Origin of the sequence: Paenibacillus rhizoplanae (assembly GCF_042684125.1) — a bacterium.
Classification (GTDB): domain Bacteria; phylum Bacillota; class Bacilli; order Paenibacillales; family Paenibacillaceae; genus Paenibacillus_AQ; species Paenibacillus_AQ rhizoplanae.
Window position 1 is genome coordinate 116,231 of sequence record NZ_JBHUKY010000068.1, and the last position, 57,671, is coordinate 173,901.

Here is a 57,671-nt window from a genome sequence, read left to right on the forward strand (position 1 = left end):
TTTTGCGTCCGAGGTAATCCGTGGCCAGCAGGCCCTTGAATTCTTCCTCAGTCAGCTTAGGCGCAGTTTCCTTGACTTCCTTCACCCAGTCCTCGTAACCCTTGTTACTCAGGACAAGCGCTTCGAATTCCATGTGGGCAAAGCCTTTACCGCTGAAGTTCGCATTTTTCCCGATATAAGAGCCTTCGGTATCTGCGGACAGATGAAGCGTTGTCAGCATGTCGCTCATGGCGTACTTTTGACCGGCAAGCTGTGGAATCCAGAGACTGGTAATAGTGCCGAATGAGTACATTCTGAATTCTACCGCACGATGCACCGGCATATTCACGTAGTTAACCGTCTCGATCCCTTCCTCAGGGTAGCTGAAATGCCATTTCCAGTTGGAAGAGGAAGCATAGATGACCAGCGGAGTCTGATCTTGATAGTCCGCAGCCACATTCTCCACTTCGTTAGTCGTCTTGACGGTAACAACGGACAAGAAGGCTACGATAATAATCGGGATGATAATCCAGATGGCCTCCAGTACCTTGTTGCCTTCCTCATGTTCAGGGATGTAGCCCTCATTACTCTTCTTCGCACGATATTTCACCAGTACAAAGATATACAGAATGTAGACAACAGCCAGAACCCCGAGCATAACAAGAATAGAGAGCAAGATGGTGTCAGATAACGTCCTTGCAGACGGCCCCTTCGGGTTCAGAACAGCGATTGAGCTGCATCCCGGCAGGAGAAGGATCAGGCTTAGAAACAAAGCGTATAACGGTCCCTTTTTTTTCATATAGAACTCCTTCCTTCAATACTACTTTTCATTCGCCGTTCATTAACGGGAGTACATTGATCTGTATCTATAGTAAGAACTACTTACCCATAATGCAAAATACATATTTTGTATAAAAGTATAAAAAAGACCTTAAAAATGGCGAACAAGTTAAATATGTGTGATCAAATTGTTACAGCTATCTAAGAGTATGATAAAGATCACTGTAGTGGCGCACTTTAGCTAATTTTAAGGTTGTTCAATTTTTGTTCAAAATTCCGATATTGTTATTAATATTGTCACAATTATTCTGCGCCAAAAACCGCTGATTTAACCGCCCAACGCCTGGTGTGACAGCATTCGACGATTATTGCGTTCTTTCTGAAAATACTAGCGCAACCTCATTTATCATTGCATAAGAGTGACAATTTCTTAGCTTGCGGTTACAATCTCTCAAATTACGTTAAATGTATATGTGATAAAGTGATAGACAAATATACATAGATTGGAGACTGCTGCTGTGCGTATCAAGAAAACTCTGCTTTTATTCATGTCTTTATTCCTAATTATGGGGCTTGTGCAGGTCCCGGCTAACGCCAAAGCTGCTAGCACTACACTTAAACTCGGAGTCAACGATAAATTAAGTGCGATTGAAGCTGTATCCGTAAAAGGCACCTATTATGTACCGCTGCGTAAGCTTGCGGATGAGCTGAAATGGACCCTTACCGGGCTGACGGACGGTATTCACGTAGCTGGCGGAACTGGTTCGCTTACCCTGCTGAGCAAGGACGGGGGTGCGGTGCTCAAAGACGGCACGACCGTGCCTATGAGCACTTTTGTGCAGGACGGCAAGCTCATGGCTCCACTGAAGGTCAGCGCATACCTTGGGTATAGCATTTCCTATGCGGGAGATAAATATTTACTTCGTGTGAAGGACGGCTCGGCGTTGCTTACCGATGCAGCCTATACCGATAAATATGCTGCCGAGCTGAAGCCGAAGGCTCCAGTGGTTCCAGTGACTCCTGTCACTCCGGCTGAGCCGGGCAAACCGGGCCGGACCGTCTACCTGACCTTCGACGATGGCCCGTCGGCAACAACTGGCGAGCTGCTGGATATCCTGCACAAATATGACGTACAGGCGACCTTCTTCATGCTGGGGAACAACATGAATGAGCATCCCGCCCAGGTGAAGCGGATTGCGAAGGAAGGGTATGGCTTGGCGCTGCATGGCGTGACCCACCGCAAGGAGAAGTTCTATGCCTCTCCTGCAGCGGCGCTAGCCGAGATGTCAGGGGCCAATGCGACACTGAAGAAGCTGACGGGAGTCAGCACCACTCTGATCCGTACGCCCTACGGAAGTAAGCCTTATTTCACCAAGTCCTTCCGCGATAAAGTCCTGACGCAGGGATATCATCTCTGGGACTGGAACGTGGATTCCTATGACTGGAAATACAAACAGAACAGCGACAGAATCTATAACACCGTAATGGATCAGGTGAATAAGCTGAAGGCGTCCAAGACCAACCCGGTAATTCTGATGCATGACCAGAAGGCTACACTCAAGGTGCTGCCGCGTATTCTGGAGAAGCTGAAGAAGGAAGGCTATACCTTCAAGCTCATTACGAAGGATATGGAGCCGCTCAACTTCTGGAAGGATAAACGCTGATCCGTAAGGGTCAATAGAGAAGAGCAAGCTGCGGGGTACTCTGCGGGCTTGCTCTTTTTTTGGCGAAAATGTAAAGAGAAAACGCTGCTGTTACTTGTACAGATATTGCACCAGCATATGAACCAGCTCTGATTTCAGCCGGTCCACAGCGATCCGCTGCGGCGAGAAGGAGATGAAGTCCACAATCGCGCTCACAGACTCGAACACAATGATCGACGCTGCCTCCGTATCCGCGGTCTTCAGTTCATCCTGCCCCATCTGAAGATAGGTCAGCGTCTTGAGCCGGCCTGTCTCGTACTGGGCATCCATCAACTGCTTGATGGCCTCATCGCTGTGATACATAATGCTCAGATCCTTGTGATACCCAATAAAAGCCTTATGCGCGAGCAGAAGCGTATCTATCAGATGAAGGATCAGGTCCGTACGTTCGATCGTATTGAAATTAATCTCAGACATTGAATCCTCGATTCTGGCAAGCAGCTCATCCCCGTACATGTGGAGCACCTCTATGAATACGGCCCTTTTATCCACAAAATAGGAGTAGAAGCTCCCGGTCGAGACCCCGGCGGCGGCGGCAATCTCCTTCGTGTTCGTCTGATAGAAGCCCTTGTCCGAGAACAGCTGCATCGCGGCCCGGATAATAGCTTCCTTCGTTCTAATACTGCGCTCCTGCTGCGGAGTTCTAATCTTGTCCTCTGTTTCACCCATATCGTAAGGTCCCCCTCATAGTACAGATTGTAGTGGAGCGGTTTTGAGCTGTCAATAAAAGTTGAACTATAGTTCATTTTTTCGATTGACAAATATGAACTATGGTTCATATAATTTGAATATGAACTCTATTTCATATTTCGGAGGATGATGAAGATGGGGATTGGAATGCGCAGAGCTTTATCTTTTACGGCGATTGTACTGGGCTTTTTCATGGCGCTGCTGGATACGACCATTATTAATATTGCCTTGCCGGAGATGACACGCCAGTTCGGCGGCAGTGTGTCACAGGTCTCCTGGGTGATGAACGGCTATAACCTGGCATTTGCAGTGTTCATCCTGACTGCTTCGCGCCTGGCCGATCAATTCGGACGGAAGAAGGTGTTTCTCATTGGAGTGGGGCTGTTCACCCTGAGTTCCCTGCTGGCCGGACTCTCCACTTCCCTTGGCATGCTGATTCTGTTCAGGGTCATTCAAGGCTTGGCGGGAGCGATTATTGTGCCGGTTACGATTCCGCTGAGCACCACTACCTTTCCCAAAGAAATGCACGGACTGATTATAGGCATATGGGGGGCCGTCTCGGGAGTGGCTGCGGCAAGCGGTCCGGCACTTGGGGGAATTCTGACACAGAAGCTGAGCTGGGAGTGGATTTTTTTTGTGAACGTACCGCTTGGGCTGCTGAGTATAGGGCTGACCGCTATGTTCATTCAGGAGTCACGGGATGATTCAGCAGGGCGGTCCATAGACTATGGCGGAATGCTGGGGATTACGGGAGGGATGTTCTGCATTACATATGCTCTGATTAAAGTACAGGATTACGGCTGGAGCTCGCGCCCGTTCCTGGGTCTGACGGCTGCGGGGCTGCTGTTTCTGGTGTTCTTTTTTCTTACGCAGTATAAGGGGAAAGAACCGATGCTGCCCCTGTCCCTGCTGAAAATCAGAGCCTTCAACAGTACCTCAGTATCGATGATCGTGCTGGGGGCGGCGCTGATGAATATTTCACTGCTGACCTCCTTTTATCTGACCCGGGTGATGGGGGTCTCGGAGCTGAAGGCAGGGCTTGTCCTCTCAACTATGGCCTTGGGCTCCATCGCCAGCTCAGCTGTATCCGGGCCGCTGTCTGCGAAATATGGCAGCAGTCTGTTCGCCGCAGCGGGAATGGTGATGATTGGCGCTGCCACCTATTCCATGAGCGGGCTTGAGGCTGATTCTACGCTGGGTGCGGTGATGCTCCGGCTTGCAGTGACTGGCTTCGGCGTGGGGCTCTCAATGGCTCCTGTGATGTCATCGGCGATCCGGGTTGTTCCTGAAGACAAGGTCGGCATCGCCTCGGGGGTGACGAATATGGCGAAGGCGCTGGGGAGTGTGCTCGGTGTGGCCATCATCGTCACTGTGCTTCAGCATAATACTACCCAGGAGCTGGGCGCGGCGAACTCCGCAGGCACAGAGGCGGGGGCTGTTGCAATAAGACAGCAGCAGGCGGCTGTGGATGCGTTCAGTCAGACCTATAAGTTCGCAGGCTACCTGCTGCTCCCGGGTATAGGCGCTGCCCTGTTCAGTGATGAACGCAGACAGCGGCGGAGCAGCAGTGTCCATGTTCAATAGAACAGTCCCACTAAGCAATCATAACCCCCATCTGTCCAACAGGCAGGCGGGGGTTATTGGCGTGACACGCTGAAACTCTATAAGACACACTAAAGAATAACAAAAAGCAAAAAGAAGCGGAGGGGAAATTTGGAACTGGAGGAGCGGTAGCGTCCGCCTTTGTATTTGGATTTCTACCGCGAAGAGCGGTTCAATCAAGAAATCGAAATACAACAGCGGCCGGAAGTCCAATCGTTCACCGCAGCGACGACCAGGCTTTGAATTCTAATCTTAAGTGCGTCTTATATAGACAAAGTAAAAGTTAATCATTGACATTAATCCTCAACTGTATTAATAATAGTAGTACAATTAATACAGTTTAACGGCCGGATCATAGATCCGAAGAAGGGAGGACTGTCATGTTCGAGTTGGATGTACGCAGCCGCAAGCCGATCTATGAGCAGCTGACCGACAAGGTGAAGGAGTTGATTATGCATGGTATTCTGCGGGCGGATGAACAGCTGCCTTCGGTGCGGGCGTTATCCTCGCAGCTTACCGTGAATCCCAATACGATCCAGAAGGCTTACAGAGAGCTGGAGCGCGAGGGGTATATCTATTCGCTGCAGGGCAAGGGCAACTTCGTAGCCGCGCTGCAGCAGGGGCAGAGTGAGAGCAAGCGGGCAGAGCTGAAGGAAGAACTGCTGCGGCTGATGGCCGAAGCAGTCTACCTTGGATTCACGGAGACAGAGATTAGTTCCCTGTACCGCCAGGCGCTGGATATGAGAAGAGAGGAGAGCAGCCATGATTGAGATACGCGGAGTGAGCAAGATTTTTCAGGAGGAAAAGGCTGTGACCGGCCTCTCGCTGACGGTACCCAAGGGGGCCATCTACGGATTACTGGGATCTAACGGGGCAGGCAAAACCACGCTCCTGAAGATGCTTGCGGGCATATATCGTCCAGATACAGGGAGTGTCAAGGTAGGCGGGCAGCCCGTCTATGAATCACCGGAGGTGAAGCGCAGTCTGTTCTTCATGCCGGATAGCCCATACTTCTTCCAGCAGGCTACGATGAAGAGTATGGCGGAGTTCTACCGCTCGATCTATACACAGTGGAGTCAAAAAAGGTATGAGGAGCTGGTTACAGTGTTCCGGCTCGATCCCCGGCGCAGACTCAGCCGCTTCTCCAAGGGGATGCAGCGGCAGGCCGCCTTCCTGCTGGCGCTTAGCTGCAAGCCGGATGCGCTGATTATGGACGAGCCGATCGACGGTCTGGACCCGGTGATGCGCCGCCAGATCAAGAATCTGCTGTTCCAGGAAGTCGCCGAGCGCGAGCTTACCGTGTTGATCTCCTCGCATAATCTGCGCGAGATTGAGGATCTGTGCGACCATGTCGGCATTATGCATGAGGGAAGGATGCTGGTGGAGAAGGATCTGGATGATCTGAAGGCCGACACGCACAAGATTCAGGTTGCATTCCGGGATGTGCGTCATGCGGCGGCGCTGGAATCCAAGCTGCAGATTCTCCATCAGGAGCAGCGGGGAAGCGTCAGCCTGTACATTGTAAAAGGGGAGCGGGAGCGGATCAGTCAGGCCTTTCATGTCTATGACCCGTATGTGTATGACCTGCTTCCGCTGACGCTGGAGGAAATCTTTATTTATGAAATGGGGGATGCCGGTTATGACGCGCAGCCGATTATTCTTTAACAGCAGCATTATCCGCCAGAACCTGCGCCAGTATGGCTGGATTGGAATTTTGTACACACTGGCACTCTTATTCATACTCCCGCTGCAACTGTTCATTAACGGTGACCGGCTTAAGGAGCCTGTCGTAATAGACGGACTATTCAATCTTGGCATGGACATTCCGGTAATCCTTATTCCTTTTCCGATCATCACCGGGTTGTTTCTGTCCCGTTATCTGCAGTCCAAAGGCTCCTCCGATCTGATGCACAGCCTCCCGCTGCGCCGCTCGCATCTGCTGTCTTCCTATACGCTGAGCGGTCTGCTTCTGCTGCTGCCGCCCATCTGGATTACAAGTGTGGTTACGATGCTGGTCCGCCCGCTGGAGGGCAATATGTATATCTATCACGGAGCGGAGGTCTGGCAGTGGTGCCTGACCCTTACTGTGCTGACCTTGTTCTTGTTTGCCTTCACTATTTTTGTGGGGATATGTGTGGGACAGACCGTTCTACAGGGAGTGGTGACCATCATTCTGTTACTCCTCCCTGCGGGAATGTTGATATTTATAAATATGCATCTGAACAGATATTTGTATGGATACCCGGATAGTATAGGATCGAGGGAATCCCTGAAGGATTGGGCGCCGATGCTGCGGATTGCAGATATGTCCTATAGCCCTTTTGGCCAAACAGAGCTGTGGGTCTATGCTCTCCTATCTGCTGCCTTCGTATCGCTGGCCTTCGTGCTCTATCGTAAGCGCCACAGTGAGAAGGCGGGACAGGCGATGGCCTTCACCTATTTCGATCCGCTGTTCAAAGCCGGGGTAATGCTCTGCAGTATGCTGCTTGCGCTCAGCTACTTCGGCAGTATCAAGCAGGGAACGGGCTGGATCATCGGCAGTGTCGTCGCCGGAGGAATTATCGGCTACATCGTAGTAGAGATGCTTCTCCGCAAAACTTGGCATATCCTGAACCGCAAGCTGCCGCTTGAATTGGCAGTATACAGCATCCTGCTTGGATTGCTGCTCTATGTTCCTGTATCCAGCTTGACCGGATATGAGACCCGGGTTCCAGCCTCCGGGAAGGTGAGTGCGGTATTCGCCGGTGGCAATTATGAAGACCTGATGCAACGCCCGTTCGGCGCTCAGAACACTGCACCTGCGGAGGAGGCTGATATTTACTCCAAGGACCCGAAATATATTGAAGCTGTAACCGCACTGCACCATGCTGTCGTAACGGTGAAGCCGGGACAGGACAATACTATGTGGGATTCAGTATATCTCTCTCGCCACCGTTTCATGCTATCATACCAGCTTAAGAGCGGAGGGATGCTGATGCGGACCTATCTGGTTCCGTCAGCGGGCTTCGAGCCGGAGTTGAAGGCGGTCATGGGACATGTGGACTACAAACGTGTGCGATACCGGATATCCCAGATGAACAAGAACGCAGAGAGTATCCATATGAGTAATCTGGACAAGGCCTTCAGTATTTCTGATCCGCAGGAGGTGAAGGAGTTCAAGGACATCCTAATCCGTGAAGTGCTGAATATGTCCTACGAGGATCAGGTTTCGGATCAGCGGTCACGGGCGTCTATCCGCGTTATTCAAAAGCCGGATAAGTATGGAAATCATGCGTATTTCACTTATGACTGGTACCCGTCCTATCATGAATTGGGGGCTTGGCTGGAACAGAAGGGATATGCGGATAAAGTTCGGATTACCGCAGCGGACGTCCGGTCTGCCGAGATGTTCATAGATATGAATCACAGTAAGCTGCCACCCGGGCTGATGTATGATCCCGAGACCCGTCTGGAGTTAGCCCGCAGTGAGAAACGGGCGGTCATGGTCTCAGACAAGACGCTCATTAACGGTATTCTGGAGCATCGCCGCAATTACAACCGCAGAGAGGGAGCATATGCGGTGAAGATAGTATATAAGAATAATTCATCTAGTTATATTTCGCTGGATGAGCAGGAGATGTCTCCGGCGCTGAAGGCTCTTCTTCCTTAGTCAGTTTAATCTGTTGCAGTAACTAAACGCTCTATTCCCCCGTTAACGGATGCAAATCCTGTGCGGGGGGATTTTTTTATGTTGCAGCGGGAAGCCAGTGTCGGTGCCATGTCAGCGCCATGTCAGTGCCAGCGTTATGTTCTCTGCTTCTGCTTCAGGTGTACCTGTGTCCATAGCATGGGTATATTAGATTAGGGTCTGCAAAATAATGCGGCCAGTGTAAGGAGGAACGAACATGGAAGAGGTACGGGATCATCTGGATCATGGACTCCAGATTGTCTTCATCGGGTTCAATCCCAGCATCCGCTCCGGCGAGTTGGGTCATCATTATGCCAATCCGCGCAATAACTTCTGGCGCATACTGCACAAGTCCGGGCTGACGCCGCGGTTATACGAGGCCTCCGAGGACGGGGAGCTGCTGAAGCTGGGATACGGCTTCACCAACATCGTTGCCCGCCCCACCGTAGGCGCTGAAGATATCACCCGGGAGGAGTACGCCAAGGGCCGTGAGCTCCTGCGGGCTAAGCTGGAGGAGTACCGCCCGGAGATTGCCTGTTTTGTCGGCAAGGGCGTATACACAGAGTTCAGCCGCAGGACTACAGCCGCCTGGGGCTTCCAGGAAGGCATCGCTCCGGTGGTGGACGGAGTCCGGGAGTTCGTCGCCCCTTCATCCAGCGGCCTGGTCCGCATGCCGATGCCGGAGATCATCAGAATCTACCGCCAACTGTGTGAATACACGGAGGAGCAGGAGCCTTGAGGCCGGAGAAACGCGTCAGATGGTTGCGTGGACTCGATGTATGCTAAAAACCGAACAAAATAGAGGCGTATGGGGGGCGCGGGCCCAATGTATATTAAAAACCGCATACAATGTGGAGGCGTGAGGGTGCGCGTGCCAAATGTATGTTGAAAACAGCACACAATGTACAGACGCGAGGGTGAGTGGGCCCAATGTATGTTAAAAACCGCATACAATAGGGGCGAATGGGGGTGTGCAGCCCAAATGTATGCGGAAAACCGAACACATGAGCTGGCGCGAGGGCGAAAGATTGGGTAGGGCCGGGTATGTGGTTTTATTTCGTTTCCCGCTTAAACAGCGGAGAGGACGGAACGATTGTGGAAAAGCGGCAGCGGTCGCCTTGGTCTCCGGATTTTCACGGTTAAGGGGAATGAAAAAAATCTGGAGAGCACAGCGATTGTAACAACGGTTCGTTCGCGGAGCGTCCACCCAAGTGCCCGCGTTGATCCTGCTCAAAAGTAAAAGCCCGAGTAACCATTTCATGTGTAACAACGGTCCGTTCGCGGAGCGTCCATCCAAGCGCCCGCGTTAATCCTACTCGAACTAAAAGGCGTCCACCCCAGCGCCAAACTAAAAAGGCTGTCCCCGCAGCCATTTCATGACTTGTGGGAACAGCCCTTGTCATACATAGTAACTTCATTACGTCTGGATCAGCAGCAGGATGATGGACGACAGGGAGAGGCAGACGCTGGCCAGATAGAGTACGCCGACCACCTGTCTCTGGTTCAAACCGGCCTTGAGCAGGCGGTAATGAACCTGAGTAGCGTCTGCCTGGTAGATGGCTTGTCCCTTCAGGAAGCGTCTGATGACGACAAAAATATTGTCGAAGATCGGTACACCCAGCGCGAGAATCGGAATGAACAGCGATAATATCGTGGCCTGCTTGAAGGCGCCGTCCAGCGCAATCACCGCCAGGATGAAGCCTAGGAAGGTGGCGCCGGCATCGCCCATGAAGATTTTGGCCGGAGCCTTGTTGAAGCGCAAGTACGCCAGGGTAACCCCGATCAGCGAAACTGCCATGAAGGCAGAAGTAGATTGGCCCATCGTAAGTGCGACTACGAACAGGGTTACTGCCGAGATCGCTGTCAGTCCGCCGGCCAAACCGTCCATGCCGTCGGAGAAATTAATGACCGTAGTGACGCCGAAGATCCAGATGATCGTCAGCAGGAACTGCAAAATGAACGGCAGTGAGATATAATCACCTGAGAACGGATTAATGAAGCCGGTAAACGCATTGCCGGAAAAGAACACCAGAACGGCGGCGGCAATCTGTACGATAAATTTGGGCAGAGCCGGGAAATCCTTGCCTTTGGTTTTGTACCAGTCATCGATGGTTCCTATAGTCAGCAGAAGCACACCGCCAATGAATAGGGCGAGCGTCTCCAGGTTGAATTCACGTGCGAAGAGCAGATATGTAATGAAAAAACCTACGAATATGGCATAGCTTGCCGTTAGCGGGATAGGCTCCCTATGGATTTTGCGTTCAACATCTTCCCTTGGCCTGTCCACGAAATCGAGCCGGAAAGCGAGCCTGGCCAGAGGAGGAATCAGCAGATAAACGATAAAAAATGACACAAGAAAAGCTAAACCGTATAAAATGACAATCACCCCGTTGATTTTTTTAAGGCCTATCCCAGATTATATCGCAGAAGGATGTATGTTGTCGAACTACATAAGCGAGATGGAGGAAATGATGAACTACGAATGTATCTTATTTGATGCCGATGATACACTGTTTGATTATGGAATGGCCGAGAGTCACGCCTTAAGCCATGCCTTCGCCCACTTCGGGCTGCCGACAGGCGCGCAGGAGTATGCGGCTAGCTACCAGGAGATTAACCACGCTTTATGGAAGGATTTTGAGCAAGGGAAGATCACCTCTGCCGCCCTGCGCGTGGAACGGTTCAACCGGCTGTTTGCCGCCCGTCAGCTCACGTTCAAGCCGGAGGAATTCAGTGAAGCATATCTGCGCTTTCTCGGGGAGGGTACCTTCCTGATTCAGGGGGCAGCCGAGCTCTGCGGCGAGCTTGCAGGGTGCAGGCTGGCAGTAATTACGAACGGAATCAGCGATGTGCAGCATTCCCGGATTAAGGGTTCCCCGCTCAGCGAGGTATTCGAGGCGGTAATTGTATCGGAGGAGACGGGCTATCAGAAGCCGGAGACCGGAATTTTTGATTATGCTTTTGCCAAGCTGAATCTGTCCGATAGACGCAAGGTGCTGATCGTCGGGGACTCCCTGACCTCGGATATCCGGGGCGGGAACAATTACGGCATCGATACATGCTGGTTCAATCCGCTGGGCAAGCCCGGTGATCCTGAGATAGTGCCTACCTATGAAATCCGCAGTCTGGACGAGCTGGTGGAGATCGTGAACCGCGCGTAAGCGGAATAAACGGCGGCAGGCAGGTTGAAAGTTTCGTTTTCGTGTTAAATATATAGGTACGCTAAGTTTATACTTTTTTAACAACAACATACGGGAGTGGATATTATGAGAAAAAAATGGCTGATTGCCGCGGTGGTCACAGGCATGACGGTAACAGGCTCGGCAGGGGTGTATGCGGGCACCAAGCTGGAGCAAATTAAGGCTTATCTGAACCATAGTCTGGGTATTGTGGTGGATGGTAATCCTTTTTGGATGAAGGACGGCAATGGCAAAACTCTGACGCCGATCACCTACGAGGGTCTCACCTACCTGCCGGTCCAGTCGATCGCTACGGTGCTGAAGGTGCCTATCAATTATGACTCGGTCAACTATAAAGTGAGAATTGGTGCCGGCAGCGCGGATATTCCTGCTCCGACTCCTGCTCCGGGAACCTCTACCGGCGGGGGGAAACCAACTCCTGCTCCTGTAGTGGAGGGAACGGCCAGACCGGTTAATCTGCCTAAGGATTTTCCGATTCCCCAGGATGCCCTGATTTCGATTACCCTGGATACGGATGCTGACGGTTTGAAGAAGGTAGCGTTCACTTATTCAACGCAGGAGACGCTGGACATCATGGGCTTCGTGTACAGTGAATATGCGCGGATTAAAAAGCTGGAGAATGCCTTAGAGTCGGTATCGGCCAGCAATGTCAAAATTTCAGGCAGACTTGGCGGGACAAGTCCTGTATCCATTACAGGCAAAGCCTCCACGGCCCGGCCCGGCTTCAACCTCTTCACGATCACCTGGTCGGAGAGCTGATCTGAGCCAGTAAGCCTAAGCTGTTATGCAGGCTTGGCTAACCCAAAAAGAAACTCCGGCTTGTACGTCAGCCGGAGTTTCTTCATGTGCAATTTGCCAAGGCTATTTCGCCAGGGTGCTATAAGGTTAGTCCTGCGGGCGGGTATCCAGCGGCTTCAGGTGAGCCTCAATCTGTTCGCGCCTTGCTTCCAGGAACGGCGGCAGGGCCAGCGCCTCGCCCAGATGCTCGACCTCCTCATCCGTGGCGAATCCCGGTCCGTCGGTGGCCAGCTCGAACAGAATACCGTTCGGCTCCCGGAAGTACAGCGAGCGGAAGTAGAAGCGGTCTACAAAGCCCGAGTTCGGGAGCTGTACGCTGCGGATGCGTTCAATCCACTGCTTCAGCTCCTCTTCGTTGTCGACGCGGAAGGCTACATGATGTACGCCGCCCCGTCCCAGGCGCTCCTGCGGAAGATCGCTGCGTTCCTCCAGATGGATCTCCGTGCCGGAGCCGCCTTCACCGGTCTCGAACACGATAATATCCGGCTGGCCCGCCACCGGAGATGGATAACTTCCTGCGCGGCGGAAGCCTAGCAGGTCCTCCAGAATCAGGGCCGTATGCTCCGCGGTCTCGACAGTCAGATGTGCCGGTCCCAGTCCGACAATCGCATACTCGGCAGGAACCGGGCTCTTGGCCCATGGCTTGCCGCCGGGCATGCCCTCGTTATGTTCATCCGAGACGAGGATAAGGCGCTGGCCCTCATGGTCGGTGAAGGCCAGTGTCTTGCGGCCGCCGCGTTCGGTGATTTCCTCATGCTCTACGCCGAACACCGTGAAGCGCTGTGTCCAGAAGAGCAGAGCATCGTCCCCGGGAACGCGCAGGGAGAGCGCGGAGATGCTGTTATTGCCCTCGCGGTTGCGCCCTGCGTTAGGCAACTCGAAGAAGGTAAGCTCCGTACCGGGATTCCCGGTCTCATCCCCGTAGAACAGGTGATAGACGGATACGTCATCCTGGTTGACGGTCTTCTTGATCAAGCGGAGTCCGAGCACTTCGGTATAGAATTTGTAGTTCTCCGGCGCTTTGGCGGTAATGGCAGATACATGGTGAAGCCCTTTTAGTGTTAAACTCATGGGAATACCTCCTGAGATATGGGTTGATTGTTATATATAAAAATTACTTATTAATATTAAGTTACTATAATTTTAATAGTAAATGAGTAATTTTGCAAGGTGTATTTCAAGGTCTATTTCAAGCTGGTATTTATTATTCAGGAAAGCGGGGTTAATCATGCATACCAGATCAAGTCTGATGAAGCAGCTGGAGGGGATGGGAATCGATCCGCAGGGGACACTGCTGGTCCATTCCTCGCTCAAAAGCATCGGTGAAGTGGAAGGAGGAGCGGATACCGTACTGGATGTTCTCTCAGAATATATGAAGGAGGGGCTGCTGGTCCTGCCCACCCATACCTGGTCTTATATTGACGGGCAGAATCCGCGCTTCTCGGTGCTGGAGTCGCCCGTCTGCGTGGGCATTCTCCCGGAGCTGTTCCGGAAGCGGCCGGGCGTGATCCGTTCCTGGCATCCCACGCATTCGGTGGCGGCGCTCGGCAGGGATGCGGCGGTGTTCACAGCCGGAGATGAGCGTTGGGATACGCCTTGCGCACGCGGGTCGGTCTATGGCAAGCTGCTGGACCGGGGAGCGGAGATTATGCTGCTCGGTGTGGATCTGCGGCGGAATACGTTCATTCACGGCATTGAAGAGTGGGTGGATATTCCCGGCCGGATGACGGACGGGCATGAGGATCTTTATACCGTGACACCTGAAGGGGAAGAGATCGCGGTGCCTTCGCGCAGACACTGCGGACTGTCCTGGTCGCAGCATTTTTGGAAGGTGGAATCTGTGCTGGAGGATGGCGGAGCGCTACGCAGGGGTAGCTTCGGTGATGCGGAGGTTATGCTCTGCGGCACAGTGGAGACCACCCGTATCCTGAGCGGCATGCTCAGAGAGAACCCGGATCTGTTCTCGGATAACGAGCCGCTCTTCGGGGAGAATGCGCCTGAGACGCTGCCGAAGACGAAGCGGGGGCTACTTTTACAGCCAGTACAGGAGCCTGCTCGGGGTTAATCTTAGGCCGATATGTACAGGTCTCTGGCAGGTCTCTATCAATGTATGGTATATTATTCTCACAAAAAACATAGTAAGGAGATTGGAAATGACAAAAACTTTGATCTTTGGTCACAAAAACCCGGATACAGATACGATCTGCTCGGCCATTGCTTATGCGGCACTGAAGAAGGAACTGGGCTGGGATGCCGAGCCGGTCCGGCTTGGAGATATCAGCGGAGAGACGCAGTTCGCCCTCGACCACTTCGGGGTAGAAGCGCCGCGTCTGGTGGAGAACGTAGCCGGCGAAGCTGAACAAGTGATTCTGGTTGACCATAATGAACGCCAGCAAAGTGCGAATGATATCGATCAGGTACGTGTGGTTGAGGTTATTGATCATCACCGGATTGCGAATTTTGAGACAGCCTATCCGCTGTATTACCGGGCTGAACCGGTGGGCTGTACGGCTACCATTCTGAACAAGCTGTACAAAGAGAATGGCGTGGCCATTCCTAAGAACATCGCCGGTCTGATGCTGTCCGCTATCATTTCCGATTCCTTGCTGTTCAAATCGCCGACCTGCACGGAGCAGGATGTAGCTGCTGCGCGTGAGCTGGCAGTCATTGCCGGAGTGGATGCTGATAGCTATGGGCTGGACATGCTCAAAGCCGGTGCAGACCTGAGTGACAAGAGCATTGCTCAACTGATCTCTCTGGATGCCAAGGAATTCAAGATGGGTGAATATAAAGTCGAGATTGCCCAGGTTAACGCTGTGGATGTGAATGATGTTCTGTCCAAGCAGGCGGAGCTGGAAGCGGCGCTTACCGCAATTATTGACGACAAGGGCCTCGATTTGTTCCTGTTCGTGGTTACCGATATCCTGAACAACGATTCCGTGGGCCTCGCCCTGGGCCGCGTAGCTGGTGCTGTGGAGCAGGCTTACAATGTGAAGCTGGATGACAACAAGGCTGTGCTGAAGGGTGTAGTGTCCCGTAAATCACAGATTGTACCGATTCTTACCGAGACGATCGCCAAGCTGTAAAAGGGTCTCCTAAAGTAACCGCAGGCGTACATTCTCCATTATTTTCCCGTAACCGGTTGTGCCTTTTCCTCAGGAAATTGTACAACCGGTTTTATTTTACAATTCACAGCAACTCCTTGCCGCCTGAAGGGTATAAACAGCATAGGACATTATAGAGGGGGACGGGAATAATGGGGAAGATGCGCAAGCTGGCGATTTCAACAATGTGCCTGATGCTGGTCTCGGGAGGAGGCCTGCTGTATGCTGCTGCGGGCAAAACAGATCTCTCATTCTATGTGAATAATACGCTGCTTAAGCAGCCTGCATTATCCTCGGAGGGCGGGGTCTATGTGCCTGTGGATCAGCTTTCTGAGAATATGCAGGCGATTGTATCCGTGGACGAGTCAGCAGGGACGGTCAAGATCTACAAGCCTAATGTGAACACGGTGCTGCTGGATGAGCAGGGCAAGATTTTCGGCAAAGTCAGAAGCGACACCAGCAATATCTTCTCTGCCCTGGTGCAGGTGGATGATCTCAAAACAGATATAACCGATCTGAAGATCACCATCACAGACCCGGCAGGCAAGACGGAAGTTGTGGATAACCAGCCGATTACAGAGAAGAAGGACAGCTTCTGGTTCAAATCGGCAGCGTATAATTATAAGGTTACCGACAAGGGGAACTATACGATCCAGGTGTATTTCAAGGATACTGCTTCCAAGAAATGGTTCATCGTTTCTGAATTGCAGATATCGACCACTTCATAATAACCATTAGGAGGCGATTCCATTGATTAAAATCTACCCGGCTGCGTCTGCGCACCAGTTCGATCTCGGCTGGCTGAAGGGCAGTCATGTATTCTCCTTCGGGGATTTCTATGATCCGGACAACACGGCATTCGGGCCGATGCGGGTCTGTAACGATGATACGATCGCTCCGGGAAAAGGCTTCGGCGCCCACCCGCACAGTGACATGGAGATTGTCTCGATTGTGCTGTCCGGCGTGCTTCGTCATGAGGACAACCTGGGCAATGTTGCGCAGACGTCCTTCGGCGGGATTCAGCGGATGTCGGCGGGCACCGGCGCGATTCATACGGAGCATAACCCTTCGGACAGTGAGCCCGTCCGTCTGCTTCAGCTATGGTTCATGCCCCGGACCCGTGGAACGGCTCCCTCCTATGCAACCGGACGCTTCGATCCGGCCAAGCTTGAAGGAAACCTGCTTCCGGTAGTAGCGGCTGAAGCGTCGGAGGAGATTGTCGATATAGCCCAGGATATGACGATTTATCTTGGAAAGGCTGGGGCAGGAGGGCAACTGGATTTCCGGCAGGAGCCGGGGCGGCGCAGCTTTGTATATCTGGTCGAAGGACAGCTTACCCTGAACGGGGATAATGTGCTGCAGCCGGGAGATTCGGCGAGAATCGAGGACATAGCACAGCTGGAGCTGAAGGCTGATGAGGATATACTGGTCATGGTGATTGATCTGCCGTAATGAGCGGCGGGATACAGACATGAAGGAGGAGCTGGGATGGCAGAACAGGAAAGAGTGCTGGTGAAGCATTCCGTCACCGGACGCATGCTAGTGAACAGCATGGAGGGAGTAGGGTACACCTTCGATGAGCAGGGCGGGCTGACCTTGATTACCCTGACGAATGTGGCGGCAGATAAGGGCGCTGCGGTAGTTGAGCTGAAGGTGGAGCTTAATGTATTCCGCTTCGAGGAGCCTGCGGACGGGCCGGTCATCAAGCATTGGTACTACGTTGGAGATCAGCCTGTAACCTATGATGCAGACTCCGGGCGCTTAACGATAGCTGTGCAGTCCGAAATCGAATACCGGCCAGATCAATACTGGGCCTGATCCCTTCGCAGACTAGACTCCACCACATGTGCTTACAACAGGCGTGAGGTTCGGGGTCTGCTGCACAAGATGGGGATTGTCTACGCTCCGGGTTAGAATTGTGAGAAATGTAGTAGTGCTCGCCGTGGATAATAAGGAAAATAGAACCAGGAATAATTTTGCATGAATGAAAGGCGGAGACCCATGGGAGCACTGCATATGAATCCGGCAGCGATGAATTATGGAAGCAGGGAATCTTATTTTGACGGGAAGCTTATTGAGTACATTGGCTGGTGTCTGGCCGGCTGGCTGGTTACCGTATGTACCTTCGGCATCTGCTATCCCTGGTCTGTAGTAATGCTCTACCGCTGGAAGGTCGAGCATACCGTGGTGGAAGGCCAGCGCCTGCGGTTCGACGGTACTGCCGTCAGCCTGTTCGGACAATGGATCAAGTGGTTCCTGTTGACGGTGATTACACTCGGGATCTACGGCTTCTGGGTTGTCATTAAGCTGGAGCAGTGGAGAACGAAGCACACCCACTTCCAATAAGAAGTCGCGTGCTTCAAGTATACGCAAGATGCCAAGAGCCATCCTCCGGTTATGGAGGATGGCTCTTCTGTGTAGATTCTTGGAGCAAGACACGGCCTGTACAGCCAGCTTGCGGGTTGTTTATTGAGCTTTTTGCGGTTCGGGATAAGTAACACCAAGGGTATCGACCGTTACCTTCTTCATCACCGGCGGCTGATCCGGCCGGTCATTCTGGCCACGCGGCAGACTGACGATGGCTTGGACCGCTTCGAGTCCTTCAGTAACCTTACCGAAGGCAGCGTAACCGCCGTCCAGGCTTGGATAAGCAGCGGCCATAATGAAGAACTGGGAGCCAGCAGAGTTCATATCGTGCTGTCCTCTCGCCATGGACAGCACGCCTTCTGTATGCAACAGATTATTGGTGAAGCCGTTGTTATTGAATTCTCCGGCAATGCTGTAGTCCGGTCCGCCCATTCCTGTACCATCCGGGTCCCCGCCCTGGATCATGAAGCCCGGAATGACCCGGTGGAAGATGGTTCCGTCATAGAAGCCCTTCTTGATCAATGAAATGAAGTTGTTGACCGTATTGGGGGCAACCTCGGGATACAGCTCGGCCTTAATGACGGCGCCGTTATCCATCTCAATCGTAACCACCGGATGACTGGCAGTGGCTGAAGGCACACCTTCTGTAACGGCGGCGCTCTCCTGCGGTGCTGCTGTAGCCTCGCTGCCCGCTCCGGTACTGCTGTTACCATTTCCGGCGGCATTATTATTCACTGGCTTGTTGCCGCAGCCCGCCAGAATGACGAGCATCAGGCACATCATCGCAAGCAGGATGACGGGTTTTTTTGTGATAGACTTCACTTCAGAATCTCTCCTTTTGAATAATCTGGTGCATTCACCTCTGTATCATACCTTCTTTGTCCTGCTTCTGGCAAAGCCTGCTTCTGCGGCCGGACGGATGCGGCTATTTGGGTGCGGGCTGCTCTTTGGCGGCGGCGAGTGTCGTTCCTTCAGGAACCGGCAGTAAGGCGCTTTTGGAGATGCCGATGAGCTGGGAGCTGTAGATGCCGCTGTGCCCGGAGAACAGATAGCTGATGATGCAGGCGATGAACATATAGACCGCTCCGCCGGAGCCGAACAGCTCGATGCCCATAATGAAGCAGGCAAGCGGTGTATTGGTTGCTCCGCAGAAGACAGCGATGAAGCCAAGCGAAGCCAGAAAAGGCCCATATAGATGAAGCACTCCGGCCAGTGTGCTCCCCAGAGAAGCTCCAATAGCGAATAGCGGCGTCACTTCGCCGCCCTGGAAGCCGGCCCCCAGGGTGAAGGCGGTGAAGATAAGCTTCCACAGAAAGGCGAAGGGCGATACGCCGTCTTCGAAGGAGCTGCTGATCAGCGGAAGGCCCAGCCCCAGATAGTCCCTGGAACCGGCTATGTAGACCAGGGCGATGATGATCAGCCCGCCGGCGGCACTTTTGAGCATAGGATTACGGATTATGGCGGTGAAGTTCCGCTTCAGGTAATGGGTAAGCTCACTGAACAGCAGGCTGCACAAGCCGAACAGGATGGAGGCGAAAATAACCTTGACCAGCACCAGCGCATCCATACCGGGGAAGACATCCACCTGATAGTGGATATGGTGAACGCCCCACAAGCGGGAGGCAACCAGATCACCGGTGAAGCTGGCGGCAAAACAGGGCAGCAGCGCCTTATGGCTGATCAGCCCGATGGCGATCACCTCCAGGCCGAACACCGTTCCGGCCAGCGGGGTGCCGAAGATAGAGCCGAAGCCGCCGCTGATGCCGCACATCAGCAGGATTCGGCGGTCCAGCGGACCGATTCTGAGCCAGCGTCCGAGTGCGTCGGCAAGACTGCCGCCCATCTGTACAGCCGTGCCTTCACGTCCGGCCGAGCCGCCGAAGAGATGGGTAATCAGCGTCCCGCCAAGGACCAGCGGGGCCATACGCAGCGGAATCGCTTCGTTGCCCTGGCGGATCTGCTCCAGAATCAGATTGTTCCCCTTGCTGCTGCTCTTGCCGTAACGCATATACATTCCGCTGACGAGCGCGCCTCCCGCCGGAAGCAGGAAGAGCAGCCAGGCATGCTCCAGCCTTACCTGGGTGACCGCGTTCAGACTGGCCAAGAACAAGGCCGAGGCACTTCCTGCCAGCAGCCCGACCATTCCTCCTAGAATCACCCATTTCACGAATGTACTCCAGAGCGCAAGCTGGCTCCGGCGCGCTGCCAGCGCTGCCCACCGTTCATACTTTCTTTTCATTATGGCTAATGCCCCCTGACCCGAAATAAATAATACCCTGAAATCAAAACAGACTCCTACCAGCGTAGTTAACCACTGGTAGGAGTCATTAGCCCCGAAGGGCGGTTATGGCGAACTCCATCGCCGCAATTGAATGAAACTATCGTAAGCCGATTGTCTCCAAAAGTCAATATGGATCTGGGGACCGCTTAGCCGTTTCTACTCGTCACCGTTCGAGCCGTTCAGCACATCGGTTCCGGGCATGGCGTCAGGGTCCGGGGAGACCGGGTCGATGCTGCTTCCGGGAACCAGCTCATCTGCATCGGGGACATCCTCCAGCGGTGCGGCTTCCTCCGCTTCTTCCGCCAGCCCTTCCTCAGCGTCAGCATAATTAATGACACTGCCGGTTAATCCAGCCGCCCCGGCCGTGTATATAGCCTCCGACTCCAGCAGCTCATCCCGCTGCGGACCGGGGGTGGCAGAAGCAGGAACAGGGCGGTCTGCCCGTGGGCCAAGCCCGGCGTCCGGTACATTCAGCCCGATATCGGCCGCTAGAATAGGGTCGCTCTCCAGCGCCGGATCAGAGCCGTCATCTACTACACCGTCGAAATCGATCGGTGTGAAATGGGCAGGGTCATGACTGGCCAGTGCGGACTCCAGCGGGCGGTTCCCGGCGCCAGGGGTCTCCTCACTGGGGCTTTGCTCAGTAATCGTGCCAAGCGGACGTAATTCTTCCAGCGGGATATCCTGCTCGGGGGAGACACCGCCCATTTTGGTATAGCGCTCATATGCAAAGTCGGCTTCCGTCTTATTGAATTCATTACCCATCGTCAATCAGCTCCCTTTTCCCTTGTTGTAGGCCTTCTTCATCTTATAGTACAACTATACCCTTTTAGGCAGCGGCTTAAGCGGCGGCGAATCTGCCAGGCATCCGGGCTGCTGTTCTGCTTAATATATTCATTCCTGCGGCAGAATAACCGGAATAGATGAATTAACCGAGCCGTTTCGAGGTTATTTGCAGTCTGATGGCAGGTATTGTGCAAACGTTGTCGAAAATAAGAGTCATATGGACTACATAAATACAACTAAGGATTCACTGAGGTGCCACAATGAAGTTAGCATCAACCAAAACGGCCGCAGTCTTCATTATGCTGCTGCTCGTAATCACCCTAATTCCGGTGGGAATCGCCATGGAATGGGACGGACACACAGAAGCAGAAATTCCGGCATGGGAGCTGAAGTGGGAGACGGCCGAGATCGACGGCATAGAAGCTGCAGCGGCATGGTCAGCTGCCGAGTGGACATGGGTGCAGGCCAGGAATGACAGACCGTCTCCGCCTTCAGGTACTGCCTCCGCCTGGCTGCGGCTAACCTTGCCCCCTGCCGGAGCAACTCCTGCTATTCTGATCGATAAAGTATTTGGCGACAGCCTGAAAGCATATATAGACAACCAGCTTATCTACGATTCCAGCGACGATGTGGAATATAGCGGCAACAAAGTGCTGATTCCGCTACCGGCACATGGCAGTGCCAAGACGCTCTATCTATGGAATGCGGGCAGCGGAGAGTTTGGGATCGAAGGGGATGTAAGGGTCGGCAGCTACACTAAGCTGCTGTCCTTTTATGTGAAGCAGGATCTGGTGGATCTTGTGCTCGGAGCAGCCATGATCTTCATGGCCGGAGCCTTATTGATCTGCCTGTTGTTTCTTAAGCCGGAATTATTCTACAGCGGTTTCTATCTAATCCTGGTCATCCTGTCCTTTGGGGTGCTGCTGATTACCTACTCCCCGTTTCTGTCGCTGATCCTAAGCGGCGGGGAGCGCCTGAGGCAGATTTGTTTTGATCTGGCCTTGTTTACGCTTCTGCCGGCATTCACACTCTATTTTGAACAGTTGTTCGGACCCGGCAAGCGGGGGTTCACTACCCGGATGCGTAATTTTCAGCTGGCGTACTCCCTGTTCTGTGCCGCTGCGCTTATTCTGAATGCACTGCTCTCTTTCCGGCTGGACTCCCTGTATTCGGTGCTGACCATTAACGCAACCGGTGTACTAATGATTGTCCAGTTTGTTTACCTGCTGTATCTGTCGCTTTCTTATGCCCGCAGGGGCAATTCAGATGCCATCCTATTCTCCGGCGGTTTCTCTGTGTTTGCCGTGGTATCCTTGGCGGAGCTGCTGCGGTACTTCATCTCTGCGGAGAGATATCATCTGTACTGGTGGAAGTGGGGAATGATGGTGTTTGTGATATCCCTGATCGTTATTATGGGGAAACGCTTTGCGGAGAGCCATGAGAAGGCGCTGGAATACGCCAGGGAGCTGGAGAAATTCAATAATGATCTGCAGCGTTCGGAGAAAATGGGAATTATCAGTGAACTCGCCGCCTCCGTGGCCCATGAGGTACGTAATCCGCTCCAGGTCACCCGTGGGTTCCTGCAGATACTGGGCGAACGCTTCGGTAATAAGGAGAAGGAATATTTGCAGATGGCTGTGGAGGAGCTGGACCGGGCCTCGGTAATCATTACCGATTTCCTGACCTTTGCGAAGCCGGGCGTGGATGCCGTGGATATATTCGAAGTCTCGGGCGAGCTGAGGCATGTGTCGGGAATTCTGCTGCCGCTGGCTAATCTGCAGGGCGGTTCTATAGAGCTGCGGCTGCAGAAGGAGCTTCACGTGACGGGCAGCCCGGCCAAATTCAAGCAGGCGTTCATTAATCTGATCAAGAACAGCATTGAATCCCTGCGGGAGGAGGGAATGATCGTGGTAACGGCCTGGAGGACAGGCGGCTCGGTAATTATCAGCGTGAAGGATAACGGCGTGGGAATGAAGGTCACTGAGCTGGCCCGGTTGGGGGAGCCGTATTATTCTAACAAGACCAAGGGCACAGGACTTGGCCTCATGGTCACCTTCCGTATTGTTGAAGCGATGAACGGTACCATTGAGTTCAACAGCCGCAAGGGTGAAGGGACTGAAGTGCTTATTAAATTGCCAGCCTCCTTCAGTAATTAGAAAATATTTTTGTTTATTCCGTTTTTTTGAAGGGATGGGCCGAGCATGGGGCGAAATATTAACACTAACAGAACTTTGCTTCTGAAACTTTCCACTGAGGTGCGTGCATGTCTTTGATGGTCAAAAGTTTACATACAGTGTTAGTGTTTTTTCTGCTCAGCATTACCTGCGGGAGCCTTCTGGTGTCAGCGCAAAGCGCCTCCCCCGCTGGTGAGATCAGACATTGGCAGATGAAGTGGCAGGAGGGACCGGCGGATGGCGGACTCCGGGCTCCGGTAACGGAAGAGCAGGGGTGGATCGATGTGGAGGCGAAGGCCGAGATGCCGCAGAAGCCTCCCGGGGTATCGTCCGCCTGGACCAAGATTACTTTGCCTTCCTATCATTACGTGTCTCCTTCCGTCTATATTCAGACGATCTATGCGCTGCATGTGAAGGTGTACGTGGAGGACCGGCTGGTTTTTGAAGGGGACAGAGGCTTCATTATGGATAACTATTCCCTGCTTGTGCCTCTGGATATCCGGGATAATGGCAAGACGCTCTATATCTGGACGCAGACGCTCCAGGACCGGATCGGAATCAAAGAGCAGGTGATACTCGGGGAGCACAGTATTCTGATCAAGGATTATATCAAAAACGGACTCATAGATGTGATTCTGGGCGGCGCTTTTATCTTTGTGGCGGCGGTTCTGTTTGTGTGCGCATTTTTCCTGAACAAGGAGTATTTCCCGGTGGCGGCCTCGCTGTCCATTGTCATCGCCTCTACCGGTGTGCTGTCTGTAACCTACTCGCCCTTCATGTATACCTTCTACAGCTATTTGGGCGGGCTCAGTGTGTTTTTGTTCGATGTGGCGCTGTTGTCCCTGTTACCCGCACTGACCTTTCTGTTCGAGAAAATATTCGGCGGGGGCAAATACGGCATCATCCGCAGATTTCGTAAATTCCAGATGTTTTATTCCTTATTCTGCTGTGTGCTCCTCATTATAAATGCACTCTCCGGGGGCCGGTATGTGGAATTCTACTATTTCATCTCGACCAAGATTGTCGGCATTATTATGATTCTTCAATTCATTCTGCTGATCGGCTGCGTCATCGTGTTCTCCCTGAAGCGCAACAAGGATGCGATCATCTTCGCATGCGGCTTCGGTACGGCTGCCCTTACCGGGATCTTGGAGCTGCTGTGGTATTATTTCAAACGCGGAAATTATGATCTCTTCTATTGGAAGTGGGCGCTGGTCGTGTTCATTCTCTCGCTGATTGTAATTCTGGGGCGGCGGCTCGCGCAGAATCATCAGCAGGTAGTGAAGTATTCGCAGGAGCTGGAGCTGTTCAACAACGAATTGCAGCGGTCGGAGAAAATGGAGATCATCAGCGAGCTGGCAGCATCGGTAGCCCATGAGGTGCGCAACCCGCTCCAGGTGACCCGGGGGTTCCTCCAGCTGCTCAGCGAGAAGTCGAGCGGGGACGAAGAGAGATATCTGTCCATGGCGCTCAGTGAGCTGGACCGGGCGGCGAGCATCATCACCGATTTCCTGACCTTTGCCAAGCCGGAATTTGAACAGGTCTCCCTGCTCCATGTGAATGAAGAATTCATGCATATCCAGAGCATTCTGTTGCCTCTATGCCATCTGAACGGAGGCAAAATGATTCTGGAGGTGGAAGACGGTCTGTGGGTCAAAGGGAATTCCTCGAAGTTCAAGCAGGCGATGATTAATATCATCAAGAACAGCATTGAATCCCTGGGCGAGGAAGGCACGATTCATCTGCTGGCCTATAGCCGGGGGGATAAGGTACATATTCATATTAAGGATAACGGGGCAGGCATGGAACCGGCTGTGCTTAGCCGTCTGGGTGAGCCGTATTTCTCCTCCAACAAGACGAAGGGCACGGGGCTCGGGCTAATGGTCACGTTCCGTATTATTGAAGCGATGGAGGGCGAAATCCGTTTTATGAGCAAAAAAGGAGCTGGAACCGAGTCCATCACCCTTCTGCCGCGTGCAGAAGGACTGGACGATTCCAACTCCCGATAATAGTATGACTTGAGTATGCTACCAGGTTCCCATTGGGGTGATACGTGTCTTCATTACATCCGAAGACGGGCTTGGGGGAATGACCAGGTAGAATTCATTCGAGCCTTCCTCTACGGTCTTCAGTGTAATGTTGTCAGGAAGGTTGATGCCCAGCGCTTCCTGGAGCGCTGCCTTCGGATCTTCAAGCAGTCTTTGTTTGAAAGCCGGATCTTCCCACGCCTTCTGAATCACCTGATTCTTAAGAACTCCTACTGACAATACAATCACCCTTTCAAAATGGTTATAATTGCCTTTTTAGTATAGCATAGGCCATTCTATAATTCTATTGCTTTATGTATAAATTATGAGAGATTTGCGTGCATAGATAGCCAGTAATCGAGCCCTCCGCCTAGCAGTAATTGCTTCTGCGCTTCGATGGCTGCGGCGATCTGCTGGAGGTTCTGCACCAGCACCAGATGGAAGGATACCAGCAGGGGCAGCTGTAAGGTGGCTTCCTCCAGCATAAGGTGGTTGGCCTGGGCCGTTGCCGCATATCCCGCAAGCCCGCCTGCTACATATATGAAGTTCTTCACTGCTGCTTCAGTGAGCCGTTCTCCAGCGGCAATTCCGGCACAGGAGCGTGCCAGTGACAGCAGGCAGTTGTAGCTGCTGTCCTCCAGATCCTGTTGCCAATCCTCGTAGTCGTCAAGCATCTGCAGGGTCAACAGTACAGTGTGAATCATCTCCTCGGCCTCGTAAGTGGAAGAAGTCTGGCCTGAGAGCAGCAGCGCAGCCGTACTGCAGAGCTTGAGCGGACTGGCCTTATGAGAGATACGGATGCGGTCATTCAGGAAATAATCGCTGCCGGCTTCACCGCTTACGCTGTCTGCCCACTCCAGGATGTAGCGGCTGAAGCAGGACCAGAACGGAGAGTCCGCCGGGAACAGTGGAAGGTAGGTAGCCAGAAACTCAACATAGAGCAGATTGGCAAGCGGGAGCGCCTGCGCAGCTGAGGCCTCCGGGCTGTCCATCAGATCATCCTGAAGGAAGAAGTAGAGCATGAGGAAGACGTTACCTGCGGACATCCTGCGGGCCAGTTCAGGACTGAGGCCACACGGGTCCTGGAGCCAGAAAGGCAGCAGGTAACAGATGTAATTCTTATGGCTGTCCGGGTTGAACACGTTGAACTGATCGAGATACGCCAGACCGCGGGCGTTAAGCGGCTCTGGAAACGCTGCGATTACCCTGCGGTTCTCCTCAAAGACCACACGGAGCTCGTCCTCATAAGCATGAAGCCAATCCATAGGCTTGTCTCCTGTCAATTATGTATCGTCCTTCTAAAAATATACAAAAAGTGGTTATTTGATCATATTATAATCCTGCGCTGAGCCTATTACAATCCAAAGTTTGTTGCTGAAGGTCACATTTTTAACGGGGAAAACCAAAAGAAACCGCCCTTTGGTGAAATGGAGTAACCACATAACCATTTCAAAGGAGAGGTTTCTTTTGTACGTTCCATGGTGTCTTACGTAATGTTGTCTACCGAACTGCCGCCGCGCCTAGCTTCGCGGCAAGATCGGCGTATTCTCCGCGCAGGCGGACCAGCTTCGATATACTGCGCTCCAGGCCTCCCGGCCGGTTGCGGCGGGTCCATAGCTGGCGGTACTGGTGGAGCAGCAGATCCAGATCCTGCATCAGCGCCTGAACCTGCGGTGCTTCAAGCTGCGGATCTCGGCCGGCGAGCTGTTGTTTGAGCCGGGTCAATTGCACGGCATGTCTCACGAAATGGATTCCGTTGCTTATTTCTTCTACGACCAGACCGGCATCATTGCATTCCAGGGCAAGTTGTCCCAGCCTCACTTCAATGCTGCCGATGTACTGCTCCAACTGCTGAAGCTGCTCCCCGGAGAGCTTGGCGGCCAGCAGCGCATTATCCAGCTCGCTGCGCAGCAGCATGGACATCTCCGTATCATTCGGATGGCTGGTCCCTGATTCAAGCTTGTAGTAATTTCCGAGATCCAGGAGCAATTGTCCGATCAAGCCGGACCGGTCCTGGAAGATTGAATGATTCAGGTAAGGGATTACATCCGTTTCCAGATTCCCGTCCACATTCCAGGCCAGTGCAGCACCGTATACGAATCCTGCGTAGCTGACCGGCAAATGCTGCCAGTGTCCGAAATCGCCCCAATCGGTAATCAGGTAACCGATTGCCCCGTTTCGTTTGCCGTGAACTGCAGCATTACGCAGATTGGCCAGCATATTATCGGTCCGCCCGGTAAGGGAGTTCCAGGAGCTGGTCCCGGGGCAGACATAGAACGGAATCTCTGCTTCACGGAATTTCAGGGTATCCGCTTCAAAGGGATGCGTGTCGCCGTAGCCCCATTCCATAGCGATGATGTCCTTCGGCAGCCGGGGAATCAGCTCCGGATGCTGGATAATGATATCGCCCCAGAACTGCATGGTTTTGCCGCGCTGCTTGACCAGGCCATGAATCTTTTGCAGGAAGGACAGATAGAGTTCTCCCTTTCCGGTTGCCTCAGCCAAGGCCTTGTTTTTCCCCAATCCCACTTCATAAGTCTCATCGCATCCGACATTGACTAGATTCGAGGTGAAGTACGGCAAGAGGTCATCGTACATGGTGTCCAGGAGCTTCAGCACTTCCGGATCTTCCGTATCGAAGGTTCCGGGATGCATGAACAGTCCGCCCGGATATAAATCGCTGTTGTACATATGCTCGGGGAGCATGAAGCCTTCGGGGGCTTCCGCCAGGTGATTGAACTCCGGCCGGGTCAGCCAGCCCTCCATATGGCCGAAGCTGTTCTGATTAGGCACAAGCTCGATATAGCGCTCGCGGCAGTACGCATCCAGCAGCAGAATTTCATCGCCGGTGATCGGACTTTCCAGCTCCCATACCTGGGGGAAGGACTCGTAAGCAAATGGAGCTCCTTCTATATATAGCTGCAACTGATTGAGCTTCAGATCGGCCATCAGATCGATGATCCGGTACAGCGTTTCCAGCTTGGGAATTTTGTTGCGGCTGATATCAAGCATCAGTCCTCTGGCCGCGAAATCCGGCTGATCGCGGATATGCAGATAAGGCAAAGTTCTGCCGAACTGCTCCAGGAGCTGCTTCAGCGTCGTGGCTGCATAATAAGCGCCTTGCGCAGAGCCATAAGCGGCAGTGATTCCCTCTTCATTAATGTGAAGCTCATAAGCTCCTTCTGTAAGCAGTGCGTTATAGCGGAAGGTACAAGCCGGAACTGTGGCAGAACGCAGCCCTATAGACAAAGGCAGGCTCAACCGGATCACCCCGGAAGTGATCTGCTGAAGCCTGCGGGCTGCGGGAAGTGCGGAGACCTGGGACTCACCGGCCAGAACAATGCTGCCATTGCCGGGAATGTGAAACAGACCTTCAGAGACCATGACCTTCTGCGGACGGGGAAAGAGCTGTAAATGAATAACCTCAGGCATAGCGTGACACCCCTTATTCATGTAAAATATGATCATCTTCATTACAAACATATCACTCCTGAATAGATGGAGGAATGCAATGTATGCCCAAGCTCATGGATTATATGATCAGTCCTTATCCGATACGTATTATTGATCCGAAGGTCGAGCCCTCCAGGCTCCGCTTGAAGTCGATTCGCATAGGGCAAGCCGGCCATCTGCCGGGAAGAACGCTGTTTCGTTCCGGTGCGGTGTTTGAACAATGGGCATTTGTGTATATAGTCTCCGGAAGCGGGACGTATATGGAGAACGGAGGACAAGAGCAGCAGGTCCGTGAGGGTAGCCTGTTTTTTTTCAGACCCGGCTGCAGCTACAGCTTCGGACCGCCGCCTGGCGGGTATTGGGACGAATATTATGTTAATTTCAGCGGAAGCCGTGTAACGGAATGGCTGGAGGCCGGAATGATTGCCGGAGGAGAGGTGACCCGGGGGGATAAGGCGGAAGGGCTGGACGCGTCCTTTGAGCAGATTCTGGAGTTCATGGCCGGGGGAGTTCCCGGTGATGCGGACCGGGCTGCGCTGCTGCTGGAAGAGATGCTGCTGGAATGCTCGCTGCAACTTCAGGGCAGCAACCGCCTGTGGCAGCAAGGGGCGATGCCGCTGATCCGGGAAGCGCTGAATGCCTGCATCTATGAGAAGCCGGATCTGCAGCGGCTGGCTGAAGGCCTGCACCTCTCCATGTCTACACTCCGCCGCACCGTGCGGCGGAGCAGCGGGTACCCCTTGCATGAATATATCCACCGGCTGAAGATGGCCGAGGCCAAGCATCTCTTGCTCAATACCTCCCTGCAGGTGCAGGAGATAGCAGGGATGCTTCATTATAGAGATAGTTTTTATTTCTCAAGGCTATTCAAGAAATATATGGGCCTCTCTCCACAGACCTGCCGGAATCATTTATGACTGAATTTACGACAAAATTCTACTTTTTACCGCAAAATAATCTCAGAAAAATGTCGTATTTTGTATTTTTTTGTTGACATGCAGAAAAAAACAGTGATATGATTTAGAACATATTAGCAGTTCTAGATTAGTTCTTCTAGACTATGCCGGAGATGAGACTATTGAGAGAATATTACTGCATCAGTTGCCGCAGTCTCCATAAGGTGGTAGGACTTAATCATACCTTGCGTATTCTGTCCACCGGGTATCATATCGTTGGCGAACAACGCTACCAAATTTGTATATGCAATGAGACCAAGCTGGAGCAAGCCTTGCCGGCGGTGACTGAATAGACTGTAACGGGTGAAGTGAACCTGATGAACGAAGACATCGCGTCTTTGAAGAGCCTGTCCCTGGTGGGAGAGGCTCTTTGTCATGCCCGGAGAGGAATTGGATAATATTGCATACGCTATCATTTTCGAAGTTGGATAGAGTTGGTTAATTTCTCTTGAAAAAACAATAATAATACCCATTTTATTTTTAAAGTAAACGCTATCATTAGAAAACGAAACTTGTTATTGTGATTTTTCTCATGTATGATGCTTTTAACATAGCTTAGAATAAACTCGAATTTTCCACAAACTGGAGAATAGGGTGGTGGGATGAACATTAAATTAACCGTAGAAGATCGTACGATCGCCTTTTTCAGAATCTTTTCTTTGTCCCTCACATCATTTATGTACCTCATGGTTCCTGTGGGGCCTTCCGTAATATACAAATCCCTACTAATCATTGTGCTATTCTTATTTGCTCAACTATTCCCTTATTATTACCGGAGGTTCCAGACAAGAGCCCGTGCTCTCATGCTAATGATCAGTGTGGAGACGGCACTTATTGTGGTGTTGATGTTATTTACTGGAGGATACGACAGTCCTTTTAAGCTATATGTCCTTAACCCGGTGCTGTTTGCAGCGGGGGCACTCTCTTTTTATTACACATGGAGTCTGATCCTGGGCTATATTGCCATGGTAGCAGTATCCGGCTATATGACTTCCGATTCGCCCGGTCTTACGATTGCTGAAATTATACTTGCCAATGGTAACCTGTTTCTAGCCCTGTCTCTCGCGGTTATAGTTATGCAGATGGTTAAGGGGATAAAGCGGCAGCGGGAAGAAGCGAACGCGCGGACCAACGATACCATGGAACATATCAAATCGCTTTATCACATCGTGGAAACATCAAGCCAGCATGACTTCATGAATATAGGCCAAGTGATTACCGACTATGTAGTCAAGCTTACCAAGCTGGAGAAGGCCCTGTTCTGGTTCGCCAAAAAAAGCGGGGAACCTGCTCCGCAGAGCCGGCAGACGGGGTGGCAGCATGAAGAGGAGCGCCTGCTGTTCATGGAGCTGGAGAAGCATGAGCATGAATGGAGGCTGCAGCGTGAACCGGTATTCAAGAGTATGCCGGGAATCGGCGACTTCCTGCTGATGCCGGTAAGAATGAGTACCAGGTTCGTCGGTATGATTGGTGTGAGGCTGGAAGCCTCGGAAGGGCTGGAGGGCCGCAGATGGTACATCCAGCAGCTGATGTTCCTGTCGGAGCTGAGTGCGATTATTCTTGAGCGCCATGAGCTGGGCGTGATCGAGAACCGGCTGATCATCACGAACGAGCAGAACCGGATAGCCGATGAGATGCATGACAGTGTCTCCCAGAGTCTTTTCGGCATCGTCTATGCGACTCATTCTCTGAAACAGACCTGGCGCAAGATGTCTGAACGGGAGCTGGAGGAACAGATCGAGCTTATCCACGATTCAGCCACGAAGGTGGCCAAGGAACTGCGGATTACCATCTACAGCCTCAGCTCCAAGAAGAGCGGCGGCCCGAGCTGGCTTGGGATGGTGCGCTCGCATCTGAAGAGCCTGTCCAGGCTTAACGATGTTGAGATAGAACTAAAAATAACGGGGGATGATTTCAGTCTCCCTTATCCTTACCACAAGGCACTCTTCCGGATTATTTCCGAAGCTACCGGCAATGCCATACGACATGGTGCTGCCAGCCGGGTGGATGTCGAACTGTCACTTAAGCCGAAATGGATCAGATTATCGATTGTCGACGATGGTGTCGGCTTCGATAAGGATCTGATTTTGACCGAATCTGAGGAGCACTCAGGCGGACTGGGAATGAAGAATATGCAATATCTGGCACAGTCCCTTGGCGGTGATTTCCAGTTATCCAGCAGCGAGAATGCTGGAACCCGAATTATGATCTCTATACCTGTTGGTGTGGCTGAACTGAAAAATGCATAAACTTTAGGCAGGAGGTCGTTCAAGTGAAAATCGTCATTGTTGATGATCACCCTTTGGTGAGAAGAGGATTGGCATCTGTGATTTCCATGCAGTCCAATCTGCAGTTTGCTGGCGAAGCAACGAATGGCCAAGAAGCTCTGCTCGTGATTGAGGAGATACAACCAGATCTTGTGCTGATTGATCTGAAGCTTGCCGATGAATCGGGCCTGGATATTATCAAGGAAGCACGCGTACGCGGGTTCTCATGCAAGTTCATCCTGCTTACGTCCTCAGCCAGCCGGGAAGATTTCCTGAAGGCGGAGGAAGTGCTGGTAGACGGTTATGTACTGAAGGAAGCTCTGCCTGAGGAATTGCTGTTTGCAATTCAACTGGTTCACAAGGGCAGGAAGTATTACGATCCCGGGCTGATGGAAGACAAGATGCGCATGAGCGGCAACAGTCCAACCGATGAGCTTACACCCAAAGAGAAGGAAGTCCTGATCGAACTGGGACAGGGGGCCTGCAACCGTGAGATTGCTTCACGCCTGTTCATCAGCGAATTCACCGTCAAAAAGCATGTCAGCCAGATTCTGGCGAAGCTGCAGGTGGCGGACCGGACACAGGCAGCCTTATATGCCAATGCTGTCGGGCTTACCAAATATGAGATGTCATACGATTAATAATTATCCCTGTGAATGATCGGGGACGGAGCACGGACCACGTTGTCCGTGTTTTTTTGCGTCCAGGGACAATAACCATCACACGGGAAGAGTGTAAGGCTCACCAGTGATGTTAGCATTTTCCAGTCATATGGTACTAAAGTATACCATCCACCCCCTCTGGAGGACCGAACGGAGTCACTCAAAAGTGAAGTGTAAAGTGATGCGAGGGGGCATGTGATAAATCCTGCGCATTGTTAGAATAAAAGCAAGACATCTGAAACTTTCATGATTGCTTTCAAAACGAACACAAGCGGAAGGAGGGTTACTGTGGAAAAGACGATTTTGGATTACATTAACCTGATAAAGAAAAAATTATGGTTAATCATGGTATTTGTACTGATCTCCTGCGCCACCACCTTCTATGTCAGTAAAAACTTCGTTGCACCCGTCTACTCCGCCTCTGGACAGCTACTGGTCAACAACGTTGTGAATGTCCCCGAGAGCAATAATCTTAACGCACTGAACTTCAGTCTTAACCTCATCGAGAGCTATAAGGAAATCATGAAGTCCCCCACCCTTATGAAGAGTGTAATCGCGGAGCATCCCGAGTTCGGTCTGACGGCGGGCCAACTGGCTGCCAAGCTGCAGATCAAATCCTCTGAGAAAAGCCAGGTGATTAATCTGAGCGTGGAGGATAAGGATTACGGTACCGCAGCTACCATTGTTAACGCGGTTTCGCAGACCTTCATCCGTAGCCTGCCGGCACTGATGAACCTGAATAATGTAACCTTCCTGACTCCGGCTGATCTTGCAGCCCAGCCTCAGCCGGTCAACGGCGGAGTGACCATGAATATTCTCATCAGCTTCGTGGTGTCGCTGATGGCAGCGGTCGGGATTATCCTGCTGATGGAGACGCTGAACGGTACGCTGAGAAACGAGAAGGAAGCGGAATTCGAGCTTGGCCTTCCGGTCATTGCCAGCATTCCGGCGATCCGCAAGCGCGATTTCGGCAAATCGGACAATGACAAGGCAAGAGTAGGGGAGGGCAAATATGTTACGGCTGAATAGAAGTCTAATCACAGACATGAACCCGTCCTCGCATATCTCCGAATCCTTCCGCTCGCTGCGCACGTATATCCGCCAGCTCGGCTTGCTGAAAGGGACGGGCGGACAGGTGCTGCTCTTCACTTCTGCAGAGAGCGGCGAAGGCAAGACCACCATTCTCGCCAATCTGGCCGTATCCTTCGTACAGGATGGCAAGAAGGTGGCGGTGGTGGATGGTAACCTGCGGAAGCCCGGCCTGCATAGCATCTTCGATGTGGAAGGCAGCCAAGGGCTGGCAGCTTACTTAAGCGGCTACGAGGAAGCCAAGGATATTGCTGTCTATGGCAGCTTGGCGAACCTGGCGGTGATTCCTGCCGGAATAACCCATGTCAGTCCGCCGGATTTGCTCGGCAGCGAAAGAATGGCCGGGCTGCTTACGGAGCTGAAGGCAAGCTTCGATCTGATTCTGCTGGATTCGCCGCAGGGCGTAGATTACAGCGATGCACGGATTCTGGCCCCCCTCTCGGACGGGGTGGTCATAGTAGCCAGACACGGCCGGACGAAGCGCGAAGCGCTCCGCAAGCTGAAAGGTCTCATGGAGCAGACAGGTGTAAGGATTCTCGGGATTGCGATGAACCAGACCAGATAGAACACCAAATCGGCAAGGTGAACAAAACTACTTGGGAGGTATGTGTGATGAAAAAGGTAAAAAAGGTAATTATCCCGGCAGCCGGGTTAGGCACACGGTTCCTTCCGGCGACCAAGGCAATGCCTAAGGAAATGCTGCCCATTATCAACAAACCGACGATCCAGTATATCGTGGAGGAGGCCATTGCCTCCGGGATCGAAGACATCATCATTGTAACCGGTAAGGGAAAGCGGGCGATTGAGGATCATTTCGACAATGCCTTTGAGCTTGAATCCAGACTGCTGGAAGATGGTAAGCTGGAGCTGCTCAAAGAGGTGCAGCGGTCCTCCAAGGTGGAAATTCACTATATCCGGCAAAAGGAACCCAAGGGTCTCGGTCATGCTGTATGGTGTGCGAGACGGTTCATCGGCGATGAGCCGTTCGGCGTTATGCTCGGCGATGACATTGTAACCGGACAGGTTCCCTGCCTGAAGCAGCTGATCGATCAGTATGAGGAGACCCAGAATTCGGTGATCGGGGTGCAGGTCATTCCGGATGAATTCACGAACCGCTACGGGATTATCGAGCCGGATATGCAGGACGGGAAGCTCTACCGGGTGAACAATTTCGTGGAGAAGCCTCCGCTTGGAACAGCGCCTTCTAATCTGGCGATCATGGGCCGCTATGTATTTACCCCTAAGATCTTCAAGTATCTTGATCTTCAGGAGAAGGGCGCGGGCGGCGAGATTCAGCTGACGGATGCGATTCAGAAGCTGAACCAGAGCGAACGTGTCTACGCTTATAACTTCGACGGTACAAGATATGATGTCGGTGAACGTCTTGGATATATTTTGACCACACTGGAATTTGCCCTTGCGAGCGAAGATTTACGCTATCAGGTCATGGATGCCATGGCAGAATGGCTGAATAAGGCGGGACAGAAATCGCTAAGCAGCTGAGACCGTCCCCCCAACCCGATGGTTACAAGCCGGAGTCAAGAAGTAAGGCTGCATAAACCTTTACGAGAAATGAGGAGAGATGAGCATGCAAAAACTGCCGGAAGACTATGAGGCCGTCCTGCCGAAACTTTACATGCTGCATTCGGGTGAAGAAAGCAAGGGAATGGAATCCTATCTGGTCTTGAAGCGGATCATCGACATCTTGTTCTCCGCCCTGGGTCTGCTGTTCCTGCTTCCGCTGTTCGCAGTGGTGGCTGTCCTGATTAAGCTGGAAGATCCGAAGGGCAAGGTGTTCTTCCGCCAGGATCGGGTCGGCAAGGACGAGAAGCTGTTCCCCATGTACAAGTTCAGATCCATGGTATCTAATGCCGAGGAGCTTAAGGCCAATCTCATGGCCTACAACGAAGTAAGCGGCGCGATGTTCAAGATTAAGAATGATCCCCGCATTACGCGGATTGGAAGATTCCTGCGCAAGACCAGTATTGATGAACTGCCGCAGCTCTGGAACGTGCTGATGGGGCATATGAGTCTGGTGGGTCCCCGTCCTCCGCTCGTTGAAGAGGTGGAGCAGTATACGGATTACGACAAGCAGCGGCTGATGGTTACACCCGGCTGCACCGGCTACTGGCAGGTGAACGCCAGAAACAGTGTCGGCTTTGATGAGATGGTTCAGCTGGATCTGACATACATCCATATGCGCAGCACAATGCTGGATCTGAAGATTATCGTCAAGACTGGCCTGATGCTGCTCGGTTCCAAAAATGCGTATTAAAAATATGGGAATTGGGTGATGCCGATGTTTGTACACGGAGATGTACCTGAGATTTCCATTATCATTTGCACCTATAACCGGTCAGCTCTGCTGGTCAAGACGCTGCACTCGCTGCTGCCGCTGGAGAATTTGCACCAGGCCGAAATCATCGTGGTGGATAATCAGTCTACGGATGATACGGCGGCCGCTATCAAGGGGTTCATCGGGACCTATGGTGATGATATGGATATCCGTTATTTGCTGGAGCCGGTTCAAGGGCTGTCAGCAGCCCGCAACACGGGCATTCTGGCTTCTAAATCGCAGCTCATTGCTTTCTTGGATGATGATGCGATTCCTTGCCGGACCTGGATTACGACGATTGTCAGCACATTTGCGGCTAGGCCGGAAGTGATGGCTATGGGCGGCAAAATCGCTCCGATCTTCGAGAGCAAACGCCCGGATTGGCTGATTAAGCCGTTCGAGCTTCCTTACACGATTGTTGATCTGGGGGGCCGGATCAGAGAGTATCCGAAGCGGCTTCATCCCTGCGGTGCCAACATGGCGATGCGCAAGCCGGTGTTCGATATCAGCCTGTTCCCGCTGGAGCTGGGCCGCAAGGGCGACTCGCTGCTCTCGGGTGAAGAGACCTGGCTGTTCAGCCAGCTCCAGCAGGAGGGACATTCCATTCTCTATCATCCGGAGATGGCTGTGGATCATTTCGTTCCGGCGAACCGGCTGACAGAGGACTGGATCATGAAGAGGTATTACAGCCAAGGCATATCGAACGCTATGAAAAGTGAAGGAATGAAGGGCCACCTGCTGCTTCTGGGCAAGACGGGGGCCAAAGTGATCTACATCCTGGCAGATTCTGTTCTCTCCCGCAGTAAGGGAAGAAGGCTGCTGAATAAGTGCCGGCTCGAGAGTATTCGCGGAACTCTCCATATGATCTGGAACCGGAAGAGGGAATCCGCAGCGGGGTGAGGGGAGGACGCGCGATGACCAATTTTGAGTGGGGCGCCAAAATAAATAGTCTGCCATACGGAATGCTCTATCTCGTAACTGCACTGTTCCTGGGAACAGCCGTCATCTTCCAGCCGGTCATCGCAGTAGCGGCCGTATTCTTCATTCTGCTGCTGGTTGCCTCCCTATCACGCCCAGAGCTGATCAGCTATTTTGTTCTGCTGACTACGGCAGTCTCGATTAACTTTTTGTACAGCGGGAGTATGTTCGGTATTGAGATCCTGTCGCTCTACAAGCTGGTTATTCTGATGCTGCTCGTACCGTGCATCCTGGTCAACGGCCTGAAGTTCAAGCTCAGCCCTCCCTTATGGGCGATGCTGGCCCTGATCCTGCTCACCTTCAGCTTCTCCATCTGGCTGCCGGAGATGAGCACATCCATTGCGGTCAAAGCCTTCATCGGGCTGTCCCTGCCCTTCGTACTGCTGCTGATTAACTGGAAGAAGGAAGTCGCCGAGAAGCAGATCCGGATCATTACCCTGCTGCCTCTGGTCAGCATGTTGCTGGGAGTGGTGCTGCAGGCTGCGAATATACATTCACTGGTAGCCGTTGAGTTCACAGGCGCGGTGCGGGTGCAGGGGGCGAACATTCCGCCTCACCTGGCGATGCTGGCCTTCATGGGAGTAGCAATCGCGTTCATTGAGATCAAGCGCAGTCCGCTGTATACGCGGTTCAATTACATCATGCTGGGGCTGAATTTCTTCATTCTGGTGATTACAGGTACGCGCGGGCCGATTCTTGCCCTGGTGCTGATGGTACTCTATTATTTCTACGATATCTCCCGCGCCTTCCTGAAGGGCAAGAAGAAATTTCTGATCCCGCTGCTGTGTTCGCTGCTGGTCATTACCTCGGCCGTATACATGCAACTGGACAACATCAAGAAGCGCTCCTTTGAACGGACGACCGAGACCGGGATAGACCTGTCGGGACGGGCGGAGGCCTGGGAGTACTTTTTGAACAAAGCCGCAGATTCACCTTATGCCGGGCGGGGGCTTGGAGCGGTAACGGTGGCGAATGACGGTACGCTGTACGGCGGGTTTGTCGTTCCGCACAATGAGTATATCCGCTTCTACTACGACGGAGGATACATCGGTGCCATTCTGCTGCTGCTGTCTTTACTCGCTGTGTTTATTCTGGTGTACAGGGTGCTTTTACCAGCGGTGAAACCTTATTATCTGCTCTTTATTGCAGCTTTTCTGATCTACTCTTTCACGGATAACACGCTGTCGACGGTCCAATTCATCATTCCGTTCTGTTGGTACCTGAACTGCCTGTACCGATCTTCACAGCTGGCCGATTCCCCACAAAAAGAAGTGATACGATGAACCAAGTGAATATGTTCGATGTCAATTTCGATAACTATGATTTCATGGACCTGCTTGATTACATAGACAGAACCATTCAGGAAAGGAGCCAATCCTACATCCTGACCTGCAATGTCGATCATGTGATCAAGCTCCGCAAGGACAAAGAGTTTCGGGAGGTCTATTCCGAAGCAGGGGCTGTTGTAGCCGATGGAATGCCGCTGATCTGGGCGTCCAAGATGCTCGGTAAACCGCTGAAGCAAAAGGTATCCGGGGCTGATCTGTTCAGCCAGCTGGGTAACGCATTTGAACAAAGGCAATACCGGTTGTTCTTCCTGGGGGCCGCCGAAGGCGTCGCAGAGCAGGCAACGAAGAATCTGAAGGCCGCCTTCCCGGGCATTAACGTAGTGGGCTGTTACTCTCCTTCTTACGGCTTCGAGCACAACGAAGAAGAGAACCAGCGGATTATCCAGATGCTGACCGAGACCCAGCCGGATATTGTGTTCGTAGGCGTGGGAGCACCGAAGCAGGAGAAGTGGATCTACCGTCACTATACCTCCTACCAGGCGCCGGTCTCCATCGGCGTAGGGGCCACCTTCGACTTCCTGTCCGGCTCGGTGAAGCGGGCACCGGATTTCATGCAGAGAACCGGCATGGAGTGGCTCTGGAGACTTAGCCAGGAGCCGGGCCGGTTATGGAAAAGATACCTTGTCGACGATGCCCAGTTCCTGGTGCTGCTATTCAAGGAGATGCGCAAACGGGGCAAGGTGAAGAACAGCAGTGCCGATTGAATGAGAGCGGCGAAAGAGGGGGGCAGGGAATGAAGATGCTAAGCAGAGATGAGAATAGTCTGAATCTTCCATCGGCACAAGCCGTGAAGTCGGCTGTAATGATGACCTTGATCTGCGCTTCGGCTCTGGCCCTGCCGCTTGCGATCGGCTTCGCCAGTGCGAATCTGAGCGCGTCGAACAGCCTGCAGGGCATCATTCTGGCAGGTATCCTCTTTCCGGCCTTGTTGCTGGCCCTGCTGAATACACGGATGCTTATTCCTTACACTTTGCTGATCTGGGCAGTTGCCCCGGAGTTGCGGCGGATTGCAGACTGGTACGAAGGCGTATATCACTCCGTCTCCCTGCTCAGTCTGGCCCCGCTGCTGACCGGAGCGACCTTAGCCATTCCCGTGCTGCGGGAAATTCACCGGATTCGCAAGTCCTCCACCCGGATCATGCTGCTGTTCTCCGTCGCACTGGCCTACGGCGCGTTGATTGGACTGGCGAAGAACGGAATCGGCTCGGTATACGATCTGGCGAATTACATCGTCCCGCTGCTGCTCATTCCCTTCTTCGCGGTCACGCCGTTTAAGCCGAAGGATATCGACCGGCTGCTGTACGCTTTTGCCAACATCGCCGTGCTGGTTGCGATCTACGGGATCGTGCAGTATCTGACCGTTCCCCCTTGGGACGCCTTCTGGATGCGGAATGCCGATATGATCTCAATCGGAACCCCGTATCCGCTGGAGATCCGGGTCTTCTCGACCCTGAACTCTCCGGGTCCGGCTGCAACCTTCCTGGTCTTCGCCCTGGTGCCGATGATTCTGGAGAAAAGATGGCAGGGTACGCTGCGCTGGCTCGGTGTTCTGCTCGTAGTGGTCTGCCTGCTGACTACGCTAGTCCGGTCTGCATGGCTGGTCCTGCTGGTGATGCTGCTGGTCTACATCGCTTCCTCTCCCTCCAAGGGCAAATGGAAGACGCTGCTCCAGCTCGTATTCGTAGCAGCCGCGCTGTTCTGGATTGTTCCCAAGCTCCCTGGAGCAGAGGGGCTGGTGGCCCGGATGGAGACCCTGACCTCCGTGCAGGAGGATCATTCCTTCAATGAACGCCTCAGCCTCTGGACCAATATGCTGCCGATGGTGGCTGGCAATCCGGTAGGGCAGGGGATCGGCAGTGTAGGCCAGGGCACCAAGCTTGGCAACGGCGGAGAGCTGGGGGAATACGGGAATATGGATAACGGCTTCATCGCGCTGCTGCTGACCTTCGGCGTACTCGGTGCATTGTTCTTCTTCGGGGCACTCGGTGCGGTCATCAAGGAGATCGGTGTCAGAGTGACCCGCAGGAACGAACTTCAGCCTTACGCCAGGCTGGCGCTGGCGGCGTGGATGGGAGCTGTAGCCAGCCTGATTTCGGATAACGGCTTTCCCGGTCTTAAGGGATATCTGATCTGGATGCTGATCGGACTTGGCCTCAGCGCCAAGGAGCTTACTCAAAGCAGAAAGAAGGGAATACCGCATGCAGCAGTCCAGCGCCAAATCACTACCCGCTAACCGGGTATGGTCCACCTTCCGGAGATTCACGAAGAGTAAGGACAATAGCTCGGCTGCTGTCAAAACGATGTTCGTCAGTGTGCTGATCCTGCTGGTCAATATGCTGACCGGCGTACTGACCGCCCGTTATCTCGGCCCGACCGGCCGGGGGGAGCAGACAGCGATGGTGAACTGGTCGCAGTTCCTGGCCTTCAGCATGAGCTTCGGCATTCCCTCGGCGCTGATCTACAACGCCAAGAAAAATCCGCAGGAAGCGGGAGTGCTGTACCGGATCGCGCTGCTGATCGGCCTTGTGTTCGGAACCATCGCCATGACGGTCGGGATACTCGTGCTGCCTTATTGGCTGGGGTCCTTCAGTCATGAGGTAGTGGTCTTCGCCCAGTGGTCCATGATCCTCTGCCCGCTGATTGTTATCTCGCAGATTAACAATGCGGCCTTCCAGTTCAGAGGGGATTACAAGACCTTCAACTGGATGCGGTACCTGGTGCCGCTGCTGACACTGGGGGCCATCGGCATTCTGATCCTGAGCGGCTACATGAATCCTTATACGACCGCACTGGCCTATCTGGTTCCGTCAGTTCCACTGTTCATCGGAATGACCATCCTGCTGCTGCGGACCTACAAGGTCAAGCTCCGGGATTCCTACCGCAATTTCAAAAGATTGTTCACCTACGGCCTCGGCTCATACGGTAATGATCTGCTCGGCCAGTTCTCAGTATACATAGACCAGATCATCATCGCCGGACTGCTTAGACCGGCGGATCTGGGGCTCTATGCGGTAGCGGTTAGCCTGTCGCGTATGGTGAACTTCTTCGCGAATTCGATCACGGTGGTGCTCTTCCCGAAGGCCTCCGAGATGGCGAAGGACGAAGCGGTTGCCCTCACCTTCAAGGCTTTCCGGATCAGTACTACCTGTACTTTGCTTGGCGCAGTATTCCTGATGGTGGTAGCGCCGTTTGTCATCCCGCTGCTCTACGGCAAGGATTTCAACACCGCGCTCACCGTGTTCCGCCTGCTGCTGCTGGAAGTAACCATCAGCGGCGGGACGCTGATTCTGGCACAGGTGTTCATGGCACTGGGCAAGCCGAAGTTCGTATCCATCCTTCAGGGGGTCGGCCTGATCCTGGTGATTCCGCTGCTGTTCCTGCTGGTGCCGAAGTTCGGATTGTTCGGAGCCGGGGTGGCTATGCTCTCCTCCTCCGTGCTGCGGTTCCTGTTCATTATTCTTAATATCAAGTACAACCTGAAGGTTAAGCTTCCGCGGCTGCTCATTAACGCCCAGGACCTTCAGTGGATGAAGACGACGATGAATTCGTATATCCGCAAGAAACCTATGGATGTGTAAGTAGTTAAGGGTTGAATTCAGTATTTTTGATTCTGCTCGTAGAGATATACGATACGAGCCACTTATCTGCTTTAAAAAACCATGGGACGGTGCTTGGAGGAGCGTAGAGAAAATTTGGAGCTGTAGGAGCGTCAGCGGCCGGAAGCCCAAACTTTTCTCGCAGCGACGACACACACCGGACCATAAAAGGAGGATACCTTCATGGATTCAGTAACAAGCGTGCTTGGCGGCCGGGGCAGCTACCCGATCTCGGCAGTCATCATCGCCCAGGACGACGAAGTTCGAATCACCAAAGCCATTCAGTCCTGCCGGTTATTCGCCGATGAGGTGGTTGTAATCGACGGAGGAAGCAAAGACGGGACCGTAGGGCTATCCGAGAGCCTGGGATGCCGGGTGTATGTCAACCCCTGGCCCGGATATGCGAAGCAAAGGGAATTCGGAGTGGAACGTGCCATCCATGATTGGGTCTTCCTGATTGATACCGACGAAGTGGTCAGCGAGGAGCTGGCCCGGGATATCCTGGAGCGCAAGCCGGGACTTACCGATGCTACGGTGGCGTTCTCGCTGTACCGGATTGGTGATTTTCTCGGCAAATGGCTGGATAAAGGCGAATATCTGGTGCGGCTGTATAACCGCAAGGAATACGGTATCCGCAATTCTCTGGTCCATGAGATGCCCGAGGTGTCCGAGGAACGGACGGTGAAGCTGAACGGAACGCTGTGGCATCAAGGCTTCCGCAGCATCAACGATCATGTCGCCCGGTTCAACAAATACACCGATCTGGAAGCAGAGAGTGCGTTCGCCAGCGGCAAGCCGTTCAAGCTGAGTCATCTGCTGCTGCGTCCGCCGGCACGGTTCCTGCAGAAGTATTTCCTGCATGGCCTGTTCAAGAAAGGCATCTCGGGCTTTGCGGTATCCGTCTTCTGGGTGATGTATGAATTCATGGTCGGCTTCAAGCATTACGAATTGCACAGCGCAGGCAGGCTGGCCCGGCATAACGAAGCGGGCCAGGCCGAGAAGGAGAACAAGGGGGAGAGAAGCTATGTCGTACAATGACGGACTCAACATTATGACGACCGGCCTCAGCTGGCCCTCGTTACAGCCCGGAGGACTGAACACCTATTTCAAATCCGTGTGTGAGCAGCTGTCCTCACGGAATCAGGTGCATGCCCTGATCTGCAGCCAGGAGACCCCGGAGACTTCCAAGGAACTGATCATCCATAATGCCGGTGATCCGAAGGAGACGATCTGGAAGCGCAAGGATGCCTTCCAGCGCAAGGCGGCTTCCCTGATGGGGGATGGCAGCGGGCGGATTGATATCCTCTATACCCACTTCGCACCTTACGGCATCGGGCCTGCGATAGAAGCGAAGAAACGGGGAATTCCGGTGGTGATGACCTTCCACGGGCCCTGGAACGAAGAGATGAAGATTGAAGGTCAAGGCATCAAGCATAAGGTCAAGACAACGATTGCCAAATCGATAGAACATAAGGCTTACAAGCTGGCGGACAGATTCATTGTCCTCAGCGATTACTTCCGTAATATGCTGCACGAGCTGCACGGCGTACCGCTGCACAAGATTACCGTCATTCCGGGAGCGGCCAACGTGGAGCGGTTCATGCCGGCCACGAACCGGCTGGCGATCCGCCGGACGCTGAATCTGCCGGAAGGCGCCACCACGGTCCTGACGGTCCGGCGGCTGATGAACCGGATGGGGCTGCTGCAGCTGCTTGAAGCCTGGAAGCAGGTGAGCGAGCGGTTCCCGAACGCGATTCTGCTGATCGGGGGCAAGGGCCCGCTGCGCGGGGAGCTGGAAGAGAAAATAGCCGATTACGGGCTGGGCAACAAGGTCCGGCTGCTCGGCTACATTCCCGATCATGAGCTGGCTTCTTATTATCAGGCAGCGGATATGTTCGTCGTTCCTTCCCAGGCGCTGGAAGGCTTCGGCCTGATCACCGTTGAGGCTCTGGCCTCGGGGCTGCCGGTAATGGCGACTCCGGTTGGCGGCAACAAGGAGATCCTCCAGGGCTTCCGCCCGGAGCTGCTGTTCAAGAGTGCAGCCAGCGAGGATATGGCGGAAGGCATGATTCATATGCTGAGCAACCGCAAGCTGCTGCCCGGCCGGGATGAATGCCGGAATCATGTGCTGGAGAAGTACACCTGGCAGCATGTAGGCGATCAAGTGGAATCTGTGTTCCTCGAAACCTTGGGAAAGGGTGTGAGCGTAGGATGATCAAAGTCGCTTATATTGATCACACCGCCAAATGGAGCGGGGGCGAGGTCGCCCTGTTCAACATCCTCACCAACATTGGTGAGCAGATTGAGCCGCTGGTGATCCTGGCCGAGGAAGGGACGCTGGCTGAACGTCTGCGGGAGAAGGGCATCGATGTCCGCATTATTCCGCTGGATGAGAGCATCCGCAGCCGTGGCCGCAATGCCGTGAACCTCGGGGCTCCGGCGGCTGCGATGAAACTGCTGGCGTATGGCCGCAAGCTGGCTCCGCTGCTGAAGGAAGAGAAGGTGGATTGTGTGCATACCAATTCCCTGAAATCAGCCTTTTACGGAGCCGTCGCTGCCAAAAAAGCAGGCGTGCCGCTGATCTGGCACATCCGCGATCACATCGGAGCACCTTATCTGAAGCCGGTTGTCGCCAAGGCGATCCGGCTGCTGTCACGCCTGCTGCCGAACGGGGTCATTGCCAATTCCCACTCCACGCTGAATGCGCTGGAGCTGCCGCGCTCGAAGAAGACACTGGTCGTCTACTCGGCCTTCGCCAAAGCCATCGGTGAAGGCATCGGTAAGCGGGACCAGAAGGACTTCAACGTTCTGCTGGTCGGACGGCTCGCTCACTGGAAGGGCCAGCATATTGTGCTGGAAGCCGCGAAGGCCTTCAAGCATGACAGCCGCGTGAAGTTCTGGCTGGCCGGTGACGCGCTGTTCGGCGAAGAGGAATACAAACAGGGATTAATGCAGCAGATGCAGCAAGGGGACATCACCAATGTCAGCCTTCTGGGTCATGTGGATGATATACAAGGACTCATGAATAAAGCGGATTTACTGATTCATACGTCGATCACCCCTGAGCCGTTCGGCCAGGTTATCGTCGAAGGTATGGCGGCCGGACTGCCGGTGATCGCCTCCAATGAAGGCGGACCGGTGGAGATTGTGGTTCCTGGTGAGACAGGACTGCTGATCCAGCCCGGAGATGCTACTGTACTTGCAGATTCCATCACCTGGATGCTGAACCATCCCGAAGAGCGTAGACGGATGGCGGACAATGGAATGAGACGGGTGAAAGAGCATTTTGTCATCGAGAACACGGTCAAGGACATCGTCGCTTACTACAAAGGTCTGCTGGCTGTCACCTGATCCTCCCGCTCACGATAATGATTAAGGCTTGCATCACATCTGTTTCAGCCATGCGTTCACTGCTTGATGATGCTGCTCCAAAAAACTTTGAGGATGATTCACATGAAAATTGCGATAGCGCACGATTATTTAATCCAGATGGGCGGGGCGGAACGGGTGGTGGAGGTCTTTCATCACATGTATCCGGAAGCTCCGATCTTCACAACGGTTTTTAACGGAAGCCGCCTGACCGATAACCTCAAAGACGCGGATATCCGCGCCTCCTGGCTGCAGAACATTCCGGGAGTGAAGCGGAATTTCAAAGGGGTGCTGCCGCTCTACCCTATGGCTGTCCGCGATTTGGACTTCAGCGGGTATGATATCGTCCTTAGCTCCAGCAGTGCTTTTATGAAAAGCATCCAGGTGCCCGAGTCCACCTTCCATCTGTGCTACTGTCATACGCCGATGCGTTTCGCCTGGGACTATGACACGTACATGGAGCGGCAATCGAATTCCGGGTTGTTTAAAAGACTGCTCAAGGTGTATATGCAGCGGCTCAAGAGCTGGGACCAGCGCACCTCCAAAAATGTAAATCAGTTCGTCGCCAACTCTTCTGTCGTGAAAACGCGGATTCAGAATTATTACCACCGGGATTCCGATGTCATCTTCCCGCCGATCAATACAGCCCGCTTCAGCAGCTCCTCGAACATTGGAGATTATTATCTGATTGTCTCGCGGCTGGTCTCCTACAAGCGGATCGATCTGGCGGTGGAGGCGTTCAACCGTAACGGGCTTAAGCTGTATATTGTCGGGGACGGACCGGACAGGAAGCGTCTGGAAGGCATGGCTAAGGGGAATGTATCTTTTCTGGGCCGGCTGGAGGATGAGGAAGTTACAGGGCTGATGTCCCAGTGCCGGGCGTTTGTTTTCCCGGGGGAAGAGGATTTCGGCATCACGCCGCTGGAGGCGAATGCCGCTGGAAGACCGGTCATCGCCTATCAGGCCGGGGGAGCGCTGGACACGATTATTCCATACGTTAACGGCGTATTTTTCCAGCACCAGGAAGTTGATGATTTGCTTAAGGCTATTGATGAGGTGGAGGCCTATGCGTGGGATATCGACCAGATTATGGGCCATGCACGCAAATTCGATGAGCAGGCGTTTATGGTTCAGTTCAAGCAGTATGTGGAACAGGCCTACGTCAATTTCCTAAAAGGAGGATGAAACTATGAAACTCGCAGTAATTGGTACCGGCTATGTAGGACTTGTATCAGGCGTCTGCTTCACCTTGAACGGGAATCATGTCATCTGTGTGGATAAGGATGAGGAGAAAATCAATAAGCTGAACCGGATGGAATCCCCCATCTATGAGCCGGGCATTGAGGCCTTGATCGAAATGAATCTGCGCGAGGGCCGGCTAAGCTTCTCGTCCGATCTTCAGGAGTCGGTCCGCCGCTCCGATATCGTTATTCTTGCCGTAGGTACTCCTTCACTGCCGGGCGGCGAAGCCGATCTGAGATACATTGAAGGGGCAGCTACCGAGATTGCCCAGGCGATGGAGGGCTACAAGATTATCATGACCAAGTCGACGGTTCCCGTTGGCACCAATGAGCGAATCCGCAAGCTGATCGCCTCCCATACAAATCATCCCTTCGATATCGTCTCTGCCCCTGAATTCCTCCGTGAAGGCTCTGCGATCCGCGACACGCTTCATCCCGACCGAATTGTCATCGGACTCGATAATCCGGCGCTGGAGCCGACGATGCGTGAGCTTCATCAGGGATTTACGGACAACGTATTCGTTACAGATATCCGCAGCGCGGAGATGATCAAATATGCGTCTAACGCTTTTCTGGCTACGAAGATATCGTTCATTAACGAGATTGCCAACATTTGCGAAAAGGTAGGAGCTGATGTAACCGAGGTGGCAGAGGGGATGGGCATGGACCGGAGAATCGGATCTACCTTCCTGCAGGCCGGAATCGGCTATGGAGGCTCCTGTTTCCCGAAAGATACCAATGCGCTGATCCAGATCGCCGGCAATGTGGATTATGAGTTCAAGCTGCTCAAATCAGTCGTCGAGGTGAACAAAGGCCAGCGGTTCATGATCATCTCCAAGCTGCATGAATCTCTGGGCAGCCTGCGCGGCGCCGTAATCGGTATCTGGGGGCTTGCGTTCAAGCCTAATACCGATGATGTCCGCGAGGCACCGGCCCGCGAGATCGTCGAGGCGCTCGTCGCCGAGGGAGCAATTGTGAAGCTGTATGATCCTATTGCCGCGGACAACTTCCGTAAGGAATATGATCACCCGCAGCTCCGCTGGTGCGGACTGGCCGAAGAAGCCGCTGAAGGCAGCGACGCCGTCTGCCTGCTGACCGACTGGAGCCAGTTCAAGGAGATCAACCTGCACCAGCTGGCGGGAACCATGCGCCGCCAGGTGCTGATCGACGGCCGCAACGTCTATACCAAAGAGCAAATCGAAGGCACCGGCCTCGAGTACATCTCCGTCGGCCGCCCGCAGATGGGCGGGCTTAGCGGATTCTCCGCCAGCGTGGCTGGCGCGGTGTAGAGCGGCGATCCACTTGATGCGTTACGCCGAAAGTGGGCCGCACGGCGAATGAGTGGGATAAATCCCATTAAATGCGCCGAAAGCGGGCTGGACGGCGAATTGAGTGGGATAAATCCCATTAAATGCGCCGAAAGCGGGATGGATGGCGAAATGAGAGGGATAAATCCCATTAAATGCGCCGAAAGCGGGATGGATGGCGAAATGAGAGGGATAAATCCCATTAAATGCGCCGAAAGTGGGCTGCACGGTGAAATGAAGAGTATAAGTACCCTTGATTTATCGGATGATGGCCGAATGGAGCAAATGAGGAGCACAAATGCCCCTGATTTCTCAGATTCAGACTGAATGGAGCAAATGAGGAGCATTAGTGCACCTGATTTCTTGAGTGCGGGCCAAATGGAGCAACTGAGGAGCACAAGCAAGTGCCCAGTACTTAACTAACTAGCTTCTGCCGCCGCGAACTTGTGCGGCGAGCCCTTGGCACAAGAGTCTTGAATCCCGGTCTTGAATCCCGGTCTTGAATCCCGATCTTGAATCCCATTGTCTTGGATTCTATTGCCCATACTCTTGTTCTCTCCAGCCGCTAACTAAATCAGCGGCGACGCCTTGGAACAAGCGGCACTTAAGAGTCTTTGAGCCTTTGAATTTTTCTCCGCCGCAACAGTAGGCGGCAACCAGGGATTCAACTGCTGCCGCGCAAGCATAGCGGCCGCCCCGCTCCCCTTGCCGCTACCACAAGCGGCAATATCGGATCTTTAGCCGGGAGCTTCGCCTGCGGGCGAAGCGGATGTAAAAGCACAGCCTGTTATGAAATGGAGCGGAGAGGAATTTTGGAGCTGTAGGAGCGTTAGCGTCCGCCTTTGTCTCCGGATGTTATCTGCTGCAAGCAATATAATCAACAACATCTGGAGACAACAGCGGCCGTAAGCCCAAAATTCCTTGCAGCGACCCTCATAACAGGCGGGATTTTAACTCACAGCTCCGCAACAAGAAATACCCAATAACAATACGATATGGAGGGTTCACTATGAAACTAGTACTTCTATCAGGCGGCTCCGGCAAGCGGCTCTGGCCGTTGTCCAATGATTCACGCTCCAAGCAATTTCTGAAGGTACTGGAAAGCCCGGCAGGTGAACCGGAATCGATGGTACAACGGGTATGGAGACAGCTGGAGGAGAACGGCATGGCCGGGTCCTCTTATCTGGCGACCGGACGCAGCCAGGTGGAGATGATCCAGAGCCAGCTCGGCAGCGAAGTGCCGATCATCGTGGAGCCGGAGCGGCGGGATACCTTCCCGGCCATTGCGCTGACGGCGGCCTATCTGTATTCCATCGCGGGGGTGTCCCCAAGCGAGACCGTGGCGATTCTGCCGGTGGACCCATACGTGGAATCCTCCTTTTTCGAAACGGTGCTGCAGCTGGAGAACACCATGCTGGTGAGCGGGGCGAACCTGGCGCTGATGGGCGTAGTTCCCGAGCATGCTTCGGAGAAATACGGCTACATTATTCCAACCGGCGCAGATGCGGGGGCCAATGGTTACCTGCAGGTCAGCCACTTCCAGGAGAAGCCGGACCGTGTGCAGGCCGAGGAGCTGATCAGCCAGGGCGCGCTCTGGAACTGCGGAGTGTTCGCCTTCCGTCTGGGTTACCTGCTGGATATCCTGCAGCGCAAAGGGCTGCCGCTGAATTACGAAGAGCTGCAGAAGCAGTATAAGCTACTGTCCTCGATCAGTTTTGATTACGAAGTGGTGGAGAAAGAGGAGAACATCGTCGTACAGCCATACGCCGGATTCTGGAAGGACCTGGGTACCTGGAACACCCTGACCGAGGAAATGACCAGCAACCATGTCGGCAAAGGCTTTGTGACCGCTGACTCCGAGGGCACCTGCCTCATTAACGAGCTGGATATTCCGATTACGGTAATCGGGGCGAAGGATCTAATTATCGCCGCCAGCCCGGACGGCATTCTGGTGACGCACAAGACTGAGAGTCCGCGGATCAAGGAAGTGCTGAAGTCTTTTGAACAAAGACCGATGTACGAGGAGCGCCGCTGGGGTCACTACAAGGTGATTGACTATGTGAAATATGACGAGGGCAACGAGGTGCTGACCAAGCGGATTTTCATCAATGAAGGTAAAAATATCAGCTATCAGCTGCATCACAAACGCAGTGAAATCTGGACCTTCATCAGCGGAGAAGCCAGCATTGTCATCAATGAGAAGATGCATACGGTGAAGGCGGGAGATGTGGTGCGGATACCGGAAGGAACCAAGCATGCCATTCTTGCTCTTACCGATGTGGAGTTCATTGAGGTGCAGACGGGGTCGGAGCTCGTAGAGGAGGATAACATTCGTATTACTCTGGACTGGGAGGATATAGCTCTACATCAGTTCATTTCGTAGGTCTAACTTATCTATTTAACCAAATGTTACAATTTCAAATCAGGCATTAAGAACTATTTTTTGGGAAAATTTCGACATTACTATACATTAAATTTGCATAGAGACGATACTTAAGGTAAGAGGGATTGATCCTTCCAAAACGACAATGGCAAACCTAATCGAAAGATAGGGACGCAAAGCTATAGGGCCTTCGCAAGAGTGGCAGCCTGGCTACCGAAAGGAAGAGAATATTGTGAAAACTTACCGTAAGTCTCGTTTGTTCTGCGCTGTGTTGTCGCTGGCCGTGGTATTGTCTGCTGTACCCGTGGGACTGGGAATCGCCCCTTCCACCGTCAAGGCTGCCTCCTCGGAGGGAGGGCCAGTGAACCCTAATGCCTCCCCTGAGGCGGTCAAGCTGTTGAACAATCTGTATGATATCTCGGGAAATGGAATCATTACAGGCCAGCATGACTATTTCGAGAGTCCTGATGAGCTGAGCAACAAGCTGAAGGGAACAAGCGGACAATACGCAGCACTACATGGTTATGAGCTTGGAGCCATCGGTGGACAGAGTGAGAGCGGAGTAGCTGCACAACGCAAAAACATCGTCTGGAGTGCGACGAACTGGTCCAGAGCGGGCGGAATTGTCGCCATGACCTTCCACCAGAACCTGCCGGGCACCAAGCACGAATGGTCCAATGTGCAGAAGTCAATCACCCAAGCGCAATTCAACAAATACGTAACCCCCGGCACTACAGAGTATAATGCGCTGATTACCGATCTGGATAAAGTAGCTGTCTCTCTGAAAAGTCTGCGGGATGCTAAGGTTCCGATCCTGTGGAGACCTTACCATGAAATGAACGGCGGCTGGTTCTGGTGGGGGAAGAAAGATAATTTTACAGCCCTGTGGAATATTATGTATGACCGGTTCGTGAACGTTCATCAGTTAAATAATCTGATTTGGGTTTGGAACCCGAATGCGCCGAATGCCAACTCTGATCCCTATGCACGGACCTATCCGGGCGCGGACAGAGTGGATGTGCTGGCAGCAGATATATATAATAACGACTACTCGAATAAATATCATGATGATCTGACCAGCCTGGCTGGCGGCAAACCGATCGGCATCGGCGAGAACGGCGAAATGCCGAACATCTCGAAGCTGAAGCTGACCCAGCAGAATTATGTGTTCATGATGAACTGGGGCAAGATGCTCTATGAGAATAACAGCACGGCGACGATCAAGAATTTCATGAATGACAGCTACACACTAACCCGTGACCAATATAAGGCCTGGTCTGCTCCGGCGGCGGCTCCTAAGCCAACCGCAACGCCGACGCCTACAGCAACCCCAACACCGACGCCAACAGTAACGCCGACACCAACCGCAACACCAATGCCAATTCCGACACCAACTGTTGCGCCGATTCCGAAGCCGGTCCCAACCTCCGGTGAGACGGAGAATAAGCCTGCTCAGAATGGCTTGCTTGGAGAATACTTCAAGAACATGACGCTCTCGGGGACGCCGGTTATGGTACGTAATGACGACGTCATCAGCTTCAATTGGCGTCAGGGTACGCCTAATGCTGCACTCGGCATAGACTACTTCTCGATCCGCTGGAGCGGCCAGATTAAGCCGGCTTACAGTGAGACCTATCAGTTCTATACTACATCGGATGACGGTATCCGCTTATGGGTGAACGGCACAGCCGTCATTGACAGCTGGGTGAAGCAGAGTGGAACTGCCCGCACAGGTAGCATACCCTTGACTGCCGGGCAACTGTACGATATCAAGGTAGAGTATTACGAGAATGCAGGCGATGCGAATGTCCATCTGATGTGGCAGAGCCCCAGCCAGGTGAAGGGAACCGTACCAGCAAGTGCGCTTTTCTCAACAATTAACACATCCATACCTGCTCCGGCTGCAACAGCAGTACCGACTCCGGTACCAGCAGCGACAGCAGCGCAAGTTCCGACAGCAACGCCGGCACCAGTAACGACACCAATGCCAACACCAACACTGACGCCAGTACCGACACCAACGCCAACACCGGTGCCTACGCCAACAGCAGCCCCTGTTCCCGTCCCTTCCCCTACAGCAACGCCGATGGATCTGCCGGTAGAAGTCCCTGCTGCCAATGGACTGTACGCGGAATACTTCAATAACATGACGCTATCGGGCGAACCCGCTGTAGTGCGTACCGATGCTGTGCTTGATTTCAACTGGCGCCAAGGTTCGCCGGATGCCACCGTCGGCATAGACTTCTTCTCTGTCCGCTGGAGCGGGAAGATTAAGCCGCTGTACACGGAGACTTATCAGATCTATACCACTTCTGATGACGGTATCCGCGTACGGGTGAACGGGGAGCTTGTGATTGACAGCTGGGTGAAGCAGAGCGGCACCGAACGCATGGGCAGCATCAGCCTGACCGCAGGCGAGCTGTATGATATTCAGGTAGAGTATTATGAGAATCAAGGGGATGCAAAAGCGCGGCTGATGTGGCAGAGTCCGAGCCAGGCCAAAGGTACCGTTCCGGCAAGCGCGTTGTTCCTCCCGTCCGCTTCTTAAGCTCATAAGGTCCGCAGCTGTGTTCATTATTGGCGCTGTTACTGGTTAAGACGTTACAATTATAAATCCTGTAAGCCACTCTTAATGGCCCTGCTTACCAGCAGGGCTACTAAGCTATAGAAAGGCAGACAGTCCGGTAGGCGCAGCCTCCGGGGCCCTGCCGGAGAGTGTGGCTGGAGAAAGGAGATTACATTGAACACTTACCGTAAGTACAGGCTATATACTACTATTTTTCCTCTGATCCTTATCCTATCATTACTTCCATGGGGGGAAGGGCGCAGTCTGCCCGCAGCCGCCAAGGTTACGGCACCTGCCGCCCCCGCTTCCATCAACAAGCCCATTAATCCTTTGGCCTCCAAGGAGGCTTCCGCACTGTTAAGCTATCTCAGTGATCTCAGTGGCAAGGGGATGATATCCGGCCAGCATGATTACCTGGAGAGCCCCGATGAATTCAATAATAAGCTCCGCACAACAAGCGGCCGCTATGCCGTTCTGCATGGCTATGAGCTGGGAGCCATAGGCAACCAGTCCAAGGAGACCATCGCCAGGCAGCGTCAGGCTGTCGTGGACAGCGCCATCCGGTGGCATGAGGGCGGCGGAATTGTCGCCATGACCTTCCATCAGAATCTGCCGGGAACTGCGCCGGCATGGACCAATGTGCAGAAGCCGCTTAGCCAGAGTCAATTCAAGCTGTATGTCACTCCCGGAACTCCGCAGTACAAAGCCCTGGTTGCCGAGCTGGATGACGTATCCAAATATCTGGGCGAACTGCGCGATGCCGGAGTTCCGGTGTTATGGCGGCCCTATCATGAAATGAACGGCGGCTGGTTCTGGTGGGGGCAGAAGGATGACTTCGCCAGGCTCTGGGATCTTGTGTATGACCGCATGGTGAATACACATAAGCTGAACAATCTGCTGTGGGTGTGGAATCCGAATGCCCCCAACAAGTCGTCGGAGCCTTACTCTGCTTATTTTCCCGGCACTGCCAAGGTAGATATTCTGGCCGCCGACATTTATGATAATGATTTCAAGCAGTCTTATTATGACAGCCTCCTGAAGCTGGCGGGCAGCAAACCGATCGGAATCGGGGAGAGCGGAGAGCTTCCAGACCCTGTCATCATGTCTCAACAACAAAGCAAATGGGTATATACGATGACATGGGGCAAGATGCTGGTTGAGAATAACCCGCCCGTGAAAATTCAAAGCTTCATGAACCATAAATACACCGTATCCCGGGAGGATTACAAGCTTGCGGTGGGTACCAAAACCCATGCTGCGGCTGTAATAAGCTCAAGGAACGGCCTGAGAGGTCAGTATTATGGCAATATGGATCTGTCCGGCACACCGCTGCTTACCCGTAATGACAGCACCATTCAATTCAACTGGCATGGCAATGCACCGGCCTCCGGCCTGCCCAAGGATTCGTTCTCGGTACGCTGGACCGGGACTCTTAAGCCTCTCTACAGTGAAAAGTACACGTTCACCGCTTCTTCCGATGACGGCATCCGCGTATGGATCGGCGGCAAGCTCCTGATCGACAGCTGGAAGAATCAGAGCAGTGCCAGCAGGGAGGGCAGTATCACGCTTTCTGCGAATACCCCCTACGCTATCAAGGTAGAGTATTACGAGAACCGCGGGGATGCCAGCGTCAGTCTGATGTGGAAAAGCCAGAGTCAGAAGCAGATGATTATTCCCCAGAGTGCGCTGACGCTTCCTTAAGGAAGCCTTACAGAAGACGAAGCGTAACGTAAGTCCGGTACAGAACAGAACAGCACAGAACCCCCGGAAGAAAGCGAGGACAAGGGAATGAGGACTAGAGTTCAAAAGAAACCCAGTAAATATCTCCACAGGCTACTAAAATTTGCAGCACTGATCATCTTGATTCTGTTGTCCGTCTCTGTCTTCGGAGATTACGGGACGAAGGACGGTGAAGCGGATGTGGATCTGTCTTCATTATCAGCGGCCAAGGATGCCGGTCCTGAGATGCCGGAAGGAACTGTTCTATGGAAGCTTGGCAAGCATGACGGCTCTGCCGCTGAGTTCAAGGCGGCAGGGTCAAGCGGGGTGAAGAAGACGCTCAGCATGGCTTCATCCACTGCCAGGTCGGCAGAACTGAAGTCGCTGCCCTCCGGCCTGCACGGGGAGACCAACCCGGAGCTGCGGATTCAGTATGAGCTGGATAAGATCCCGGAGCACGGGGTCTTATTTCGCGTCAGCATTATCGATGCCTACAAATCCGTACCCCAGATGAGCGTATTCTCCAACCGTCAGCTCTCAGGCATTATCCAGATTGCCGGGATTGCCGGAACAGGCAGTAAGTACGACTTCCGCAAAACCTATGAGCTGTACATTCCCAAAGAGCAGCTCATCAGCGGCACCAACGAGTTGACGCTGCGGACGGCCAGGGGAATCTATTCCTCAGAGGCTGAGGATAAGTACAACTGGTGGACATGGGATAATCTCAGTCTGGAGGCGCTGAAGTCTCCGATTAAGGAGCCGATTCACGGCAGCTATACGCTGACCGGGACGGTGGTGAATAACAAGCAGTTTTATTTTGACGAGGGTGCAGTTACGCATCTGCCCTATATTATGAAGTGGCTGGGCGTAGCCTATAGCGGCAATATCATGCGGACCAGTTGTGCCAGCGATGTGGGCCGCTCGTGTGAGAATATGGAGGAGTACTACAAGGTCCTGAAGGATTACAATATGCAGGCCGTAGCGCTCTATCTGTACACCGGCGATATCAAGCTGAAGGCGGACGGATCGCTGCCCGAGGATGCCGAGAAGAAGCTGACGGAATATTTCCAGAAGTACAGCCCGTACTTCCAGTATTACGAGGTGGATAACGAACCGGGCCTGTTCAACCGATCCAAAGCGGTCAATCTGGCCATAGCCGAGTGGCTGAACAGCAAGGGTAAGACGATCGCACCGCATCTGCAGACGGTTGCACCCGGATGGGCCTACTGGCCGGGCTACAGCGAAGACTCGTGCGGCAATCAGAAGGGGGCGACTAAGCAGTGCGGAGACCCGGACGGCTGGGAACGCGACCCGAAGCAGCGCGATGAGCTTGAAGCGGTAACGGATCTGACGAATGGCCATTCTTATGGGGATTCCTATATTTTCGGACAGGGCGGGAGCTTCACGGAGAACCTGAAGACCTTCGGGGGCTCGGTAGACGGCCTTAGCAAAAAAATGCTCGCCACCGAGTTCGGCACCTCAGACTCCCATGTGGACGCCTATCAATATGGGGCCACGGAGCGGACCTCGGCGGTGTTCGACCGGATTATGCGGGCGCATCTCGGCTATGCCGATATGTTCGTGCAGCATGCCGCCTTCTTCAAGAATTTCAGCCTGTTCAAATACGGATTCAATCTGGAGGACCATGATCCGGCCACTACAGAGATTTACTACACCAAGGAAGGCGAAGAATCCCGCGTCAGTATCATGCGCAGGCTGGATCTGGCTTATGCTACACACGGCGCTCCGCTGACCTACCAGATCAGCAATAAGGAGGAGTTGAAGGATAAGCTGGTCTACGTAAGAGCAGTGGACACCTCCACGCTTGAGCCGCTGGCGGGCACCAAGGCAACGTCCAACAAGGTGCTGGTGAATATCGTCAATTTCGAGCGGACCGAGCAGACCGTCAAGTTCAAGGTCACTATGCCGAAGAAGACGGAGTACGAAGGAGAACGGTTCGGCAAAGGTGATACTTATGAAGAGGCCCGCAGTTATGTATCCGGCAGAGCTGCTTCGCCGGAGCTGGAATTCACAGAGACGCTGGCCCCGGGAGAAGGCGTGCAGTATATCCTGGAGCCTTCCTCCGAGGTGGCGGATGTAGCGCCGCAAGGCCTGAAGGCGACTGCCGTCAAGGGATTATCGATGCAGCTGAACTGGCTGGAAGCCCCCGGAGCAAGCTATGAAGTGCTCCGGGCGGACGGCCCGGAGGAGAAGCTGAAGGTCATCGCCACAGCAGTGAAGGGAACGGAGTACCAGGACAGCAAGCTGAAGGAAGGAACACTTTATACTTATGCTGTAAGAGTGTCCGGCTCTGGCGTAATGTCAGAGCAGACACAGATTACAGCAACCGGACTTGTCCCGCTGGACCGGGCAGGCTGGAAGGTGACGTCCAGTGTAAATAAGGAGGCTTCCAATCCGGCAGGTGCTATTGACGGAGACCGGCGGACCCGCTGGGATACGGTCAAGCATCAGGCTTCGGGGGAGTACTTCCAGATTGATATGGGCGCAGAACATACGGTGGAAGCTATAGATATGGATTATCCTTTATCGCCATACGACTATCCGCGCGGCTACACTGTCCAGGTATCGGATGATGCCAAGAGCTGGAGACAGGTCGCAGCGGGCAAAGGACAGCTGGAGAAGACCAAAATTAGTTTCACCCCGGTCAAGACCCGGCATATCAAGATTACCCAGACCGGCTCCGGCGGCAATTATTGGTCTATTCAGGAGCTGCAGGTGTATTCAAGAGAATGAAGGACGGCATAATAACCTCCGTGGAATTCAGCCCACCGGGGTTTTTTTCTGTCCGGATATGAAGCATATAATTTCTTATCTTTGAATCATAAACATACTATAAATACAAATACATGGGGCCAAGGCGGATACCCGGCTCCGGGAAAGGTGTGAACCGGTTCATGACTCATCTTGCAGATCAAATCATCCTGCTGCTGGCGGCTTTGCTGCTAATCGCCGTGCTTTCCACCAAATTCTCCACCCGTTTTGGCATGCCCGCACTGGTCCTGTTTATTGCAGCCGGTATGGTACTCAGTCATTTCATTTATTTCAACAATGCTTCGCTCACGCAAATTGCCGGTATTTTTGCCCTGGTGGTCATTCTGTTTGAGGGCGGCATGCAGACGAGCATGAAGGATATCCGCCCGATTCTGAAACCGGCGTTGTCACTGGCTACACTCGGAGTACTGCTGACTACAGTCATCGTCGGTATTTTTGCAAAATTTATAC

Annotated in this window: 49 protein-coding genes and 2 riboswitches (2 of these 51 running past the window's edge); of the genes, 39 read left to right on the forward strand and 10 right to left on the reverse strand. The window is 53.2% G+C overall.

From position 1 onward, the window contains the following. On the reverse strand, positions 1–778 hold the 5' portion of the coding sequence (qoxA, locus tag ACFSX3_RS26790; RefSeq protein ID WP_036693562.1) for a cytochrome aa3 quinol oxidase subunit II. 239 nt of this gene lie to the left of the window's left edge; 778 of the gene's 1,017 nt are visible here — the first part of the coding sequence; it begins with the start codon at positions 776–778; its stop codon lies beyond the left edge, outside the window. 499 nt (positions 779–1,277) lie between these two features. Here qoxA and ACFSX3_RS26795 point away from each other — a divergent pair, with 499 nt between their 5' ends. Then, on the forward strand, positions 1,278–2,423 hold the full coding sequence (locus tag ACFSX3_RS26795) for a polysaccharide deacetylase family protein (protein ID WP_379257843.1): 1,146 nt from the start codon (positions 1,278–1,280) through the stop codon (positions 2,421–2,423). Between the two features lie 90 nt (positions 2,424–2,513). Here the strand turns inward: ACFSX3_RS26795 and ACFSX3_RS26800 are convergent, their stop codons facing one another. After that, positions 2,514–3,131 carry a TetR/AcrR family transcriptional regulator gene (locus ACFSX3_RS26800; RefSeq protein WP_209992138.1) on the reverse strand — a complete coding sequence of 206 codons (618 nt, stop codon included), beginning with the start codon at positions 3,129–3,131 and terminating at the stop codon, positions 2,514–2,516. A gap of 156 nt (positions 3,132–3,287) precedes the next feature. On the opposite strand from ACFSX3_RS26800, the gene ACFSX3_RS26805 reads away from it, so the two are divergent. The 5 genes from ACFSX3_RS26805 (at position 3,288) to ACFSX3_RS26825 (ending at position 9,160) form a co-directional block, all read left to right on the forward strand. Continuing rightward, positions 3,288–4,736 carry an MFS transporter gene (locus tag ACFSX3_RS26805; RefSeq protein WP_379313470.1) on the forward strand — a complete coding sequence of 483 codons (1,449 nt, stop codon included), beginning with the start codon at positions 3,288–3,290 and terminating at the stop codon, positions 4,734–4,736. Between the two features lie 398 nt (positions 4,737–5,134). Continuing rightward, positions 5,135–5,524: a GntR family transcriptional regulator gene (locus ACFSX3_RS26810; RefSeq protein ID WP_036693565.1), complete on the forward strand. Its 390-nt coding sequence runs from the start codon at positions 5,135–5,137 to the stop codon at positions 5,522–5,524. Next, positions 5,517–6,419: an ABC transporter ATP-binding protein gene (locus ACFSX3_RS26815; protein WP_209992137.1), complete on the forward strand. Its 903-nt coding sequence runs from the start codon at positions 5,517–5,519 to the stop codon at positions 6,417–6,419. Before ACFSX3_RS26810 ends, ACFSX3_RS26815 begins: the two co-directional genes overlap by 8 nt. Beyond that, positions 6,373–8,403, forward strand: a complete 2,031-nt coding sequence (locus ACFSX3_RS26820; protein ID WP_209992136.1) for a hypothetical protein — start codon at positions 6,373–6,375, stop codon at positions 8,401–8,403. Before ACFSX3_RS26815 ends, ACFSX3_RS26820 begins: the two co-directional genes overlap by 47 nt. 235 nt (positions 8,404–8,638) lie before the next feature. Then, positions 8,639–9,160, forward strand: coding sequence for a mismatch-specific DNA-glycosylase (locus ACFSX3_RS26825; protein WP_209992135.1), 522 nt, complete (start codon positions 8,639–8,641; stop codon positions 9,158–9,160). 678 nt (positions 9,161–9,838) lie between these two features. Here ACFSX3_RS26825 and ACFSX3_RS26830 read toward each other — a convergent pair. Further along, the gene (locus ACFSX3_RS26830) at positions 9,839–10,798 is read right to left on the reverse strand and encodes an MraY family glycosyltransferase (protein ID WP_209992229.1); all 960 of its coding nucleotides are present in this window, start codon (positions 10,796–10,798) and stop codon (positions 9,839–9,841) included. Between the two features lie 94 nt (positions 10,799–10,892). On the opposite strand from ACFSX3_RS26830, the gene ACFSX3_RS26835 reads away from it, so the two are divergent. Together ACFSX3_RS26835 and ACFSX3_RS26840 are read left to right on the forward strand one after the other, a co-directional pair. After that, positions 10,893–11,582, forward strand: a complete 690-nt coding sequence (locus ACFSX3_RS26835; RefSeq protein ID WP_209992228.1) for a YjjG family noncanonical pyrimidine nucleotidase — start codon at positions 10,893–10,895, stop codon at positions 11,580–11,582. Positions 11,583–11,687: 105 nt separating this feature from the next. After that, entirely contained in the window at positions 11,688–12,380 is a 693-nt protein-coding gene (locus tag ACFSX3_RS26840; RefSeq protein WP_209992134.1) for a hypothetical protein, read from the forward strand. A 126-nt stretch (positions 12,381–12,506) separates the two neighbouring features. Here the strand turns inward: ACFSX3_RS26840 and ACFSX3_RS26845 are convergent, their stop codons facing one another. Then, positions 12,507–13,490, reverse strand: coding sequence for a ring-cleaving dioxygenase (locus ACFSX3_RS26845; protein ID WP_209992133.1), 984 nt, complete (start codon positions 13,488–13,490; stop codon positions 12,507–12,509). A 157-nt stretch (positions 13,491–13,647) separates the two neighbouring features. Between ACFSX3_RS26845 and ACFSX3_RS26850 the strand changes: the two genes are divergently transcribed. The 6 genes from ACFSX3_RS26850 to ACFSX3_RS26875 all read left to right on the forward strand — a co-directional run bounded on the left by ACFSX3_RS26850 (position 13,648) and on the right by ACFSX3_RS26875 (position 17,869). Then, positions 13,648–14,484 (forward strand): AAC(3) family N-acetyltransferase, encoded by an 837-nt coding sequence (locus tag ACFSX3_RS26850; protein WP_209992132.1) that lies wholly within the window; start codon positions 13,648–13,650, stop codon positions 14,482–14,484. Positions 14,485–14,572: 88 nt separating this feature from the next. Next, positions 14,573–15,505, forward strand: coding sequence for a manganese-dependent inorganic pyrophosphatase (locus ACFSX3_RS26855; protein WP_209992131.1), 933 nt, complete (start codon positions 14,573–14,575; stop codon positions 15,503–15,505). 170 nt (positions 15,506–15,675) lie between these two features. After that, complete coding sequence (locus ACFSX3_RS26860) at positions 15,676–16,251, forward strand: hypothetical protein (RefSeq protein WP_209992130.1); 576 nt, start codon at positions 15,676–15,678, stop codon at positions 16,249–16,251. Positions 16,252–16,273: 22 nt separating this feature from the next. After that, a complete protein-coding gene (locus tag ACFSX3_RS26865; protein WP_209992129.1) occupies positions 16,274–16,975 on the forward strand; it encodes a pirin family protein in 702 nt (233 codons plus the stop codon). Between the two features lie 36 nt (positions 16,976–17,011). After that, positions 17,012–17,341, forward strand: a complete 330-nt coding sequence (locus tag ACFSX3_RS26870; RefSeq protein ID WP_209992128.1) for a hypothetical protein — start codon at positions 17,012–17,014, stop codon at positions 17,339–17,341. Positions 17,342–17,524: 183 nt separating this feature from the next. Beyond that, positions 17,525–17,869, forward strand: a complete 345-nt coding sequence (locus ACFSX3_RS26875; RefSeq protein WP_379257835.1) for a DUF898 family protein — start codon at positions 17,525–17,527, stop codon at positions 17,867–17,869. A gap of 120 nt (positions 17,870–17,989) precedes the next feature. Here the strand turns inward: ACFSX3_RS26875 and ACFSX3_RS26880 are convergent, their stop codons facing one another. From ACFSX3_RS26880 to ACFSX3_RS26890, 3 genes are all read right to left on the reverse strand, one after another. Beyond that, positions 17,990–18,673: a peptidylprolyl isomerase gene (locus ACFSX3_RS26880; RefSeq protein ID WP_209992226.1), complete on the reverse strand. Its 684-nt coding sequence runs from the start codon at positions 18,671–18,673 to the stop codon at positions 17,990–17,992. A gap of 142 nt (positions 18,674–18,815) precedes the next feature. Continuing rightward, the gene (locus ACFSX3_RS26885) at positions 18,816–20,129 is read right to left on the reverse strand and encodes a voltage-gated chloride channel family protein (protein ID WP_209992127.1); all 1,314 of its coding nucleotides are present in this window, start codon (positions 20,127–20,129) and stop codon (positions 18,816–18,818) included. A gap of 72 nt (positions 20,130–20,201) precedes the next feature. After that, positions 20,202–20,263: riboswitch (Fluoride riboswitch) on the reverse strand. A 64-nt stretch (positions 20,264–20,327) separates the two neighbouring features. After that, positions 20,328–20,936: a hypothetical protein gene (locus ACFSX3_RS26890; protein ID WP_209992126.1), complete on the reverse strand. Its 609-nt coding sequence runs from the start codon at positions 20,934–20,936 to the stop codon at positions 20,328–20,330. A 281-nt stretch (positions 20,937–21,217) separates the two neighbouring features. Here ACFSX3_RS26890 and ACFSX3_RS26895 point away from each other — a divergent pair, with 281 nt between their 5' ends. Both ACFSX3_RS26895 and ACFSX3_RS26900 read left to right on the forward strand, forming a co-directional pair. Further along, positions 21,218–23,113, forward strand: coding sequence for an ATP-binding protein (locus ACFSX3_RS26895; RefSeq protein ID WP_209992125.1), 1,896 nt, complete (start codon positions 21,218–21,220; stop codon positions 23,111–23,113). A gap of 182 nt (positions 23,114–23,295) precedes the next feature. Continuing rightward, positions 23,296–25,140, forward strand: coding sequence for an ATP-binding protein (locus tag ACFSX3_RS26900; protein WP_339222510.1), 1,845 nt, complete (start codon positions 23,296–23,298; stop codon positions 25,138–25,140). Positions 25,141–25,158: 18 nt separating this feature from the next. Here the strand turns inward: ACFSX3_RS26900 and ACFSX3_RS26905 are convergent, their stop codons facing one another. From ACFSX3_RS26905 to ACFSX3_RS26915, 3 genes are all read right to left on the reverse strand, one after another. Then, the gene (locus ACFSX3_RS26905; RefSeq protein ID WP_379257829.1) at positions 25,159–25,407 is read right to left on the reverse strand and encodes an NHLP leader peptide family RiPP precursor; all 249 of its coding nucleotides are present in this window, start codon (positions 25,405–25,407) and stop codon (positions 25,159–25,161) included. Between the two features lie 74 nt (positions 25,408–25,481). Continuing rightward, positions 25,482–26,423 (reverse strand): hypothetical protein, encoded by a 942-nt coding sequence (locus tag ACFSX3_RS26910; protein ID WP_209992122.1) that lies wholly within the window; start codon positions 26,421–26,423, stop codon positions 25,482–25,484. 235 nt (positions 26,424–26,658) lie between these two features. After that, the gene (locus ACFSX3_RS26915) at positions 26,659–28,590 is read right to left on the reverse strand and encodes a beta-N-acetylhexosaminidase (protein ID WP_209992121.1); all 1,932 of its coding nucleotides are present in this window, start codon (positions 28,588–28,590) and stop codon (positions 26,659–26,661) included. A gap of 83 nt (positions 28,591–28,673) precedes the next feature. Here ACFSX3_RS26915 and ACFSX3_RS26920 point away from each other — a divergent pair, with 83 nt between their 5' ends. From ACFSX3_RS26920 to ACFSX3_RS27030, 23 genes are all read left to right on the forward strand, one after another. Then, positions 28,674–29,528: a helix-turn-helix transcriptional regulator gene (locus ACFSX3_RS26920; RefSeq protein ID WP_209992120.1), complete on the forward strand. Its 855-nt coding sequence runs from the start codon at positions 28,674–28,676 to the stop codon at positions 29,526–29,528. A gap of 161 nt (positions 29,529–29,689) precedes the next feature. Next, positions 29,690–29,860 carry a hypothetical protein gene (locus ACFSX3_RS26925; protein ID WP_379257826.1) on the forward strand — a complete coding sequence of 57 codons (171 nt, stop codon included), beginning with the start codon at positions 29,690–29,692 and terminating at the stop codon, positions 29,858–29,860. Between the two features lie 510 nt (positions 29,861–30,370). Further along, complete coding sequence (locus ACFSX3_RS26930; RefSeq protein ID WP_339222514.1) at positions 30,371–31,816, forward strand: sensor histidine kinase; 1,446 nt, start codon at positions 30,371–30,373, stop codon at positions 31,814–31,816. Between the two features lie 23 nt (positions 31,817–31,839). Next, entirely contained in the window at positions 31,840–32,475 is a 636-nt protein-coding gene (locus tag ACFSX3_RS26935; protein ID WP_173136668.1) for a response regulator, read from the forward strand. 309 nt (positions 32,476–32,784) lie between these two features. Then, a complete protein-coding gene (locus ACFSX3_RS26940) occupies positions 32,785–33,525 on the forward strand; it encodes a YveK family protein (protein ID WP_209992117.1) in 741 nt (246 codons plus the stop codon). Next, positions 33,509–34,150, forward strand: a complete 642-nt coding sequence (locus ACFSX3_RS26945) for a CpsD/CapB family tyrosine-protein kinase (protein WP_209992116.1) — start codon at positions 33,509–33,511, stop codon at positions 34,148–34,150. The genes ACFSX3_RS26940 and ACFSX3_RS26945 overlap by 17 nt, the downstream gene beginning before the upstream one ends. A 47-nt stretch (positions 34,151–34,197) precedes the next feature. Continuing rightward, positions 34,198–35,088 (forward strand): UTP--glucose-1-phosphate uridylyltransferase GalU, encoded by an 891-nt coding sequence (gene galU / locus ACFSX3_RS26950; RefSeq protein WP_209992115.1) that lies wholly within the window; start codon positions 34,198–34,200, stop codon positions 35,086–35,088. 79 nt (positions 35,089–35,167) lie between these two features. Then, positions 35,168–35,860, forward strand: a complete 693-nt coding sequence (locus ACFSX3_RS26955) for a sugar transferase (protein ID WP_209992114.1) — start codon at positions 35,168–35,170, stop codon at positions 35,858–35,860. 18 nt (positions 35,861–35,878) lie between these two features. Continuing rightward, positions 35,879–36,820, forward strand: a complete 942-nt coding sequence (locus tag ACFSX3_RS26960; protein WP_379313474.1) for a glycosyltransferase — start codon at positions 35,879–35,881, stop codon at positions 36,818–36,820. 14 nt (positions 36,821–36,834) lie between these two features. Next, positions 36,835–38,181, forward strand: a complete 1,347-nt coding sequence (locus ACFSX3_RS26965) for an O-antigen ligase family protein (RefSeq protein ID WP_209992112.1) — start codon at positions 36,835–36,837, stop codon at positions 38,179–38,181. Then, positions 38,178–38,951: a WecB/TagA/CpsF family glycosyltransferase gene (locus ACFSX3_RS26970; RefSeq protein ID WP_209992111.1), complete on the forward strand. Its 774-nt coding sequence runs from the start codon at positions 38,178–38,180 to the stop codon at positions 38,949–38,951. Before ACFSX3_RS26965 ends, ACFSX3_RS26970 begins: the two co-directional genes overlap by 4 nt. Before the next feature lie 98 nt (positions 38,952–39,049). After that, a complete protein-coding gene (locus tag ACFSX3_RS26975) occupies positions 39,050–40,480 on the forward strand; it encodes an O-antigen ligase family protein (protein ID WP_209992225.1) in 1,431 nt (476 codons plus the stop codon). Next, positions 40,446–41,825 (forward strand): oligosaccharide flippase family protein, encoded by a 1,380-nt coding sequence (locus ACFSX3_RS26980; protein WP_209992110.1) that lies wholly within the window; start codon positions 40,446–40,448, stop codon positions 41,823–41,825. The genes ACFSX3_RS26975 and ACFSX3_RS26980 overlap by 35 nt, the downstream gene beginning before the upstream one ends. Positions 41,826–42,026: 201 nt before the next feature. Next, complete coding sequence (locus ACFSX3_RS26985) at positions 42,027–42,881, forward strand: glycosyltransferase family 2 protein (RefSeq protein WP_209992109.1); 855 nt, start codon at positions 42,027–42,029, stop codon at positions 42,879–42,881. Beyond that, positions 42,868–44,058, forward strand: a complete 1,191-nt coding sequence (locus ACFSX3_RS26990) for a glycosyltransferase family 4 protein (protein ID WP_209992108.1) — start codon at positions 42,868–42,870, stop codon at positions 44,056–44,058. Before ACFSX3_RS26985 ends, ACFSX3_RS26990 begins: the two co-directional genes overlap by 14 nt. Next, positions 44,055–45,194 carry a glycosyltransferase family 4 protein gene (locus tag ACFSX3_RS26995; RefSeq protein ID WP_209992107.1) on the forward strand — a complete coding sequence of 380 codons (1,140 nt, stop codon included), beginning with the start codon at positions 44,055–44,057 and terminating at the stop codon, positions 45,192–45,194. The genes ACFSX3_RS26990 and ACFSX3_RS26995 overlap by 4 nt, the downstream gene beginning before the upstream one ends. A gap of 102 nt (positions 45,195–45,296) precedes the next feature. Further along, positions 45,297–46,397: a glycosyltransferase gene (locus tag ACFSX3_RS27000; protein ID WP_209992106.1), complete on the forward strand. Its 1,101-nt coding sequence runs from the start codon at positions 45,297–45,299 to the stop codon at positions 46,395–46,397. A 4-nt stretch (positions 46,398–46,401) separates the two neighbouring features. Further along, positions 46,402–47,742 (forward strand): UDP-glucose dehydrogenase family protein, encoded by a 1,341-nt coding sequence (locus ACFSX3_RS27005; protein WP_209992105.1) that lies wholly within the window; start codon positions 46,402–46,404, stop codon positions 47,740–47,742. A 1,027-nt stretch (positions 47,743–48,769) separates the two neighbouring features. Next, positions 48,770–50,143, forward strand: coding sequence for a sugar phosphate nucleotidyltransferase (locus ACFSX3_RS27010; protein ID WP_209992104.1), 1,374 nt, complete (start codon positions 48,770–48,772; stop codon positions 50,141–50,143). A gap of 137 nt (positions 50,144–50,280) precedes the next feature. Continuing rightward, positions 50,281–50,361: riboswitch (cyclic di-GMP riboswitch) on the forward strand. 14 nt (positions 50,362–50,375) lie between these two features. Next, positions 50,376–52,691 carry a PA14 domain-containing protein gene (locus ACFSX3_RS27015; protein WP_379313477.1) on the forward strand — a complete coding sequence of 772 codons (2,316 nt, stop codon included), beginning with the start codon at positions 50,376–50,378 and terminating at the stop codon, positions 52,689–52,691. 192 nt (positions 52,692–52,883) lie between these two features. After that, positions 52,884–54,410: a glycosyl hydrolase gene (locus tag ACFSX3_RS27020; RefSeq protein WP_209992103.1), complete on the forward strand. Its 1,527-nt coding sequence runs from the start codon at positions 52,884–52,886 to the stop codon at positions 54,408–54,410. A gap of 87 nt (positions 54,411–54,497) precedes the next feature. Beyond that, the gene (locus ACFSX3_RS27025; RefSeq protein WP_209992102.1) at positions 54,498–57,182 is read left to right on the forward strand and encodes a discoidin domain-containing protein; all 2,685 of its coding nucleotides are present in this window, start codon (positions 54,498–54,500) and stop codon (positions 57,180–57,182) included. 161 nt (positions 57,183–57,343) lie between these two features. Then, positions 57,344–57,671, forward strand: partial view of a potassium/proton antiporter gene (locus ACFSX3_RS27030; protein ID WP_209992101.1) — the beginning only. It continues 1,151 nt past the right edge of the window; the window shows 328 of its 1,479 coding nt (coding positions 1–328); the start codon lies at positions 57,344–57,346; the stop codon falls past the right edge of the window.

Excerpts from the sequence above, each read along its gene's own strand:
- ACFSX3_RS26800 (WP_209992138.1), bottom strand. The coding sequence starts at position 3,131 with ATGGGTGAAACAGAGGACAAGATTAGAACTCCGCAGCAGGAGCGCAGT.
- ACFSX3_RS26805 (WP_379313470.1), top strand. The coding sequence starts at position 3,288 with ATGGGGATTGGAATGCGCAGAGCTTTATCTTTTACGGCGATTGTACTG.
- ACFSX3_RS26810 (WP_036693565.1), top strand. The coding sequence starts at position 5,135 with ATGTTCGAGTTGGATGTACGCAGCCGCAAGCCGATCTATGAGCAGCTG.
- ACFSX3_RS26815 (WP_209992137.1), top strand. The coding sequence starts at position 5,517 with ATGATTGAGATACGCGGAGTGAGCAAGATTTTTCAGGAGGAAAAGGCT.
- ACFSX3_RS26820 (WP_209992136.1), top strand. The coding sequence starts at position 6,373 with ATGAAATGGGGGATGCCGGTTATGACGCGCAGCCGATTATTCTTTAAC.
- ACFSX3_RS26825 (WP_209992135.1), top strand. The coding sequence starts at position 8,639 with ATGGAAGAGGTACGGGATCATCTGGATCATGGACTCCAGATTGTCTTC.
- ACFSX3_RS26835 (WP_209992228.1), top strand. The coding sequence starts at position 10,893 with ATGAACTACGAATGTATCTTATTTGATGCCGATGATACACTGTTTGAT.
- ACFSX3_RS26840 (WP_209992134.1), top strand. The coding sequence starts at position 11,688 with ATGAGAAAAAAATGGCTGATTGCCGCGGTGGTCACAGGCATGACGGTA.
- ACFSX3_RS26845 (WP_209992133.1), bottom strand. The coding sequence starts at position 13,490 with ATGAGTTTAACACTAAAAGGGCTTCACCATGTATCTGCCATTACCGCC.
- ACFSX3_RS26850 (WP_209992132.1), top strand. The coding sequence starts at position 13,648 with ATGCATACCAGATCAAGTCTGATGAAGCAGCTGGAGGGGATGGGAATC.
- ACFSX3_RS26855 (WP_209992131.1), top strand. The coding sequence starts at position 14,573 with ATGACAAAAACTTTGATCTTTGGTCACAAAAACCCGGATACAGATACG.
- ACFSX3_RS26860 (WP_209992130.1), top strand. The coding sequence starts at position 15,676 with ATGGGGAAGATGCGCAAGCTGGCGATTTCAACAATGTGCCTGATGCTG.
- ACFSX3_RS26870 (WP_209992128.1), top strand. The coding sequence starts at position 17,012 with ATGGCAGAACAGGAAAGAGTGCTGGTGAAGCATTCCGTCACCGGACGC.
- ACFSX3_RS26875 (WP_379257835.1), top strand. The coding sequence starts at position 17,525 with ATGGGAGCACTGCATATGAATCCGGCAGCGATGAATTATGGAAGCAGG.
- ACFSX3_RS26880 (WP_209992226.1), bottom strand. The coding sequence starts at position 18,673 with ATGATGTGCCTGATGCTCGTCATTCTGGCGGGCTGCGGCAACAAGCCA.
- ACFSX3_RS26885 (WP_209992127.1), bottom strand. The coding sequence starts at position 20,129 with ATGAAAAGAAAGTATGAACGGTGGGCAGCGCTGGCAGCGCGCCGGAGC.
- ACFSX3_RS26890 (WP_209992126.1), bottom strand. The coding sequence starts at position 20,936 with ATGGGTAATGAATTCAATAAGACGGAAGCCGACTTTGCATATGAGCGC.
- ACFSX3_RS26895 (WP_209992125.1), top strand. The coding sequence starts at position 21,218 with ATGAAGTTAGCATCAACCAAAACGGCCGCAGTCTTCATTATGCTGCTG.
- ACFSX3_RS26910 (WP_209992122.1), bottom strand. The coding sequence starts at position 26,423 with ATGGATTGGCTTCATGCTTATGAGGACGAGCTCCGTGTGGTCTTTGAG.
- ACFSX3_RS26915 (WP_209992121.1), bottom strand. The coding sequence starts at position 28,590 with ATGCCTGAGGTTATTCATTTACAGCTCTTTCCCCGTCCGCAGAAGGTC.
- ACFSX3_RS26920 (WP_209992120.1), top strand. The coding sequence starts at position 28,674 with ATGCCCAAGCTCATGGATTATATGATCAGTCCTTATCCGATACGTATT.
- ACFSX3_RS26930 (WP_339222514.1), top strand. The coding sequence starts at position 30,371 with ATGCTAATGATCAGTGTGGAGACGGCACTTATTGTGGTGTTGATGTTA.
- ACFSX3_RS26945 (WP_209992116.1), top strand. The coding sequence starts at position 33,509 with ATGTTACGGCTGAATAGAAGTCTAATCACAGACATGAACCCGTCCTCG.
- galU (WP_209992115.1), top strand. The coding sequence starts at position 34,198 with ATGAAAAAGGTAAAAAAGGTAATTATCCCGGCAGCCGGGTTAGGCACA.
- ACFSX3_RS26955 (WP_209992114.1), top strand. The coding sequence starts at position 35,168 with ATGAGCATGCAAAAACTGCCGGAAGACTATGAGGCCGTCCTGCCGAAA.
- ACFSX3_RS26960 (WP_379313474.1), top strand. The coding sequence starts at position 35,879 with ATGCCGATGTTTGTACACGGAGATGTACCTGAGATTTCCATTATCATT.
- ACFSX3_RS26965 (WP_209992112.1), top strand. The coding sequence starts at position 36,835 with ATGACCAATTTTGAGTGGGGCGCCAAAATAAATAGTCTGCCATACGGA.
- ACFSX3_RS26970 (WP_209992111.1), top strand. The coding sequence starts at position 38,178 with ATGAACCAAGTGAATATGTTCGATGTCAATTTCGATAACTATGATTTC.
- ACFSX3_RS26975 (WP_209992225.1), top strand. The coding sequence starts at position 39,050 with ATGATGACCTTGATCTGCGCTTCGGCTCTGGCCCTGCCGCTTGCGATC.
- ACFSX3_RS26980 (WP_209992110.1), top strand. The coding sequence starts at position 40,446 with ATGCAGCAGTCCAGCGCCAAATCACTACCCGCTAACCGGGTATGGTCC.
- ACFSX3_RS26985 (WP_209992109.1), top strand. The coding sequence starts at position 42,027 with ATGGATTCAGTAACAAGCGTGCTTGGCGGCCGGGGCAGCTACCCGATC.
- ACFSX3_RS26990 (WP_209992108.1), top strand. The coding sequence starts at position 42,868 with ATGTCGTACAATGACGGACTCAACATTATGACGACCGGCCTCAGCTGG.
- ACFSX3_RS26995 (WP_209992107.1), top strand. The coding sequence starts at position 44,055 with ATGATCAAAGTCGCTTATATTGATCACACCGCCAAATGGAGCGGGGGC.
- ACFSX3_RS27000 (WP_209992106.1), top strand. The coding sequence starts at position 45,297 with ATGAAAATTGCGATAGCGCACGATTATTTAATCCAGATGGGCGGGGCG.
- ACFSX3_RS27005 (WP_209992105.1), top strand. The coding sequence starts at position 46,402 with ATGAAACTCGCAGTAATTGGTACCGGCTATGTAGGACTTGTATCAGGC.
- ACFSX3_RS27010 (WP_209992104.1), top strand. The coding sequence starts at position 48,770 with ATGAAACTAGTACTTCTATCAGGCGGCTCCGGCAAGCGGCTCTGGCCG.
- ACFSX3_RS27025 (WP_209992102.1), top strand. The coding sequence starts at position 54,498 with ATGAGGACTAGAGTTCAAAAGAAACCCAGTAAATATCTCCACAGGCTA.